This is a genomic window from Cellulomonas sp. PS-H5, assembly GCF_019265565.1.
Classification (GTDB): Bacteria; Actinomycetota; Actinomycetes; order Actinomycetales; family Cellulomonadaceae; genus Cellulomonas.
In genome coordinates, this window is record NZ_JAHVCI010000009.1 from 1 (window position 1) to 55,834 (window position 55,834).

At 75.8% G+C, this 55,834-nt stretch carries 58 protein-coding genes (1 of these 58 cut by a window edge); 20 read left to right on the plus strand and 38 right to left on the minus strand.

Annotation, left to right across the window (positions count from 1 at the left end; genetic code table 11):
• Positions 1-29: 29 nt before the first annotated feature.
• The 5 genes from J5O08_RS05670 to J5O08_RS05690 form a co-directional block, all read right to left on the minus strand.
• A complete protein-coding gene (locus tag J5O08_RS05670; RefSeq protein WP_218705917.1) occupies positions 30-1,658 on the minus strand; it encodes a diguanylate cyclase domain-containing protein in 1,629 nt (542 codons plus the stop codon).
• 127 nt (positions 1,659-1,785) lie between these two features.
• Positions 1,786-3,552 carry a beta-galactosidase family protein gene (locus tag J5O08_RS05675; protein ID WP_218705919.1) on the minus strand — a complete coding sequence of 589 codons (1,767 nt, stop codon included), beginning with the start codon at positions 3,550-3,552 and terminating at the stop codon, positions 1,786-1,788.
• 115 nt (positions 3,553-3,667) lie between these two features.
• Positions 3,668-4,984 (minus strand): sugar ABC transporter substrate-binding protein, encoded by a 1,317-nt coding sequence (locus tag J5O08_RS05680; RefSeq protein ID WP_218705921.1) that lies wholly within the window; start codon positions 4,982-4,984, stop codon positions 3,668-3,670.
• A gap of 55 nt (positions 4,985-5,039) precedes the next feature.
• A complete protein-coding gene (locus tag J5O08_RS05685) occupies positions 5,040-5,963 on the minus strand; it encodes a carbohydrate ABC transporter permease (RefSeq protein WP_218705923.1) in 924 nt (307 codons plus the stop codon).
• Between the two features lie 2 nt (positions 5,964-5,965).
• A complete protein-coding gene (locus J5O08_RS05690) occupies positions 5,966-6,895 on the minus strand; it encodes a carbohydrate ABC transporter permease (protein ID WP_371300479.1) in 930 nt (309 codons plus the stop codon).
• A gap of 179 nt (positions 6,896-7,074) precedes the next feature.
• Between J5O08_RS05690 and J5O08_RS05695 the strand changes: the two genes are divergently transcribed.
• Positions 7,075-8,097, plus strand: a complete 1,023-nt coding sequence (locus J5O08_RS05695) for a LacI family DNA-binding transcriptional regulator (RefSeq protein WP_217615616.1) — start codon at positions 7,075-7,077, stop codon at positions 8,095-8,097.
• Between the two features lie 43 nt (positions 8,098-8,140).
• Here J5O08_RS05695 and J5O08_RS05700 read toward each other — a convergent pair whose 3' ends face one another.
• The 3 genes from J5O08_RS05700 to J5O08_RS05710 form a co-directional block, all read right to left on the minus strand.
• Positions 8,141-9,070, minus strand: coding sequence for a universal stress protein (locus J5O08_RS05700; RefSeq protein ID WP_218705925.1), 930 nt, complete (start codon positions 9,068-9,070; stop codon positions 8,141-8,143).
• A gap of 111 nt (positions 9,071-9,181) precedes the next feature.
• Positions 9,182-9,982, minus strand: coding sequence for a M15 family metallopeptidase (locus tag J5O08_RS21555; protein ID WP_218705926.1), 801 nt, complete (start codon positions 9,980-9,982; stop codon positions 9,182-9,184).
• Positions 9,979-10,776, minus strand: a complete 798-nt coding sequence (locus tag J5O08_RS05710; protein WP_255589375.1) for an endonuclease/exonuclease/phosphatase family protein — start codon at positions 10,774-10,776, stop codon at positions 9,979-9,981. Before J5O08_RS05710 ends, J5O08_RS21555 begins: the two co-directional genes overlap by 4 nt.
• Positions 10,777-10,901: 125 nt before the next feature.
• Here J5O08_RS05710 and J5O08_RS05715 point away from each other — a divergent pair, with 125 nt between their 5' ends.
• Positions 10,902-12,527, plus strand: coding sequence for an endo-1,4-beta-xylanase (locus tag J5O08_RS05715; RefSeq protein WP_218705928.1), 1,626 nt, complete (start codon positions 10,902-10,904; stop codon positions 12,525-12,527).
• A 7-nt stretch (positions 12,528-12,534) separates the two neighbouring features.
• On the opposite strand, the gene J5O08_RS05720 is transcribed toward J5O08_RS05715, so the two are convergent.
• From J5O08_RS05720 to J5O08_RS05730, 3 genes are all read right to left on the minus strand, one after another.
• Positions 12,535-14,172, minus strand: coding sequence for a SpoIIE family protein phosphatase (locus J5O08_RS05720; RefSeq protein WP_218705929.1), 1,638 nt, complete (start codon positions 14,170-14,172; stop codon positions 12,535-12,537).
• A 61-nt stretch (positions 14,173-14,233) separates the two neighbouring features.
• Positions 14,234-14,614, minus strand: a complete 381-nt coding sequence (locus J5O08_RS05725; RefSeq protein ID WP_218705930.1) for a VOC family protein — start codon at positions 14,612-14,614, stop codon at positions 14,234-14,236.
• A gap of 68 nt (positions 14,615-14,682) precedes the next feature.
• Positions 14,683-15,579: an LLM class F420-dependent oxidoreductase gene (locus J5O08_RS05730; protein ID WP_218705931.1), complete on the minus strand. Its 897-nt coding sequence runs from the start codon at positions 15,577-15,579 to the stop codon at positions 14,683-14,685.
• Positions 15,580-15,783: 204 nt separating this feature from the next.
• Here J5O08_RS05730 and J5O08_RS05735 point away from each other — a divergent pair, with 204 nt between their 5' ends.
• Positions 15,784-16,242, plus strand: a complete 459-nt coding sequence (locus J5O08_RS05735) for a helix-turn-helix domain-containing protein (protein ID WP_218705932.1) — start codon at positions 15,784-15,786, stop codon at positions 16,240-16,242.
• An 86-nt stretch (positions 16,243-16,328) separates the two neighbouring features.
• Here J5O08_RS05735 and J5O08_RS05740 read toward each other — a convergent pair whose 3' ends face one another.
• From J5O08_RS05740 to J5O08_RS05795, 12 genes are all read right to left on the minus strand, one after another.
• Positions 16,329-16,943 carry a ClpP family protease gene (locus J5O08_RS05740; protein ID WP_218705933.1) on the minus strand — a complete coding sequence of 205 codons (615 nt, stop codon included), beginning with the start codon at positions 16,941-16,943 and terminating at the stop codon, positions 16,329-16,331.
• Positions 16,943-17,578 carry a ClpP family protease gene (locus J5O08_RS05745; protein WP_218705934.1) on the minus strand — a complete coding sequence of 212 codons (636 nt, stop codon included), beginning with the start codon at positions 17,576-17,578 and terminating at the stop codon, positions 16,943-16,945. The genes J5O08_RS05740 and J5O08_RS05745 overlap by 1 nt, the downstream gene beginning before the upstream one ends.
• A gap of 105 nt (positions 17,579-17,683) precedes the next feature.
• Positions 17,684-18,490: a protein phosphatase 2C domain-containing protein gene (locus J5O08_RS05750; RefSeq protein ID WP_308281402.1), complete on the minus strand. Its 807-nt coding sequence runs from the start codon at positions 18,488-18,490 to the stop codon at positions 17,684-17,686.
• Positions 18,491-18,627: 137 nt separating this feature from the next.
• Positions 18,628-19,821 (minus strand): FAD-dependent oxidoreductase, encoded by a 1,194-nt coding sequence (locus J5O08_RS05755; RefSeq protein WP_308281403.1) that lies wholly within the window; start codon positions 19,819-19,821, stop codon positions 18,628-18,630.
• 81 nt (positions 19,822-19,902) lie between these two features.
• On the minus strand, positions 19,903-20,667 hold the full coding sequence (locus J5O08_RS05760) for a hypothetical protein (protein WP_218705935.1): 765 nt from the start codon (positions 20,665-20,667) through the stop codon (positions 19,903-19,905).
• Positions 20,668-20,688: 21 nt separating this feature from the next.
• Positions 20,689-21,897, minus strand: coding sequence for an amidohydrolase family protein (locus J5O08_RS05765; protein ID WP_217615603.1), 1,209 nt, complete (start codon positions 21,895-21,897; stop codon positions 20,689-20,691).
• Between the two features lie 69 nt (positions 21,898-21,966).
• On the minus strand, positions 21,967-23,169 hold the full coding sequence (locus J5O08_RS21560; RefSeq protein WP_218705937.1) for an alanine racemase: 1,203 nt from the start codon (positions 23,167-23,169) through the stop codon (positions 21,967-21,969).
• Positions 23,166-24,815 carry an amidohydrolase family protein gene (locus J5O08_RS05775; protein ID WP_218705939.1) on the minus strand — a complete coding sequence of 550 codons (1,650 nt, stop codon included), beginning with the start codon at positions 24,813-24,815 and terminating at the stop codon, positions 23,166-23,168. The genes J5O08_RS21560 and J5O08_RS05775 overlap by 4 nt, the downstream gene beginning before the upstream one ends.
• On the minus strand, positions 24,812-25,603 hold the full coding sequence (locus tag J5O08_RS05780) for an ABC transporter permease (RefSeq protein WP_218705940.1): 792 nt from the start codon (positions 25,601-25,603) through the stop codon (positions 24,812-24,814). Before J5O08_RS05780 ends, J5O08_RS05775 begins: the two co-directional genes overlap by 4 nt.
• Positions 25,600-26,385, minus strand: a complete 786-nt coding sequence (locus J5O08_RS05785) for an ABC transporter permease subunit (RefSeq protein WP_308281405.1) — start codon at positions 26,383-26,385, stop codon at positions 25,600-25,602. The genes J5O08_RS05780 and J5O08_RS05785 overlap by 4 nt, the downstream gene beginning before the upstream one ends.
• Entirely contained in the window at positions 26,382-27,242 is an 861-nt protein-coding gene (locus tag J5O08_RS05790; RefSeq protein WP_308281406.1) for an ABC transporter ATP-binding protein, read from the minus strand. Before J5O08_RS05790 ends, J5O08_RS05785 begins: the two co-directional genes overlap by 4 nt.
• Positions 27,239-28,309 (minus strand): ABC transporter substrate-binding protein, encoded by a 1,071-nt coding sequence (locus J5O08_RS05795; protein WP_218705941.1) that lies wholly within the window; start codon positions 28,307-28,309, stop codon positions 27,239-27,241. Before J5O08_RS05795 ends, J5O08_RS05790 begins: the two co-directional genes overlap by 4 nt.
• Before the next feature lie 380 nt (positions 28,310-28,689).
• Here J5O08_RS05795 and add point away from each other — a divergent pair, with 380 nt between their 5' ends.
• From add to J5O08_RS05815, 4 genes are all read left to right on the plus strand, one after another.
• Positions 28,690-29,709 (plus strand): adenosine deaminase, encoded by a 1,020-nt coding sequence (gene add / locus J5O08_RS05800; protein WP_308281407.1) that lies wholly within the window; start codon positions 28,690-28,692, stop codon positions 29,707-29,709.
• A gap of 2 nt (positions 29,710-29,711) precedes the next feature.
• Entirely contained in the window at positions 29,712-30,170 is a 459-nt protein-coding gene (locus J5O08_RS05805) for a PPC domain-containing DNA-binding protein (RefSeq protein ID WP_218705943.1), read from the plus strand.
• Between the two features lie 147 nt (positions 30,171-30,317).
• Complete coding sequence (locus J5O08_RS05810) at positions 30,318-31,904, plus strand: glycosyltransferase family 2 protein (protein WP_218705944.1); 1,587 nt, start codon at positions 30,318-30,320, stop codon at positions 31,902-31,904.
• Entirely contained in the window at positions 31,901-32,461 is a 561-nt protein-coding gene (locus tag J5O08_RS05815; RefSeq protein ID WP_218705945.1) for a hypothetical protein, read from the plus strand. The genes J5O08_RS05810 and J5O08_RS05815 overlap by 4 nt, the downstream gene beginning before the upstream one ends.
• On the opposite strand, the gene J5O08_RS05820 is transcribed toward J5O08_RS05815, so the two are convergent.
• Positions 32,462-34,015, minus strand: a complete 1,554-nt coding sequence (locus J5O08_RS05820) for a helix-turn-helix domain-containing protein (RefSeq protein ID WP_218705946.1) — start codon at positions 34,013-34,015, stop codon at positions 32,462-32,464. It lies immediately after the preceding gene.
• An 80-nt stretch (positions 34,016-34,095) separates the two neighbouring features.
• Between J5O08_RS05820 and J5O08_RS05825 the strand changes: the two genes are divergently transcribed.
• Both J5O08_RS05825 and J5O08_RS05830 read left to right on the plus strand, forming a co-directional pair.
• On the plus strand, positions 34,096-35,463 hold the full coding sequence (locus J5O08_RS05825; RefSeq protein ID WP_218705947.1) for an NYN domain-containing protein: 1,368 nt from the start codon (positions 34,096-34,098) through the stop codon (positions 35,461-35,463).
• A gap of 280 nt (positions 35,464-35,743) precedes the next feature.
• Positions 35,744-36,520 carry a peptidase M10A and M12B matrixin and adamalysin gene (locus J5O08_RS05830; protein WP_218705948.1) on the plus strand — a complete coding sequence of 259 codons (777 nt, stop codon included), beginning with the start codon at positions 35,744-35,746 and terminating at the stop codon, positions 36,518-36,520.
• Between the two features lie 22 nt (positions 36,521-36,542).
• Here J5O08_RS05830 and J5O08_RS05835 read toward each other — a convergent pair whose 3' ends face one another.
• From J5O08_RS05835 to J5O08_RS05855, 5 genes are all read right to left on the minus strand, one after another.
• Positions 36,543-36,845, minus strand: coding sequence for a hypothetical protein (locus J5O08_RS05835; RefSeq protein ID WP_218705949.1), 303 nt, complete (start codon positions 36,843-36,845; stop codon positions 36,543-36,545).
• On the minus strand, positions 36,842-37,132 hold the full coding sequence (locus J5O08_RS05840; protein ID WP_218705951.1) for a hypothetical protein: 291 nt from the start codon (positions 37,130-37,132) through the stop codon (positions 36,842-36,844). The genes J5O08_RS05835 and J5O08_RS05840 overlap by 4 nt, the downstream gene beginning before the upstream one ends.
• Positions 37,133-37,320: 188 nt before the next feature.
• Positions 37,321-39,222, minus strand: a complete 1,902-nt coding sequence (locus J5O08_RS05845; RefSeq protein ID WP_218705952.1) for a bacterial transcriptional activator domain-containing protein — start codon at positions 39,220-39,222, stop codon at positions 37,321-37,323.
• Positions 39,189-39,611 carry a VOC family protein gene (locus J5O08_RS05850; protein ID WP_218705953.1) on the minus strand — a complete coding sequence of 141 codons (423 nt, stop codon included), beginning with the start codon at positions 39,609-39,611 and terminating at the stop codon, positions 39,189-39,191. Before J5O08_RS05850 ends, J5O08_RS05845 begins: the two co-directional genes overlap by 34 nt.
• 70 nt (positions 39,612-39,681) lie before the next feature.
• Complete coding sequence (locus J5O08_RS05855) at positions 39,682-40,554, minus strand: class I SAM-dependent methyltransferase (protein ID WP_304518497.1); 873 nt, start codon at positions 40,552-40,554, stop codon at positions 39,682-39,684.
• 193 nt (positions 40,555-40,747) lie between these two features.
• Here J5O08_RS05855 and J5O08_RS05860 point away from each other — a divergent pair, with 193 nt between their 5' ends.
• Entirely contained in the window at positions 40,748-41,746 is a 999-nt protein-coding gene (locus J5O08_RS05860; RefSeq protein ID WP_218705954.1) for a phosphodiester glycosidase family protein, read from the plus strand.
• Between the two features lie 3 nt (positions 41,747-41,749).
• Positions 41,750-42,913, plus strand: coding sequence for a glycosyltransferase family 2 protein (locus tag J5O08_RS05865; RefSeq protein ID WP_218705955.1), 1,164 nt, complete (start codon positions 41,750-41,752; stop codon positions 42,911-42,913).
• A gap of 7 nt (positions 42,914-42,920) precedes the next feature.
• Here J5O08_RS05865 and J5O08_RS05870 read toward each other — a convergent pair whose 3' ends face one another.
• Positions 42,921-44,168: an FAD-dependent oxidoreductase gene (locus tag J5O08_RS05870; protein WP_218705956.1), complete on the minus strand. Its 1,248-nt coding sequence runs from the start codon at positions 44,166-44,168 to the stop codon at positions 42,921-42,923.
• 44 nt (positions 44,169-44,212) lie between these two features.
• Positions 44,213-45,115, minus strand: a complete 903-nt coding sequence (locus tag J5O08_RS05875; protein WP_218705957.1) for a LysR family transcriptional regulator — start codon at positions 45,113-45,115, stop codon at positions 44,213-44,215.
• A gap of 154 nt (positions 45,116-45,269) precedes the next feature.
• Between J5O08_RS05875 and J5O08_RS05880 the strand changes: the two genes are divergently transcribed.
• From J5O08_RS05880 to J5O08_RS05890, 3 genes are all read left to right on the plus strand, one after another.
• Positions 45,270-45,617 carry a hypothetical protein gene (locus J5O08_RS05880; RefSeq protein WP_187365193.1) on the plus strand — a complete coding sequence of 116 codons (348 nt, stop codon included), beginning with the start codon at positions 45,270-45,272 and terminating at the stop codon, positions 45,615-45,617.
• A gap of 63 nt (positions 45,618-45,680) precedes the next feature.
• Complete coding sequence (locus tag J5O08_RS05885; protein WP_218705958.1) at positions 45,681-45,908, plus strand: toxin-antitoxin system; 228 nt, start codon at positions 45,681-45,683, stop codon at positions 45,906-45,908.
• Entirely contained in the window at positions 45,905-46,327 is a 423-nt protein-coding gene (locus J5O08_RS05890; protein WP_218705959.1) for a type II toxin-antitoxin system VapC family toxin, read from the plus strand. The genes J5O08_RS05885 and J5O08_RS05890 overlap by 4 nt, the downstream gene beginning before the upstream one ends.
• 13 nt (positions 46,328-46,340) lie before the next feature.
• Here J5O08_RS05890 and J5O08_RS05895 read toward each other — a convergent pair whose 3' ends face one another.
• The 6 genes from J5O08_RS05895 to J5O08_RS05920 all read right to left on the minus strand — a co-directional run bounded on the left by J5O08_RS05895 (position 46,341) and on the right by J5O08_RS05920 (position 48,866).
• Positions 46,341-46,643 carry a DUF1905 domain-containing protein gene (locus J5O08_RS05895; protein ID WP_218705960.1) on the minus strand — a complete coding sequence of 101 codons (303 nt, stop codon included), beginning with the start codon at positions 46,641-46,643 and terminating at the stop codon, positions 46,341-46,343.
• 38 nt (positions 46,644-46,681) lie between these two features.
• Positions 46,682-46,987, minus strand: coding sequence for a type II toxin-antitoxin system PemK/MazF family toxin (locus tag J5O08_RS05900; protein WP_218705961.1), 306 nt, complete (start codon positions 46,985-46,987; stop codon positions 46,682-46,684).
• Complete coding sequence (locus J5O08_RS05905; RefSeq protein ID WP_218705962.1) at positions 46,987-47,220, minus strand: YlcI/YnfO family protein; 234 nt, start codon at positions 47,218-47,220, stop codon at positions 46,987-46,989. The genes J5O08_RS05900 and J5O08_RS05905 overlap by 1 nt, the downstream gene beginning before the upstream one ends.
• 57 nt (positions 47,221-47,277) lie before the next feature.
• Positions 47,278-48,213: an aldo/keto reductase family oxidoreductase gene (locus J5O08_RS05910; protein ID WP_218705963.1), complete on the minus strand. Its 936-nt coding sequence runs from the start codon at positions 48,211-48,213 to the stop codon at positions 47,278-47,280.
• 85 nt (positions 48,214-48,298) lie between these two features.
• On the minus strand, positions 48,299-48,574 hold the full coding sequence (locus tag J5O08_RS05915; protein ID WP_218705964.1) for a hypothetical protein: 276 nt from the start codon (positions 48,572-48,574) through the stop codon (positions 48,299-48,301).
• 1 nt (position 48,575) lies between these two features.
• Positions 48,576-48,866, minus strand: coding sequence for a DUF1905 domain-containing protein (locus J5O08_RS05920; protein WP_218705965.1), 291 nt, complete (start codon positions 48,864-48,866; stop codon positions 48,576-48,578).
• Positions 48,867-49,000: 134 nt separating this feature from the next.
• Here J5O08_RS05920 and J5O08_RS05925 point away from each other — a divergent pair, with 134 nt between their 5' ends.
• Both J5O08_RS05925 and J5O08_RS05930 read left to right on the plus strand, forming a co-directional pair.
• Positions 49,001-50,374 (plus strand): FAD-binding oxidoreductase, encoded by a 1,374-nt coding sequence (locus J5O08_RS05925; protein WP_218705966.1) that lies wholly within the window; start codon positions 49,001-49,003, stop codon positions 50,372-50,374.
• Between the two features lie 31 nt (positions 50,375-50,405).
• Positions 50,406-51,509: a winged helix DNA-binding domain-containing protein gene (locus tag J5O08_RS05930; protein WP_218705967.1), complete on the plus strand. Its 1,104-nt coding sequence runs from the start codon at positions 50,406-50,408 to the stop codon at positions 51,507-51,509.
• Here the strand turns inward: J5O08_RS05930 and J5O08_RS05935 are convergent.
• Entirely contained in the window at positions 51,493-52,254 is a 762-nt protein-coding gene (locus tag J5O08_RS05935) for a DUF429 domain-containing protein (RefSeq protein ID WP_218705968.1), read from the minus strand. The genes J5O08_RS05930 and J5O08_RS05935 overlap by 17 nt on opposite strands.
• Before the next feature lie 114 nt (positions 52,255-52,368).
• Here J5O08_RS05935 and J5O08_RS05940 point away from each other — a divergent pair, with 114 nt between their 5' ends.
• The 4 genes in view from J5O08_RS05940 to J5O08_RS05955 are tightly spaced (each overlapping or abutting the next) and all read left to right on the plus strand, a layout consistent with a single transcriptional unit that may run on beyond the window.
• Positions 52,369-53,373, plus strand: coding sequence for a siderophore ABC transporter substrate-binding protein (locus J5O08_RS05940; protein WP_218705969.1), 1,005 nt, complete (start codon positions 52,369-52,371; stop codon positions 53,371-53,373).
• Positions 53,370-54,362, plus strand: coding sequence for an iron chelate uptake ABC transporter family permease subunit (locus J5O08_RS05945; protein ID WP_218705970.1), 993 nt, complete (start codon positions 53,370-53,372; stop codon positions 54,360-54,362). Before J5O08_RS05940 ends, J5O08_RS05945 begins: the two co-directional genes overlap by 4 nt.
• The gene (locus J5O08_RS05950) at positions 54,355-55,431 is read left to right on the plus strand and encodes an iron chelate uptake ABC transporter family permease subunit (RefSeq protein ID WP_308281408.1); all 1,077 of its coding nucleotides are present in this window, start codon (positions 54,355-54,357) and stop codon (positions 55,429-55,431) included. The genes J5O08_RS05945 and J5O08_RS05950 overlap by 8 nt, the downstream gene beginning before the upstream one ends.
• Positions 55,428-55,834: the 5' portion of an ABC transporter ATP-binding protein gene (locus tag J5O08_RS05955; RefSeq protein WP_218705971.1), read on the plus strand. It continues 355 nt past the right edge of the window; only the first 407 of its 762 coding nucleotides appear in the window; it begins with the start codon at positions 55,428-55,430; the stop codon falls past the right edge of the window. The genes J5O08_RS05950 and J5O08_RS05955 overlap by 4 nt, the downstream gene beginning before the upstream one ends.

The following is a 55,834-nucleotide window of genomic DNA, read 5'->3' on the forward strand; positions in this document are numbered from 1 at the left end:
CCGGCGCGCCGGGGACTCGAGGATCCGCCTCAGCCCCCGGCGCGCCGGCCGCCCTCGTCGCGGGTCCCGCGGTCGCCCGCCCGGCGCCCGGCCGCGGCACCGCCGACGGCCCCGCGGCGCTCCCCGACGGTGCGGCGGGCCGCCGCGCCGCGGCGTGCGCCACCGCGCCCCGGCCGGTCTCCGCCGAGCTTGGCGTCGTACATCACCTGGTCCGCGTCGTGCAGCAGCTTCTCGGTCGTGTGCGCCCGGTCCGCCACCGCGGCCCCGACGCTGGCGCTGACCCGCGCCCACGCCCCGCCGACGGGCACCGACACCTGACCCATGTCCTGCACCGCCGCCACCGCGCGCCGCACCGCGGCGGGCGTCCCCGTGACCAGCACCGCGAACTCGTCACCGCCCAGCCGCGCGACGGCCCCCGACGGCGGCACGAGCTCGCGCAGCCGGTCGGCCACGGCGACCAGCACCCGGTCGCCCACGGCGTGCCCGAAGCTGTCGTTCACCGCCTTGAAGTCGTCCAGGTCGACGTACATGACCGCGACCCCGCGGCGCCCGTCGACCCGCCCGGCCAGCGCCTCGTCCACCAGCCGGTGGAAGTGCGACCGGTTGACCAGACCCGTGAGCGCGTCGTGGTCGACCATGTGGGCCAGGCGCTCCTCGAGCGTCTTCTCCTGGGTCACGTCGACGAGCACGCCGTGCAGCCGCGGGCTGCCGTCGCTGTCCCGGCGCAGGACGGCGTCGTCGCGCACCCACACGTCGTAGCCCTCGCGGTGCCGCAGGCGGTAGGTGATCGACGGCAGCTGCCCGCCCTCGCCGAGGCCCTCGCGCAGCGCCTCCTCGTGGAACCGCATCGCGCGGTCCGACGGGTGGATCGCGCGGGTCCACTCCCCCGGGTCGTCCAGCCACTCCTGGGGCGTGCGGCCGAGCATCCACTCCAGCCGCGGGCTCACGTACTCGAACCGGCCGCCGGGCCCGGGCTCGGCGATGTAGACGACCGCCGGGACGTGCTCGACCAGCAGCCGGTAGTGCAGCTCGGCGGCGGCGAGCTCGTCGGCCAGGCGCTTGCGCTCGGTGATGTCCTGGACCATGCCGATGGCGTAGTCCGGCCGCCCGTCGGCGTCCCGGACCAGCGAGACGGTCAGGTCCACCCAGAGGGTCGTGCCGTCCTTGCGGACGAACCGCTTCTGCATCGCGAAGCCGTCGCCGTCCCCCTCGACCATCGCGCGGAACAGCCGGTCGTTCTCCGCCTGGTCCTCGGGCACGGTGTAGTCCGCGAACGGCATCGTCGCGAACTCCTCGGTCGAGTAGCCGAGCAGCTGCCGCAGGGTGTCGTTCGTGAGCGGGGTGCGGCCGTCGAGCTGCACCAGGCCGATGCCGACCGGCGCCGCCTCGATGAGCGTCTCGAGCTGCCGCAGCCGCTGGGACTGCCGCGCCATCAGCGCGGGCAGGTCCTCGGGGGCCGGCGCCCCGCCCGCCTCCACGCGGCGCCGCCGGCGTGGCAGCCCCGGGACCCGCCCGGCGCCCTCGGCCGCCGACGCGGGCGACCGGGGCGTGAGGCCGTCGAGCGGGAACGAGCCGTCCCGGGTCAGCGCCGCCAGGGCCCCGCGCAGCACCCGGGCGCCCTCGTCGGCCTCCCACTCCTGCTGCCCTGCGCCGTCCACGTCCCGATCCTCGCTGTTGCACGCGCCGCCCCGGCGAGCGCGCCGGGGACCTGCTCGTGTCATCGGCGTCCTCGCAGGTCATCTGAGGCGCCGACCGGGTGGACCGCGATCGCGGGCGGGTGACTTCTCAGACCTCCGAGGAGCCGAGGTCGGGACCGGGGACGAACGTCACCCGCGCCTCCGCGGCGCCGTGCAGCTCGAGGACCACGAGCTCGTTGCCGGCGGCGCGCAGCAGCGGCCCTGGCACGTACAGCGTCGCGGTCGGGCCCGCGCTCCAGTACCGGCCGAGCAGGAAGCCGTTCACCCACACCAGGCCCTTGCCCCAGCCGTCCGTGCGCAGGAAGTGGTCGGCGCCCGCGACGGTGTCGAAGGTGCCGCGCAGGAACGCCGGGCCGGCGACCGGCACCGCGGCGTCGGCGGCGGGCGCGGCGGCCAGCAGGTCGGCCATCGCCGGCTCGACGCCGTCCAGCTGCATCGGCGTCACCGCCCAGTCGGTCAGCTCGCGGGTCGCCGTGCGCGCGGGCCCGATGAGCCCCTTGGGCTCGCCGATCCGCGGGCCGTAGTTGACGCGGCCCTGGTCCTCGACCAGCAGGGTGAGCTCGCCGGCCCGGGCGGGCAGCGCGAGCGTGCGGCTGTGCTCGGTCCGGCTCAGGACGCCGACCGGCTCGCCGTCGAGGGCGACCAGCGCGCGGTCCCGGACCTCGGTGAACGTGAGCGCGCGGTCGTCCGCGGTGACCCGGGTGCGGTAGAGCGTGAACCCGGTCCAGTGGCCGAGCTCGTCGGTGGTCGGCAGGTGGTCCCACGCCGCGGGCTCGCCGAGCACGGGCAGCGCCGCGGCGAACGGGACCCGGCGGTCGAGGTCGACCGCGAGCTCCGGCGCCGGCGCCGGGTCGGCGGGCAGCTCGTCCGGCACGGGCGCGTACCGGGAGATGACGTCGCGCATCGCGTGCCACTTGGCGGTGACCGCGCCGTGCTCCGCGAGCGGAGCGTCGTAGTCGTACGACGTGGTGATCGGCTGGTACGTGTGCTTGTCGTTGGCGCCGCCGGTGAACCCGAAGTTCGTCCCGCCGTGGAACATGTAGAGGTTCACGGACGCGCCCAGCGCCAGCAGGTCGTCCAGGTCCTGCGCGTTCATCTCGGCCGGGGCCACGTGGTGCGGCTCGCCCCACCAGTCGAACCAGCCGTCCCAGAACTCCATGCACATGAGCGGGCCGGTCGGCTGGTGCCGGCGGAGCAGCTCGAGACGCTCCTTGGCGCGGGTGCCGAAGGTGACCGTGCGGTGCAGCTCCGGGACGCTGCCGCGGGCCTGCATCTCGTCGTCGGCCTGGTCGCAGCTCAGCAGCGGGACCTCGATCCCGCGCTCCCGGTTCATCGCGATCAGCGCGCGCAGGTAGTCGTGGTCGTCGCCGTAGGCGCCGTACTCGTTCTCCACCTGGACCGCGATCACGGGACCGCCCCGGGTGACCTGGCGCTCGGCGACGAGCGGGAGCAGCTGGTCGTAGTACTGCGCGATGGCGGCGAGGTAGCGCGGCTCGTGCCGGCGGACGCCGACCTCCGGATCCGCGAGCAGCCACGCGGGCAGACCGCCGTTGTCCCACTCGGCGCAGATGTACGGGCCGGGACGCACGATCGCGTGCATCCCCTCGGCGGCGACCAGGTCGAGGAACCGGCCCAGGTCACGCGGGCCGTCGAGGTCGAACCGCCCGCGCTCGGGGGCGTGGAAGTTCCACGCCACGTAGGTCTCGATGGTGTTGAGCCCCATCAGCCGGGCCTTGCGGATGCGGTCCGCCCACTGCTCGGGGTGCACCCGGAAGTAGTGCAGCGCACCGGAGACCACCTGGTGCGGGCGGCCGTCGAGCAGGAAGTCGGTGTCGCCGATCTCGAACGTGGGCATGCTGGGCGGTGCTCCCGGGGTGTCGTGGGTGGGGCGCGGTGGCCGGGCGGGGCGGTGGCCGGTGCCGGGCCGGCGGCGGGCGTCGTGCGCCGCGCCGCCGGCCCGGCCGAGGGCGTCAGTCGACCGTGAAGCCCTGCTCGTTGCCGTACGCGATCGACTTGTCCTGCCAGTCGAGCAGGCCGTCCTGCAGCGTCGTCCCCGACACGTAGGCCTGGCCGGCCGTGTCGTTGAAGATGCTGTTCGCGTAGACCTGGAACGGCAGGTACTGCCAGCCCTCGGCCACGTCGGCCGCGGACTGCGCGAGGATCTCGTTGGCCTTCTGGCCGCCGAAGTACGGGAACTCCTTGTTGAGGAACTCGTCCGACTCCAGGTCGGCGACGGTGGCCGGGAAGGCGCCCGCGTCGATCCGGGTCTGCACGCCGTCGCCGGCGGTGGCGTACTGCAGGAACTCGTAGGCGAGCTCGGCGTTCTGCGTGCCCGCCGGGATCGACAGGCCGGAGCCGCCGTTCTCGGCCGTCACGGAGTCGCCGGCCTCCCACTGCGGCATGGGCGCGACGCGCCAGTCGCCGGACGCCTGCGCGACGCCGGACTCCAGGTTGGCGGGCATCCACGCGCCGACGACGAGGGTCGCGAGGGTGCCGTTGCCGAGGCCCTGGTACCACTCGTCGGTCCAGCCGCTGATGTCGGAGAGCAGGCCCTCGTCGATCATCTGCTGCCACAGGTCGGTGTACTTCTGCGTGCCCTCGTCCGTGAAGTCGATGGTCACGTCCGTGCCGTCGACGGTGTACGGGTGACCGCCGGCCTGCCAGATCATCGAGGTCGCCGAGCCGGCGTCGCCGGTGTCGGAGGCGATGTAGACGCTCGGGTCGGCGGCGTGCAGGGCGCGCGCGGCCGCGAGGTACTCGTCCCACGTGGTCGGCACGGCGACGCCGAGCCGGTCGAAGACGGCCTTGTTGTAGAACAGCGCCATCGGGCCGGAGTCCATCGGCAGGTTGTAGATGCCGTCGCCCTGGTGCACCGCGTTCCACGGCCCGGGGCTGAAGGTGCCGTCCAGGTCGTCGGCGCCGTACTCGGTGAGGTCGAGCAGCGACTCGCCGATCGCGAACTGCGGCACGGCGTAGTACTCGATCTGCGCGACGTCCGGGACGCCCGAGCCGGCCGCGATCGCGTTCTGCAGCGCGGTGTACTGGTCGTTGCCGGTGCCGGCGTTGACCAGGTCGACCGTCACGTCGGGGTGGTCGGCCTGGAAGTCGGCGACCACGTCCGTCAGCGAGGTCTCCCACGCCCAGATCGTGAGCGTCGTCGAGCCGCCGCCCGAGGCGTCGTCCGAGCCGCCGCCGTCGCCGCCGGAGCTGCAGGCGGCGAGGCCGAGGGAGAGCGCGCCGGCCAGCGCGACGGTGCGCACCAGCGTCCGGCGGGTACCTGCGGTCATGGGGTGTCCTTCCACGTCGTCGTGAGATGGGTGGTGCTGGGTCGTGCGGGAGGGGTCATTCCTTGACGGAGCCGGACGCGAGGCCCGACTGCCAGAACCGCTGCAGCAGCAGGAACGCGGCGATGAGCGGCACGATCGTGAGGACGGAGCCCGTGATCACGAGGTTGAAGATCGCCTGGCCGCCCGAGGTCGCCGCCTGGGCGTTCCACGAGTTCAGGCCGACGGTGAGCGGGTACCAGTCCGGGTCCTTGAGCATGATCAGCGGCAGGAAGTAGTTGTTCCAGGTCGCGACCATCGTGAACAGCAGCACCGTGACGATGCCGGGGCCGAGCAGCGGCAGGCAGATCTGCGCGAAGGTGCGCACCTCGCTGGCGCCGTCGACGCGGGCGGCCTCCAGGAGCTCGGTCGGGATCGCCTCGGCCGCGAACGTCCACATGAGGTAGAGGCCGAACGGCGAGATCAGCGACGGGATGATGACGGCCCACGGGGTGTTGGTCAGGCCCATCTGGCTGAACATCAGGAACGTCGGCACGGCGAGCGCGGTGCCGGGCACCGCGACCGCCCCGATCACGATCGCGAACACGGCGCGCTTGCCGGGGAACGTGAACTTGGCCAGGCCGTAGCCGCCGAGCACCGCCAGCGCGGTGGCGCCGCCGGCGCCGACGACCACGTAGAGCAGCGTGTTGCCGAGCCAGCGGACGAAGATGCCGTCGTTGTAGGTGAGGGTGTCGGCGATGTTCGACAGCAGCGAGAAGTCGCCGGCGAACCACAGGCCGAACGAGCCGAACAGGTCCTCCTGCGCCTTGGTCGCGTTGATGACCAGCCAGGCCAGCGGGACGACGGCGTACAGGCCGACGACGGTGGTGAGCACCGTGAGCAGGACGCTGCGGCGCGGCTTGTCGACGCTGTGGCCGCGGCGGGTGCGGAGCTTCGGGCCGGCCACGGGACGGGCCGGCGTGGGAGCGGTGGTGGTCGTCATCGTCACGCCTCCTTCCGCATGCCGCGGAGCTGGACGGCGTAGGCGACGACCATCGTGACGACGCCCATGATGATCGCGACGGTGGCCGAGTAGTTGTACTGCTGGCCGGAGAAGGACAGCGAGTAGGCGTACATGTTCGGCGTGAAGCTCGTCGTGATCGCGTTGGGCGCGAGCTTCTGCAGGATGCTCGGCTCGTTGAACAGCTGGAACGAGCCGATGATCGAGAAGATCGTGGCGATGACCAGGGCGCCGCGGATCGCGGGGAGCTTGATCGCGCGGATCACCCGCCACTGCCCCGCCCCGTCGATGGCCGCGGCCTCGTAGAGCGAGGCCGGCACCACCCGGAGCGCCGAGTAGAAGATCAGCATGTTGTAGCCCACGAAGCTCCAGGTCACGATGTTGCCGATCGACAGCAGCACCAGGTCGGGCGACAGCGGGTTGGGCAGCGAGACCCCGAACGCGTCGTTGATGTTCCCGACCAGGCCGAACCGGGTGCCGTACATGAAGCCCCACATGAGCGTGGCGACCACCGCGGGCACCGCGTACGGCATGAAGATCGAGATGCGGAAGAAGCTCTTGCCGTAGAGCCGGCCGCTGTCGATCGCGAGCGCCACCAGCAGCGCGATGCCGAGCATGATCGGCACCTGCACCGCGAGGAACAGGGTCACGCGCCCGAGCGCCGACCAGAACGCCGGGTCGGCGAACGCGCGCTGGTAGTTCTCGACGCCGACGAAGGCGTTGCCCCCGACGAGCTGCTTGCGGAACAGGCTGAGGTAGATCGAGTACGCGATGGGCGCGAGGAACACCAGCGCGAACACGGCCATGAACGGGCCGACGAAGCCCCAGCCGGTCCACCGGCCGCGGCGGGCCGGACGGCGTCCGGGCCGGGCCGGGAGGTCCGCCACGACGGGCGGGGGGACGGTCTGCGTCACGACGAGCCACTCCTTCGGGGTCGTTGCGCCTCCGATGTTGACGTCAACATCCGGTGCGCCCGCTCACGGTGCCACGGGGTCGCCGCGCGCGTCAACGGAAGCGGCGCCCTCGGAGGTCACGAAATGGTGACGTCACCATTTCGTCGATGGTGACGTGAACACGCGCTAGGGTCTGCGACATGACCGTCGCCGCGCGCGGCCGCCCGGGCCCGTCGATCGCCGACGTCGCGCAGCTCGCCGGCGTCTCCTCGCAGACCGTCTCGCGCGTGTCGACCGGCGCGGAGAACGTCCGGCCGGAGACCCGCGAGCGGGTGCTCGCGGCGATGGACGAGCTCGGCTACTCCCCCAACCACGCGGCGCGCGCGCTGCGGTACGGCTCGTTCGGCACCCTCGGCCTGATCGCGCACCGCCTCGCCCGCACCGGCGAGTCCCGGACGGTCGAGGCCGTCGTCGAGGCCGCGCGGGCCGAGGGGTACACCGTCAGCCTGGTCGACGTGCGCACCCCCGGGTCGGCCGACGTCACCGACGCCGTGGCCCGGCTGTCGCACCAGTCGATCGACGGCCTGGTCATCATCCGGGCCGAGACCGCCACCCCGGTCACGCTCGCGCTGCCGCCGCGGATGCCGGTCGCGGTGTCCGACTCGCGGTTCGTCGGGCACCACCCGGCGGTCGGCGCGGACCAGGTCACCGGGACGCACCTCGCCGTGCAGCACCTGCTCGACCTCGGGCACCGCACGGTGCACCACGTGGCGGGGCCGGAGGACTCGGCCCCCGCGCAGATGCGCGCCGCCGCGTGGCGCGAGCACCTGGTCGGCTCCGGGCGCCCCGTCCCGGAGGTGCTCGTCGGCGACTGGACGGCACGGTCCGGCTACGAGCTGGGGCGGCGGCTGGCCGACGACCCCGACGCCACCGCCGTGTTCTGCGCCAACGACGAGATGGCCGCCGGCGTCGTCCGCGCGCTCTACGAGCGCGGGCGCCGGGTCCCGGACGACCTGTCCGTCGTCGGGTTCGACGACATCCCGCTCGCCGAGTTCCTCTGGCCGCCGCTCACCACCGTGCAGCAGGACTTCCACCAGATCGGCAGCCGCCTCATCGACCTGCTGGTCCGGCAGATCCGGGACCGCGAGACGCTGACCGACTCGCGGATCGTGGTGCCCACCCGGCTCGTGGTGCGGGCGAGCACCGGCGCGCCGCGGGCCTGAGCCGCGCGTCCCCCCGCGCCGCCGGGTCCGCCCCCGCGGGCCGTCAGGCCGACGCCGTCGCGCGCTCCGGCCGCGGCGGGCGGGACTCCGGCACCGCCTCCGCGCTGCGCGTGACCAGCACCGGGCACTCGGCGCGCTGCACCACCGGGCGGCTGGTCGACCCGAGCACCAGGCTGGCGAACCCGCCGCGCCCGCGCGTGCCCACCACCAGCAGGCTCGCGTGCCGCGAGCGCCGCACCAGCGCCTGCGCCGGCCGCCCCTCGGCCAGGTCGAACGCCACCTCGACGTCCCGCCGGGACGCCGCCCACGACCGGCCGCGCTCCAGCACGCGCTCTGCCTCCTCGAGCGCCACCTCGCCGGGCGAGCGCTGGGGGTAGGTGAACGCCCAGTACGCCGGGCTGGTCGTCTCGACCGCCGTGGTCCACGCCGTCACGACGCTCACGCCGGTGCCGAGGTGGGCCGCCTGGTCGCACCCGGCCTCGAGCGCGCGGAACGAGCCCGGGGACCCGTCGAAGCCGACCAGCACCGGGTCGCGGCCCGCGCCGGCGTGCGCGGACGCGGGCACCACCACCACCGGGCACCGCGCCCGGTGCAGCACGCCCGTCGCGGCCGACCCGATCAGGGCGTTCACCACGCCCGCGCCGCGCCGGCCGACCACGACCAGCCGGGCGTCGGCGGCCCGCTCGACCAGCACCCGCGCGGGCGGCCCGTGCCGCACCTCGGGCCGGGCGTCCACGCCGGGGGCCGCCTCGAGGGCGATCCGCGCGCCCTCCTCGGCGATCTGCCGCACCTGCTCCTGGACCTCGCGACCGAGCCACGACTCGCCGGCCCCGCCGCCCTCGCGGCCCGCGAAGCCCCAGACGTGCACCACGTCGAGCTCCCAGCCGCGGCTCGCCGCCTGCGCCGCGGCCCACCGGACCGCCGCGGCCGACTCGACCGACGTGTCGTAGCCGACGACCACCCTGTCGTCCATCTCCCGCACCTCCGTCCAGCTGACGCCGGATCCGTCCACCATGCGCCTCGACGCCCCGGACACGCCAGGCCCTTGGTCCCTCGGGCGGGGCCGCCCGGGCGCGCGCGCAGGTCAGCGGCCGGTCGTCGAGAAGTGCTGGTAGTCGATCGGCGACGACCAGTCCCCGCCCCACCGCCAGCCGTGCGCCGCGAACGCCCGCACCACCGCGTCGTCCGCGTGCACCACGCCCGGGGCGTCGGGCCGCGACGCGTACGGGACGCCCTCCGGCGGGAGCACCAGCGACCCGCGCACGTACGGGTTCTCGACCGGGTTCAGGTCGATCGCCCGGCCGTAGGCGTGCTCGGACCAGCCGGTGCCCCGGCTGATCGGCCGGCAGTTGAACGCCGAGGTGTTGTCCGCCGCCATCGAGGCGTCGTCGTCGCCGCCGAAGTCGTCGACCAGCCGCATCGAGCGGACCGGGTAGCCCAGGGCGAACAGCTCGCCGAACACCGCCACCACGCTGTCCGCGACGTCCGCGTGCACGACGAGCTCCCCCGTCGCCGTCGCGCCGTCGAACCCGCGGTAGGTGACCGTGACGTACCGCAGGTCGGCCAGCGGCACCGGGCAGCCCGCACGCCAGGAGGGCTGCATCCGGGCCGCCAGCTCGGGCGTGATGGGGCCGACGGTACCCGCGTACCCGAGGGCGTAGGCGTCGGCCGCCACCGCGCCGTGGTCGGCCCACGCGGCGTCGGGGGCGAGGACCGCGGCGGGCGCGGGGTCGGCGGCGGGCGCGGGCTCGGGCTGGGCGGCCTGCGCGGCGGACTCCCCCGCCGGGCTCCGCCCCGGGGACGGCGCCGGGTCCCCGCCCGGCGTGCACGCGGCGGCGGCCAGCAGCAGCACGGCCGCGAGCCCCGCCGGACGTCCCCGCCTCACGACGTCAGCTCCACGTCCACGACCACCGCGAAGTGGTCCGAGGGGTACCGCCCGCCCACGGGCGCGGTCCCCGCGAGCCGGGCCCCGTCCGCGCGCAGCGTCCCGCCGGGGCGGCCGGGCCGGGCGAGCACGTGGTCGATCCGCTGGTCGATCAGCTCGACCACCTCCAGCGGCGCCTCCGGCACGACCGAGCTCAGGGTCGCCGCGGCCGGGTCGCCGCCCCCGAGCGGCCACAGGTCCGCGAGCTGCCGGGTCAGCGCCGCCATCTGCGGGCCGTCCGGCCGCGCGTTGAGGTCGCCGAGCACCAGCACCGGCAGGTCGCCGTCCAGCTCGGCGTCCGCCGCGAGGTCCGCGAGCGCCCAGGCCTGCGCCATCCGGTCCTCGGCGTACCGCGGCTCCCACTCGAGCGTCGCCACCAGGACGTGCAGCGGCCCCGCGGGGTGGTCGAGCGTGGCGTGCAGGACGTGCGCCGGCGGCCCGGGGCGCTGGGTCGCGGGCAGCGGCACGTTCCGGGTCGCGAGCGGGGGCCACCGCGCGACCAGGGCGATGCCCATCTCGACGCCGGCCAGGTCGGGCTCGGGGGCGTCCGGGACCGGCGGCAGCCCCGTCGGCACGAACACCGCGGCGGGCAGGCCGAGGCGCTCGGCGACCAGGTCGGCCTGCGTGCCGTCGGCGTCCCGCCAGGTCTCCACCAGCGCGAGCACGTCGGGGCGGGCGTCCGCGAGCACGCCGAGGACGGCGGGCTCCCGCTCCCGCCACGCGCCCCCGAAGCGCCACCACACGTTCCACGTCATGGCCCGCACGCCGCCAGCGTAGGGACCGGCGCGCCGACGCGCGCGCCCACCTGCGGGACTGGCCTCCCGGGTGCCGGCGTGCCTACCGTGGGGCCTCCCCCGATCCCCGGACGAGAGGCACCCGCGTGCGCCGACCCGCCCTGCTGCTCGGCACCGGCGCCGTCGTCCTCGTCCTCGTGCTGCTCGTGGTGGTGCTGCTGGTCCGGGACGACGACCGCGCCGACGACTCCCCCGCCCCGACCGCGCCCGCGAGCACCCCGCCGGCCGAGGCCATGACCACCGTGCTGTCCAGCAGCTTCGACGAGGGCGACGAGGGCTGGGCCCCGCTGGGCGACGGCGTGCAGGTCGCCGCCGCCCAGGACGTCACGCACGACGGCGCGGGCAGCCTGCTGGTCACCGGCCGGTCGGAGGCCTGGCACGGCGCGGCGGTCGACCTGTCGGGGTCGGTGGCCCGCGGCCAGGTGCACACCGTCTCGGCCTGGGTCCGGCTCGGCGACGGCGCGCCGGACGCGGACGTGCAGCTCACCCTCGAGCGCGACCCGGGGAGCGAGGACCCCCTCTACCTGCACGTCGCGCGGGCCGCCGCCTCCGCCGGCGACTGGGTCGAGGTGTCCGGCACCGCCCAGGTCCCCGAGGGCGACGGCGAGTGGCGGCTGTACGTCGAGACCACCGAGTCGACCGCCGACCTGCGGCTGGACGACGTCACCGTGCAGCGCCCGACCCCGGAGGTGCAGACCGACGTGACCGCCCTGAAGGACGCGACACAGGTGCCGCTGGGCGTCGCGGTCGGGCCGCAGGACCTCACCGGCCGCCCCGCCGAGCTGCTGCTCCGGCACTTCGACCAGCTCACCCCCGAGAACGCCATGAAGCCGGTCACGGTGCAGCCGACGGAGGGCGAGTTCGACTTCGGGCCCATGGACGAGGTGCTGGACTTCGCCGCCGCCCACGGGCTGACGGTGCACGGCCACACGCTGGTCTGGCACCGGTCGACGCCGGACTGGTTCTTCGAGGCCCCGGACGGCCGCGCGCTCACCGGCAGCGCCGAGGACCGCGCGCTGCTGCTCGACCGGCTGCGCACGCACACGCGCGCCGTCGCCGACCACCTGGCCGAGCGGTACGGCGACGCGAGCCCCGTCACGTCCTGGGACGTCGTCAACGAGGCGCTCGACCCGCAGCAGCCGGACGGACTGCGGCACAGCCGGTGGTACGAGGTGCTCGGCCCGGACTACGTGGCCGAGGCGTTCCGGATCGCCCGCGAGGAGCTGGGCCCGGACGTCGCGCTGTACCTCAACGACTACGACACGGATGCCCCCGACCGCCGCCGCGGCCTGGTGCGGCTCGTGATGGACCTGCAGGCCGCGGGCGCGCCGGTCGACGGCGTCGGGCACCAGATGCACGTCGACCTGGACACCGACGTCGACCGGGTCGCCACGACCCTCGACGCTGTCGCGGCGCTCGGAGTGCGGCAGGCCGTGACCGAGCTGGACGTCGCGATCTCGGGGCGCGACGAGCAGCTGGACCGGACGCCGCCGGACCGGCTGGAGGCCCAGCGGGGGCAGGTGCGCGACCTGGCCGCGGCCTTCGCGCAGCGCGACCTGGCGTTCGTCGGCGTCTGGGGGCTGTACGACACCCGGTCGTGGCTGCGGGCCTGGCCCGAGGAGCGGCCGTACGAGGCGCCGCTGCTGTTCGACGACGACCTCCAGGCGAAGCCCGCCTACGAGGGGTTCCTGGAGGGGCTGGGCGCGGGCTGACGCCCGGTCAGGTCAGGTCGTCCGCGGCGACCGCGCCGGCGCGGTAGACCACCAGCGCCACGTCGTCCTCCGCGCCGTGCGGGGCGAGCGCGCGGATCAGGTCGTCGGCCACGGACGCCGTGGGCGCGTCGGCGGGCTGGGCCGCCACCTCCGCCACCAGCCGGTCCAGCCCGGTGCGGAGCGTCTCGCGGCGCCGCTCGATCAGGCCGTCCGTGCACACGACCAGCAGGTCGCCGTCCGTCAGCCGCTCGACGGCCTCCGGGCGCGGGGCGGTCGAGATGCCGAGCGCCGCGCCGCGTCCCCCGACCAGCATCTCCGCCCCGCCCGCGGCCCGGCGCAGCACGGGCGGCAGGTGCCCGGCCGACGAGTGCACGACCGTGTGCTCCACCTCGTCGACGACGCCGCAGAACACCGTGGTGCACTCCGCCCCGGGCAGGGTGCGCGCGAACCGGTCGAGGCCGTCCAGCACGTCGGCGGGGCTGCGGTCCTCGAGCAGCAGGGCTCGGGTGGCGGCGCGCAGCTGGCCCATCCGCGCGGCCGCGTCGAGGCCGTGGCCCACGCAGTCGCCGACGACGAGCGCGCGGCGCCCCGGGCCCAGCTCGACCACGTCGTACCAGTCGCCGCCGACGGCCAGGTCGCCGACGGCGGGGAGGTAGCGGGCGACCACGCCGGCGACGCTGGACCCCTCGGGCACGATCGCGGCCTGCAGCGTGTCGCTGACCTCGCGCAGGTGGTCCACCTCGCTCTGGTGCCGGAGGGTGCCCGCGACCGCCTCGCCGACGGTGCTCGCGAGCAGCGCGAGGAACGACCGGTACGCGTCGTCCCACGGCCGCCGGCCGGTGCCGGTCAGCACCATGACGCCGACGGGCGTCGCGTCGACGACCCCCGCGAGCGGGACGACGACCGTGCGACCCCGTTCCTCGGCCGTGCCGGTCCGGGCCACCTGCTCGACGACCTGGTCGGGGACCGTCGAGCCGCGCGAGGCCCCGGCGCTCCCCCGGAGCCGCAGGGCACCGCCGTCGTCCCGGACGTACAGCGCCGAGGCCAGCACGTCGGGTGCGCCCTCGAGCAGCCCGAGCGTCCGGGACGCCAGCGAGTCCAGGTCGTCGCGCGCCGCGGTGAGGGCCACCGTCAGGTCGCCGAGCAGGCGCATGCGGCGCTGCTCGACCACCCGTTCGGTCGTCTCGGTCGCGATGTCGAGCAGGCCCCGCACCTCGTCCGACGCGTCGCGGATCGGCGAGTACGAGTACGTGAAGTACGTGTCCTCGTCGTAGCCCGAGCGGTGCATGACGAGGTGCTGGTCCACCGTCCAGGTGGGTTCGCCCCGCACCATCACGGCCTCGACCGAGGGCAGCAGGTCGTCCCAGATCTCCTTCCACACCTCGGCCAGCGGGGACCCCATCGCCCCGGGGTGCTTGTCGGAGCCGAGCATCTCCCGGTAGCCGTCGTTGTAGATCATCGTCAGCTCGGGACCCCAGGTGACCAGCACCGGGAACCGCGTGTTGAAGCACATCTCCACGGTCAGCCGCAGCGCCGCGGGCCACGTGCTCGGCACGCCCAGCGGCGTCGCCGCCCAGTCCACCTCGCGCGCCACCAGGCCGGTCGCGCTGCCGGCGGTGATGCGGAGGAACCAGGGGGATCGCACGGGGGTGACCCTACGCGCCGCCGACCCCCGCCGCCGGGTGACGGCGGGCGGTCCGCGCGGGTCAGCCGTCCCGGTAGAGGCAGAACGGGTGGCCGGCCGGGTCCAGCAGCACGCGGCGCGACGGCTGCGGCTGGTGCCCGGCGAGGCGCGCACCGAGCCGCAGCGCGCCCGCGACCGCCTCCTCCAGGTCCAGCACCTCGACGTCCAGGTGCAGCTGGCGCCGCTGGCGCCCGTCCTCGGCGGGCCACACCGGCGGCTGGTGGTCGGGGCTGCGCTGCACCGCGAGGTACGCCACGCCGGACGGTGCCGCGACGACCGCGTGGTCCGGGTCGTCGCCGACGACCTGCCAGCCCAGCACCTCCGCGTAGAACGCCGCGAGCGCGCACGGCTCCGGCGCGTCGAGCACCACACCCCACCAGCCGTCGTCGGCCCGCCCCTGCATGCGCCCATCGTGGGGTCAGGTCGGGCCCCGCCGCACGTCGGGAGCGGACCGCGGGCGGCCCACGCCGCTCAGCGCGCGCCCAGCTCCGCCACCCGCGGCACTGCCGGCGCCACGTGGTCCCGGACCCAGGTCGCCAGCGGCACCTCGGCCGGCGGGCGCAGGATGACCGTCTCGACGCCGAGGTCGGCGTACGGGCGCGCCGCCGCGACGAACCCGTCGACGTCCCCGGACAGCAGCTGGTCGCCGCCCATCAGCAGCGTCACCCGGATGTCCGCGTAGTCCCTGCCGACGTCCTCGCAGTGCCCGCGCAGCACGTCCAGCTTGCGGCCGACCTCGACCGGGCCGGTCTCGAACAGGTTGCACGCGTCGCCGTACTGCGCGACGAGCCGCAGGGTCTTGCGCTCCCCCGACCCGCCCACGAGGATCTCGGGGCCGCGCCCGGGCCGGCTGAGCGGCAGGGGGCGGCACAGCGTCTCCGCGAGCCGGTAGTGCTCGCCCTCGAACGGGCCCTCGTCCTCGGGGTCCCACATCTGCCGGCAGATCCGCAGCGTCTCCTCGAGCCGCTCGAACCGCTCCTTCAGCGGCGGGTAGGGCACCCCCAGCGCCACGTGCTCCTTCTCGTACCACGCGGCGCCGATGCCGAGCGTCGCACGGCCCTGGGACAGCACGTCCAGGGTGGCGACGATCTTCGCGAGCAGGCCGGGGTGCCGGTAGGTCACGCCCGTGACGAGCGCGCCGAGCTGCACCGTCTCCGTACGGCCGGCCAGCATGCCGAGCGTCGTGTACGCCTCCAGCATCGGGTCGCTCGCGGGGAAGCCCGCGGGCTCCATCTGGAAGAAGTGGTCCATCACCGACAGCCAGGCCAGGCCGGCGTCCTCCGCCGCCTCGGCCGTGTCGGCGAGCTCGGGACCGAGCCGGGCGGGCTCGACCGCGTCGAACCGCATGAGGTGGGCGCCCAGGCGCATGGTGGCTCCTCCGGGGGGTCGTGCCGGGCGCGCGGACCGCGCCGGCCCCTCGGACGATGCCGCTTGGAGCGCGCTCGAAGTCAAGAGGGCCGGACGCCCGGGCGGCCGGGGCGCGTCCCGCGGCGTCTGCTGAGGGCAGAACGGCGCGCCCGGCCGCGGCGGGGGTCGCGGCGCTAGCGTGGCGGGGACCGAGGAGGTCCGCCCATGCCGCACGTCGCCGCCGCACCGCCCGCCGCCCCCGCCACGCCTCGCGGGCGCACCGGGCCCGCCCGGCCCGCCGGGCCCACCGACCCCGTCGCCGCCCGCCCGGAGCCGCCGCTGCGCGTCCTCGTCGGCGCCGTGCTCCGCCGGCACCGCGAGCGCCAGGGCCGCACCCTGCGCGACGTCGCGGACGCCGCCCGGGTGTCGGTGCCGTACCTCTCCGAGGTCGAGCGCGGCCGCAAGGAGGCGTCCTCCGAGGTGCTGGGCGCCGTGTGCCGGGCGCTGGGGCTGCGGCTGGTCGACCTGGTGGGCGACGCGCACGCCGTGCTGGCCCGCGCGGAGGGCCGGGTGGTCGTCGACCTGGCGACCGCCCCGGGCGCCGGGCACGCCCCCCGCTCCCCCGTCACCCCGCTCCCCACCACCCGCCCTCCCTCGCGCACGGCGCTCCTCCTCGCCGCCTGAACCGCCGAGGTCGAGGGTTTCCGGCCGGCACGCGACGGGAGACCCTCGACCTCGGCGGAAACGCTCGACCTCGGCCGGCGCTGCAGTCAGGCTGGTGAGGGGTGCGGCGGCTTGAGGGTGGTGATCACCGTGTCCGCGATCCCGTACGCCACCGCCTGGTGCGCCGTCAGCACCAGGTCCCGGTCGGTGTCGGCCCGCAGCTGCTCGCGCGACCGCCCGGTGTGGGCGGCGAGGATCTCGTCGACCTGCCCGCGCAGCCGGAGGATCTCGGCCGCCTGCAGCTCCAGGTCCGCCGCGGTCCCCTGCGCCCCGCCCGACGGCTGGTGCAGCAGCACCCGCGCGTGCTCGAGCACGTGCCGCTGACCGGGCGCCCCGGCCGCGAGCAGCACCGCCGCCGCGGACGCCGCCTGCCCGAGGCAGTACGTCGCCACGTCCGGCCGGACGTACCGCATGGTGTCGTAGATGGCGAGCAGGGCCGTGACCGACCCGCCCGGCGAGTTCAGGTAGAGGTGGATCGGCTGGTCCGGGTCCTCGGACTGCAGGTGCAGCAGCTGGGCGACGACCACGTTCGCCACGCCGTCGTCGATCTCGGTCCCGACGAACACGATCCGGTCGCTCAGCAGCCGGGAGAACACGTCGGACGCGCGCTCGCCGTTCGGCCGCTGCTCGACGACCACCGGCACGGTGTAGGTCCCGGCCATCAGAGGCCCGCCCGTCGCTGCGCGGCGTCCGGGCGGACGTCGTCCAGGTGCTCGACCACGCGGTCCACGAACCCGTAGGCCAGGGCCTCCTCGGCGGTGAACCAGCGGTCCCGGTCGGAGTCGCGCTCGATCGTCTCGACGGCCTGACCGGTGTGCTCGGCGATCAGCGCCTGCATCGTCCGCTTAGTGTGCGCCAGGTTCTGCGCCTGGATCGCGATGTCGACGGCGGTGCCGCCGATGCCCCCGGACGGCTGGTGCATGAGGACGCGGGCGTGCCGCATGACGTTCCGCTTGCCCGGGGTGCCGGCGCTGAGCAGGAACTGCCCGGCGCTCGCCGCGAGCCCCATCGCGAGCGTCGCGACGTCGTTCGGGATCAGCCGCATCGTGTCGTACATCGCCATGGCGGCGGTGACCGAGCCGCCGGGCGAGTTGATGTACAGCGCGATGTCGCGCCGCGGGTCCTCGGCGGACAGCAGGAGCAGCTGGGCGCAGACCCGGTTGGCGACGGCGTCGTCGACCTCCTGGCCGAGCACGACGATCCGCTGGTGCAGCAGCCGGGCGGCGAGGTCGTCGTCGAACGCGCGGGCGGGCGGGGCCTCGGCGCGGGCGGTGGGCGGGACGGGGACGGGTGACATGCGGGCCTCCTCGGTGGGCTGGTCCCCGCACGCTCGCACCGCGCACGCCCCCGGCGGCCCCGGGTCTGCCCTGGGCAGACGCCGTCTGCCGGGAGCAGACGGAGGTCAGCCCGCGGCGGCCGGCAGCCGGTCGTCGGCGGCGGCCCCGGCCAGGCGCGACCGCCCGTCCGCCGGCGCCTCTCCCGCGGCCACGACGTCCGCCACCACGACGGTGACGTTGTCCCACGCGTCCGCGTCCAGGGCCTCGCCGACGAGCGCCTCGGCCACGGCCTCGGGACCGCCCGGGGTGCCGAGCAGCGCGAGCACCCGCTCCTCGGACACGTAGTCCGTCAGCCCGTCGGTGGACATCAGCCACCGGTCCCCCGGCCGCGCGTCGACCTCGAGCACCGTGACGTGCGCGGCGTCCTCGGCGTCGCCGGCCAGGCAGTGCAGGATCACGTTGCGCCGCGGGTGGTGCGCCGCCTCGGAGGCGTCGATGACCCCGGCCTCGACGAGCAGCTGCACCAGCGAGTCGTCCCGCGTCACCCGGCGCCCCTCGCCGTCGCGCCACAGGTACGCGCGCGAGTCGCCGATGTGCATCACGCGGACGGCCTCGTCCGCGCAGAACACGCCGGTGAAGGTCGTCGCCATGCCCTCCAGCGACGGGTCCGCGCGCACCCGCTCCGCGAGGTCGGCGTTCGCGGTCGCCACCGCGGCGCGCAGGTCCTCGGCGGTGAACCGGTCCGCGCCGGAGGCCGCCAGCGCCGCCATGAGCCGGTGCGCGACGGTCCAGGACGCGACGTCGCCGCCCGCGTGCCCGCCGACCCCGTCCGCGACGAACGCGTACCCCGGCGCGCAGCCGGCCGAGTCCTCGTTGTGCGGCCGGTGCTCGCCCGCGACCGAGCGCAGGGCGGCGTCGAGGGTGAGCGGCACTGCGGCACCTCCAGGGGGATCGGGCACCTCGTGACCCCACGATGCCACGTCCGGGCGCACGTGCGCAGCCGGGTGCGCCCGGACGCGCCTCGCGGCCGCGCCACCGGGGTGGCAGCACCCCGCGGAGCGCGCCGGCGTCAGCCGATCAGCCCCCGCAGCGCCTCCGGCCGGACGTCGGTCTGCCCGGCGATCACCTCGCGCGCGCGGTCGGTCGCGTCCCACACGTCCCACAGCAGCACGCCCACCACCCGGCCGCCGTCGAGGTAGTAGACGACGCCTGCGCCGAGGTCGTCGTCGTGCCAGTCCTCGACGGTCTCGAGCGACGCATCCAGCCGGCCGACCGCCTCGTAGCCGAGCTCGAACAGGTCGGAGTAGAAGAACGGGGTGTGGTCGTACGGCTCGTCGGCGCCCGCCAGGTTGCGGCCCGCCTGCCGGCCCATCGTGGTGGCGTTGTCCACGTGCTCGACGCGGCGGCGACCCAGGAGGCGGTCCGGGTACTGCGCGACGTCGCCGGCGGCCCACACGTGCGGGTCGGACGTCCGCAGCCGGTCGTCCACCACCACGCCGTCGTCGACCTCCAGGCCCGCGGCGCGCGCGAGGTCGGTCTCGATCTCCAGGCCGGCGCCGACGACCACGCCGTCCGCCTCCAGCGTCCGCCCGTCGTCCAGGGTGACGACCACCCCGTCCGGCCCGGACTCCGTCGAGGTGACCTTCGCGCCGCGCAGCAGCGTCACGCCCGCGTCGGCGTACCGGCGCTCGACCTTCCGCGCCAGCGCGGCCGGGAACGTCGAGCCGGTGAGCACGTCCTGGGTGAACACCAGGGTGACCCGGGTGTCGTTCTGCACCAGGGCCGCGGCGAGCTCGGTGCCGATGTAGCCGCCGCCGACCACGACGACGTGCCGGCCGCCGCCGGCGAGGTCGCGCAGCCGCTCGTAGTCGCGCACGGTGCGGAAGTAGATGACCCGGCCGGAGTCCTCGACCCCCGGCAGCCGGCGCGGGTGCCCGCTGGTCGCGAGCAGCAGCGCGCCGTAGCCGACCGTGACGTCGGCGTCCGTCGTCACGGTGCGCGCCGCGGTGTCGACGGCGACCACCGCCTCGCCGAGCAGCAGCTCCGCGCCCGTCTCCTCCGCGGTCGGCAGCCACACCTCGTCGAACGCGAACTCCGGGTCCGTCCAGAGCTTCTTGGTCAGGGCGGGCCGGGTCACCGGCGCGGTCGGCTCGCGGCCGATCACCAGGACCGTCCCGCCCGGGTCGACCTCGCGGATCCCGTGCGCCGCGGCGTCGCCCGCCATCCCGGCACCGACGACGACGTAGTCGTAGCTGTCCCGCACCGTTCCTCCTGAAGGTCGCGTCCTCGCGGCCCAGCCTGGCGCGGCGGGTCGCAGGACGCCACCCCCGGGCGCGCCCGGGCCTCACGGCAGCGGCGTGACCGTCCACGTCCCGTTGGTGCTCAGCGCCACGACGCCGGGCAGCGCCACCTCTGCCGTCTCGCTCAGCGCCTCGTCCCCGCCGAGCACCAGCGACGCCGGGCCGGTGGCGGGGTCGACGTCGACCGCCGACACGACCCGGGCCAGCAGCGAGTCGTCCGGCCCCGCCGGGGTGTAGTCGATCCGGGCGCCGCTCGCGGTGTCGCCGAGCAGCAGCACCGTGGCGCCGGTCCCCTGCTGCGGCCCGGTCAGCACCGGAAGCTCGTTCCAGCTCGAGAACGTGAGCGTCCAGGGGCCGGCCGCGTCCAGCAGGAAGCCCTGCTTGGCGTCCGTGCCCTCGAGCACGTCGACCAGGTACGTCCCGGTGAGCGGCGCCGGGCCCGCGCCCCAGGGCGACATGCGGCCGTCGGAGGTGAGCACGACGTCGCCGGTGCAGGCGGCGCAGTCGAGCTGCGCCACGACGCCGAAGTCGCCGTCCCGGACGACGGCGATCCGCGCCGGCCCCTCGCCGGAGACGGTGGCCGGCGCGCCCTCGGCGACCGTGCCGGCGTTGAGCAGCGGACGCTCGGGCCCGGTCGACGGCGTGGGGCTGGGCGCGGGGGTCGGGGTCGCGCTCGGGGCGGGCGCCGCCGACGTGGCGGCCTCCGGCCCGGGCTCCGGCCCGTCCGGCGTCCCGCACCCCGCGAGCAGCAGGAGCGGCAGGGCGAGGAGGGCGACGGCGCGCGTGCGGGCGCCAGGTCGGATCGGCATGCGCGCCATCCTGCCCGGGGGTCAGTCCGGCAGCGCGCCGGCGACGACCCGCCCGCGCGACACCACGGCCACGATGTTCTCCACCCGCAGCGCGTCGACGTCCTCCCACGGGCGACCGCGCAGCACGACGAAGTCGCTGCCGAGCCCCGGGCGGAGCCGGCCCGTGACCGACCCCAACCGGATCGCGTCGGCCGCGTCCGAGGTGGCGGCGGCGAGCGCCCGCGCGGGCGTCCAGCCGAACATCGCCGCCATCGTGCGGACCTCCTCCATCTGGTCCCCGAAGCCGACGAACTGCCCCGAGGCGTCCGTGCCGAGCACGAACCGCACCCCCGCCTCCGCGGCGCGGGCGAACCCGGCGTCCCGCAGCGCGACGACGTCGCGGGCCTTGGCCTGCGCCTCCGCGGACACCGGCCGGCGGGCCTCCGCGATGATGTCGTTGATCAGCAGCGTCGGCGCGACCGGCAGGTCCCGCTCGACCAGCGCGGCGAGGTGGTGCTCGGCGATCGCGGTGCCGTGCTCGATCGAGTCGACGCCCTCGGCGAGCGCGATGTCGAGCCCCTCCACCGAGTGCGTGTGCGCGGCGACCAGCAGGCCGAGGGCGTGCGCCTCGTCCACCGTGGTGCGGATCTCCTCGGTGGTCTGGTTGCGCCAGCCGACCTTGTCCCCCATCGAGAGCACGCCGCCGGAGGTGTAGATCTTCACGCCCGCGGCGCCCGACCGGGCCCAGACGCGGACCAGCTTGCGGCACTCGTCGGGGCTGTCGGCGGTCGGCGGCCGGTGCGGGTAGTGCGGCGGCACGAACAGGTCGCCGTGGCCGGCGGTCATGCCGACCTGGCCGTGCGACAGCAGGCGCGGCCCCGTCAGGACGCCCGCGTCGAACGCGCGGCCCACGGCGAGCTGGATCGAGTCCGCGGCCAGGTCGCGCAGCGTGGTGACACCCGCGCGGGCGCAGCGCAGCGCGTTCGCGGCGACGTGCAGCGACCGCTCCTCCGGCGGGGTGAGGATCGGCCACGCGGACGGGTCCTTCGCGGGCGCGCCCGCCGGGTAGCCGAGGTGCACGTGCGTGTCCACGAGCCCCGGGACCACGCTGAGGTCCGCGTGCCGGGCCGGCGCCTCCTCCACCGCGAGGATCTCGTCGCCGGACCAGGTCAGCCGGGCCGGGCCGACCTCGCGCTCGCCGTCCCAGAGCGGGAGGCCGTCGAGGACGTTCTCGTGGGTGCTGTCGGTCATGGCGGGTCCTTCGCGGGTGGTGCGGGCCGGGGAGGTCCCCGGCGGGGGGCGGGCGGGCGCGCGGGCGCCCTAGAGGCGGGGCGTGATCTCGCCGACGACGCGGTCCTCGGCGTCCACCAGCGGGAGGTGCCGCCACCGGTCGAACGCGCCGCACGGGTGGCTGATCCCCAGCCGGAGCACGGTACCCGGGGCCACGCGGGTGCCCGGCGGGACGCGGAGGAAGGCGTGGTGGTCGTTGACGCCGGTCACCTGCCACTCGGCGACGTCGGGTGCGTCGGCCGCGCCCCCCGCGACCCCCAGCACCACCGGCAGCCGGTCGTCGGTCGGCGCCTCGCGGCGCCCGAACCCGGCGATCACCAGCCCGTCCTCCGGGGCCGACAGCACGCTCGCGCGCAGCTCGAACGCGGGCCGCAGAGTCGCGGACCCCCGGTCGGCGCGGAGCGGCGACGTGCGCCGGTAGACGCCGTGGTCGTGCGTCACGTAGCAGCCGGACCGCAGCACGGTCGTGACCGGCTGGTCCCACATCGCCGGGCCGAGCTCGCGCGCGACCAGGTCGAAGTACGAGGAGCCGCCGGCCGTGACCACGGGGACGCCGGCGACGAGGCCGCCCTCGGTGATCGCGGTGACCAGCGCCCGGACCCGCGCCAGCAGGTCGGCGGCCCCGGGCGGGGCACCGGGGTCGTCGCCGACCGGCATGAGCCCCTCGAACGCGGAGACGCCCGCGAGCCGGACGCGCTCGGCGCCCGCCACCCGGCCGGCCAGCGCCAGCGCGGCGACGTCGTCCCGCACGCCCGTGCGCCCGCCTCGGAACCCGAGCTCCAGCAGCAGCGGCAGCGGCCGGTCGGGCCGGAGCCGGTCGAGCTCGGCCAGCAGCAGGTCCAGGCCCGCGTCGCTGTCGACGTAGCAGAGGTACTCGGTCGCGGAGCCGGCGGCGAGCAGGTGCTCGGCGACCCAGGCGATCGACCCGCGGTCGACCAGGACGTTCGCGTGCAGCACGCGGCCGACGCCCCAGCCGGCGAGCGTGCGCACCTGCGCCGGGGTGGCGGCGGTGAAGCCCCACGCCCCCGCAGCGGTCTGCCGGCGGACCAGGTCGCGGGACATGTGCGTCTTGGCGTGCGGGGCGAGCTGCACGCCCGCGGCGCGGCACCAGTCGGCCATCACCCGCACGTTGTGCTCGATCGCGTCGTCGCGCAGCAGCATGGCGGGCAGCTCGAGGTCGGTGGCGGCCGCGGCGGCGGTCGCCCCGGACCCGGCGGCGTGCCGGCCGCTCACGCGCCGGCTCCCGTGGCGGCCGACCGGCCGACCGGCTCGGGCCGGCCCGCCCGCAGCACCCGCCCCGCGCGCACCCCGGTGAACTCCCCGCCGTCGACGACGACGGTCCCGGCGAGCACCGTGCACACCACGCCCGTCGGGCGCTCCCACGGCCGCTGCGGCGTCCCGGGGTGCCCCACGGTGGCGGGGTCGAAGACGGCCACGTCCGCGATCGCGCCCGGCACGATCCGGCCGCGGTCGGGCAGCCCGAGCGCGTCGGCGGTCAGCGAGGTCATCTTCCGGACCGCCTCCGCGAGCTCGAGGACGCCGAGGTCCCGGACGTACCGGCCGAGCACCGTCGGGAAGCAGCCCCAGCCGCGCTGGTGCGCGTTGCCGACCGGCACCGAGTTGTCCGAGCCGATGGCGATGAGCGGGTCGGCGAGGATCGCGCGCACGTCGTCCTCGGCCATGAGCTCGTAGACCATCATCGCGCCGGGGTCGGCGAGCACGAGGTCGCACAGCGCGTCCCAGGCGTCGAGGCCGCGCTCGGCGGCGACGTCGGCGACGCTCCGGCCGAGCAGGCCCGCGTCGGTGTGCATCGACAGCAGCACGCCCGCGGGGGTCGTCTGGGTCCAGGAGCCGGAGCCCGGGCCGCCGGCCAGGGCGCGCTCGAGCAGGGCGGCGCGGGTGGCCGGGTCGGACAGCCGGCGCACGAGCTCGGCGCGCCCGCCGACCTGCGCCTCGGCCGGGAGCAGCGCGGTGAGGAAGCTCTCCCCCGTCGTGTACGGGTACGCGTCGCCGTGCGCGTCGACCCCCTCGGCCCGCGCGGCACGGAGCGCCGCGAGCAGCTCGCCCGCGCGCCCGTGGTTCCGCCGGCCGGCGGCCTTGCAGTGCGAGACCTGCACCCGGACGCCCGTGCGCCGGGCGACGTCGAACGTCTCGGCCAGCGAGTCCGCCAGGCCGTCGCCCTCGTCGCGCATGTGCGTGGCGTACGGCCGGCCCCAGCGGGCGGCGACCGCGGCGAGGGCGGCGACCTCGTCGGTGTCCGCGTACACGCCCGGCGCGTAGATCAGGCCGGTCGAGAACCCGAACGCGCCGTCGGCGAACGCCTGGTCCGCGAGCTCCGCCATCCGGTCCAGCGCGCCCGGCGCGAGCGCCTCGGCCATGCCGTTCGCGCTGATCCGCAGCGTGTGGTGCCCGACCAGCGACGCGACGTGCGTCGTCGGGCCGTGCTCCTCGACGGCGTCCAGGTACTCGGCGAACGTGCGCGGCCAGGAGGACACCCCGGCGGCGACGGTCGACGAGATCGGCCGGTGCAGGTCCACCGCGCGGTCGTCGACCAGCGGGGCCGCCGAGTTGCCGCAGTTGCCGACCACCTCGGTGGTGACGCCCTGGAGCACCTTGAACGGCTGGGCCTCGGCCATGAACGGCACGACGTCCGAGTGGGTGTGCGCGTCGATGAACCCGGGCGCGACGACCAGGCCGGCGGCGTCGACCACCCGCGCGCCGGCGGGCGCCGAGGCGGCGAGGCCCGGGCCGACCGCCGCGACCCGGTCGCCGGCGACGAGCACGTCCGCCACCACGGGGGTGGCGCCGGTGCCGTCGACGACGGTCCCGCCGCGCAGGACGAGCGTGACGTCACCCGCGCGGGCCCCGGCACTGCTCACGACAGCTGCCCGATCCGCTCCTGCACCAGCGTGTCCACGATGCTCAGCACCGCGTACGCCAGCATCGTCACCGCGGCGACCGTGATCGCCGAGGCCCACATCGCGTCGTAGCCGAACGAGCCCGCGGCCTTGGAGATCGCGCCGCCGAGGCCCTGGCCGGTCGACAGCCACTCGGCGATCATCGCACCGGTCACGGCGGACGGGACGGCGATCCGCGCGGAGGCCAGCGTCGACGGCACGGCCGCCGGCAGGGCCACCTTGCGCAGCACCGTCCAGGACGAGCCGCCGTACGCGAGCACCAGGTCCCGGTGCTCCCCGGACACGCTCCGCAGCCCGTACAGGATGTTCGCGAGCGCGGGCAGGAACACCACGAGGATGACGATCGCGGTCACGCCCGCCTGGCCGATGCCGAAGATCAGCGTGATCAGCGGCGTCAGCACGACGAGCGGGATCGACCGCAGCACCATCGCGGTCGGCATGACGATGCGCTCCAGCACCGGCGACACGCAGAACACCACGGCGAGGCCGAACGCCGCGGCGAGGCCGACGACGTACCCGATGCCGGCGTCCCGGACCGTGACCGCGAGGTCGGCGGCGATGGTCGCGCGGTGGTCGGCGGCGCCCTCGGCGGTGACGACGTAGTCGAACACGTCCCAGGGCCGCTTGCCGATGAGCGGGCTGACGTCGAACGCCTCGAGCACGGCCACCCACAGCGCGAGGGCCACGACCACGGCCGCCGCGAGGGTGCCGACCCGGCGGGCGACGAACCGCCCCGTCCCGCCGCTCATCCGCGCTTCTCCTTCGCCCACGGGGTGAGGACCCGCCCGACCAGCCCGACGAGCGCGTAGCCGCCGAGCGCGATCAGACCGGCCAGGATGCTCAGCGCCCACACCCGGTCGGGCTGGATCTGGCGCTGCGCCGCGTTGAGCGCCACGCCGATGCCCGCGTCGATGCCGCCGAGGTACTCCCCGACGACGGCGCCGAGCAGCGCTGCCGGGACCGCCACCTGCAGGGCGGTGACGATCGCCGGCAGCGCCGACATGAGCTGGACCTTGCGGATCTGCGTCCACCGGCCGCCGCCGTACGCGGCGACGAGGTCCAGCGAGCTGCGGCTCGCCGAGCGCATCCCGAGGATGGCGCCGACGAGCGTCGTGAAGAACACCAGCAGGGCGCCGAGGAAGATCGCCGAGGCGCGGCCGCCGAAGATCACCATGACGATCGGGCCGATCGCGGTCACCGGCAGGCACGCCGAGATGACCCCGATCTGGGTGATGACGTCCTCCAGCCGCGGCACGACCAGCACGACCGCCGCCAGCGCCAGGCCGGCGAGGTTGCCCCACAGGTAGCCCTGCGCGGCGCGGCTCAGCGTCGGGACGACGTTGGCCTCGTAGAACGGCCAGCCGTCCGCGACCGCGGAGCGCGCCACGTCGACCGGGGACGGGAACGAGGTGCTGTTCTCGAGGCCGGCGGTCATCGCCCACCACAGGGCGACCAGCAGCACGATGCCGACGGTGCCGCCGACCCAGGGGCGGGCCAGGGCGCCGCGGAACCGCGCGACGGCGACGCTCACTCGGCGTCCCTGGCCGCGGCGGCGCCGCCCGGGGAGAACAGCAGCCCCGACAGGTGGTCCACCACCTCGTGGAACTCGGGCGTCCGCATCATCTCCGGCGTGCGCGGGCGCTCGAACGGGATCTCGACGATCTCGACGATCCGGCCCGGCCGCGCCGACATCACGGCGACGTAGTCGGACAGCAGCGCCGCCTCCGCGATGCCGTGCGTGACCATCAGGGTGGTCGCGGAGCGCTCGGTCCAGATCCGCTGCAGCTCGAAGTTCAGCCGCTGCCGGGTCATGTCGTCGAGGGCGCCGAACGGCTCGTCCAGCAGCAGGAAGTCCGGCCGCACCGCGAGGGCCCGGGCGATGGACGCGCGCTGCCGCATGCCGCCGGACAGGTGCGCCGGCCGGGCCTTCTCGAAGCCCGTGAGGCCGACGAGCTCGATCAGCTCGTCGACGATCCCGTCGTCCTTGCGCTTCTGGATCTCCAGCGGCAGCCGGATGTTCTTCTGCACCGAGCGCCACGGCAGCAGGGCCGGGTCCTGGAACGCGATGCCCATGCCGTCGGCGCGCTTCCCGGTCGCGACGGGCGTGCCGTTCACGGCGACCGTGCCCGACGTCGGCGTCTCGAGCCCGGCGAGGATGCGCAGGATCGTCGACTTCCCGCAGCCGGACGGGCCGAGCAGCGACAGGAACGAGCCGCGCGGGGTGGACAGGCTCACGTCCTCCAGCGCGGTCACGGACCGGCGGCCGGAGCGGAACTCCTTGCCCAGGCCGGTGATCTCGATGCCGGGGGCCGGGGACGTGGGCACGCCCGCCCCCGCGGCCGAGGGGGTCGGCAGCACGGGGGCGGGCGTGGACTGGGGGTCGGTCACGAGAGCAGGTCCGGGTTCTCGGCGTAGACCTCGTCGAGGAGCGAGAGGTCGAACAGCTCGTCGGCCGTGATGTCGACGCCGGCGTAGCCGAGGGAGGCGATGGTGCCCTCCTGCAGCTCGTCGCTGACGGTGAGCAGGCCGTTCGTCGCGGTCTCGTCGGACTCGATCAGCGTGGCCTGGCGGTCGAAGGACAGCGTGATCGCGTCGGCGTCGTACTGCTGCTCCTTGCCGTACGTGTTCACCGTCAGGTCGACGGCGCGCTCCGGGTCGTCCAGCGCGGCGCGCCAGCCCTCGGCCGTGGCGAGCAGGAACGCCTTGACCTCCTCGGGGCGCTCGTCGATGGCCTCCTGCGAGGTGACCAGCACCTCGCCGACCATCGGCAGGCCGTTCTCGGCGAGCAGGAACTCGGTGGCGTCGAAGCCCGCCGCCGACAGCGCGGCCGCGCCGGTCGTGGTGTAGCCGATGAAGCCGTCCACCTGACCCGTGGTGAGCATCGAGGTGTCGGACAGCGGCACCGTGGTGACCTCGGCGGCGTCGATGTCGTTGGCCGCGAGGAACGCGTTCCACACCAGCGTGTTCGAGTCGGACACGGCGATGGTCTTGCCGGCCAGGTCGTCCGGGCCCTCGATCGGCGCGGAGGCGGCCGACACCAGGGCGAACGGGTTCTGCTGGTAGGTCGCGCCGACGATCTTCAGCGCGGCGCCGCTCTGGATCGCCGGGGCGGTGATCAGCGGGGAGGACAGGCCGACGAACGCCTGGCCGGAGGCGACGGCCGCCTCGGCCGAGGTGGCCGACGAGCCGCCCGCGGTCAGCGTGACGTCCGCGAAGCCCGCGTCCGTGTACAGGCCGTCCTCCACCGCGAGGTACTCGCCGGCGAACTGCTGGTTCTTCAGCCAGGACAGCTGGACGCTCACCGCGTCGAACGACTCGGCGGCGCCGGACGCGTCGCCGGTCGAGCCGGCGGTGTCGTCCGAGGAGCAGGCGGAGAGCAGGAGGCCGGCGGCGGCCACGGCGGCGGCCAGGCCGGCGATCCGGCGCCGGGGGCGCGCGGTGAAGGAGCGGGTCACGTCAACCTCGATCACGTCGTGCGGCGCCCGCGGCTACGGGCGGCCGCGGTGCCAGGGGGAGGGTCGCGCCGGGGCGACCCGGCGACTGCCCCCATTCGACAGGCCCGGGCTCGGCCGTCGCCATGTGGGATCCTCCGAACTCGACCCGCCTCGGCGGTGCGGTCCGTTGTGCGACCCACCGAGCGCGTCACGTGCGCGTCACACGACGAGGGCGTGCGGCCGCGCACCCGGCGGATCGCCCAGCCCCTCGCCCCGGGACCGCCTCCGGTCGTTGGTGGATCGCACGAGGCCGCAGGCCACGGCCCTGTGGTTGGCTTCCCGGCAAGCGTGGACGACACCTCCGCGACGACCGACGAACGACGAACGACCGGGAGCAGGACGTGTGGCCGACGGCTGAACTGCACGTGCACATCGAGGGCACGCTGGACGCCGACCTCATCCGCGCGCTGGCGGACCGCAACGGGCTGCCCGTCCCCGCGGGCGCCGGGCGGGGCGCGCCGTTCCGCGACCTGCAGGAGTTCCTGGACGTCTACTACGCGAACCTCGACGTGCTGCGCACCCGGCAGGACTTCCAGGACCTCGGCGCCCGGTACCTGGCCCGGGCGGCCGCGGCCGGCGTCCGGCACGCCGAGATCTTCGTCGACCCGCAGTCGCACACCGAGCGCGGCGTCCCGGTCGAGGACGTGCTGCTCGGGCTGTCCGCGGCGCTCGCCGACGCCCGCGCGGTCCACGGCATGTCGGGCGGGCTGATCGTCTGCTTCCTGCGGCACCTCGGCCCCGAGGCGGCGATGGCGACGCTCGAGGCCGTGCTCCCCCACCGGTCGCTGCTGCTCGCGGTCGGCCTGGACTCCAGCGAGGTCGGCTTCCCGCCGTCGCTGTTCCGCGACGTGTTCGAGCGCGCCGCCGCCGAGGGCCTGCGTCGCGTCGCGCACGCCGGCGAGGAGGGCGGGCCGGACTACGTCTGGGAGGCCCTGGACATCCTGGGCGCGGAGCGGATCGACCACGGCAACCGCGCGCTGGAGGACGTCGAGCTCGTCGCCCACCTGCGCGCCACCCGCACCCCGCTGACCGTGTGCCCGCTGTCCAACCTCGCGCTGCGCACCGCCGGGCCCGACCTGGCGGACCACCCGATCGCGGTCATGCTCGACGAGGGCCTGCGCGCGTCGGTGCACTCGGACGACCCGGCCTACTTCGGCGGGTACCTGGACGACAACGTGCGCGCGCTGGTCGCCGCCGGGACCGTCACCGAGGACCAGGTCGGCGTGCTCGCCGCGAACGCGGTCGCGTCGTCGTTCCTGCCCGACGCCGGCAAGGCCGCGTTGCTCGCCGAGATCCGCGCGCACGCGGAGCGGATCGGCGCCGCCGTGCCCGCGCTCGCCCTCGACCCGGCGGAGGTCTGAGCGTGCGGAGCACCGAGGTGACCACCGGCCGGCGCGTGGCGGTCGTGCTGGAACCCGGCGACGAGGTGCTGGCGGCGCTGACGGAGGCGTGCCGCGCGCACGGCATCCGGCAGGGCTTCGTCCCCGTGTTCTCCGGGGCGTTCCGCACGGCGCGGTTCATCGCGGCGGACGTGCCGGTCGACGACCAGGAGCCGCCGCTCCCCCACGAGGTCACCGTGACCTACACCGAGGGCATCGGCAGCGGCACCATCCTGTGGGACGCCGAGACCGGCACCCCCACGCCGCACCTGCACCTGGCCGTCGGCGTGAAGAACGCCGCTGCCGCGGGGTTCGCCGGGCACGTGCTGAGCGCCGAGACGCACTACACGGTCGAGGTGCTCGTCGAGGAGGTCGTCGCGCCGGCGCTGCTGCGCGTGCCGGACCCGCGCGCGTACGGCATCCCGACGATGCACTTCGCCTGACGCCGGGGTCCACGCCCACCTCGGGGGTGCTGGCACCCAGGCCGGGCGGCTCCGGGGGCGTTCACCCGGTCGGGTGGCTCCGCCCGCCCGCGCGCCGGCCGAACAGGTCCGCATGCCCCTGCACGCCCTCGCGCCCGCACTCGTCGCATGACGCGCCTGCTGCCGCCCCTGTCGCCCGTCGGCTGGCTCCTGTTCGGGGCCATGGTGCTCCTCGTCCTCACCTACCTCTACTACTGGTCGACGGTGGTCCGCGCCACGGCGCACGGGCACGTCTCGCGGGTGCGGCTCACCGACTCCGACCTGCGCCTCTCGCGGGCCTGCGCGCAGGACGCGGGGCGCACGCACCGGTTCCTGATCCAGATCACGACCAAGGGCGGCGCGCTGCCGGTCGTCGAGCGCGGGATCGACCAGGTGCTCGAGGGCGTCGCCCGGTACCCCGCGCTGCGCCGGGTCGTCCGGGTCGAGGTCGTCACCGAGGACGCCGGCGAGGTCGCCGCCCTCGCGCACCGGTACCGCGACGCGGGCGTGCCCGTCCGGCCGTTCCTGCTACCGCCCGACTACGCGACGCCGAAGGGCACCCGGCTCAAGGCGCGCGCGCTGGAGTACATGGTGGAGCAGCACCGGGCGGACCCGGACGACTGCTACGTGGTCCACTTCGACGAGGAGTCCGTGCTCACCCCGGACAACCTCGCCCGGCTCGTGCACCGGCTCACCGACCACCCCGTCGGCATCTCGGAGGGGATGATCTCCTACGGGCTCGACTGGGACCGGGCGACGCTGCTGAACAAGGCGATGGAGTCCAGCCGCCCGTTCGGCTGCCACGAGTGCTACACCGTGATGACCAGCCCGCCGCCGATGCACCTGCACGGCTCCAACCTCGTCATCCGGCAGGACCTGGAGAACGAGATCGGCTGGGACATCGGCACGCTCGACGGCGCCCCGCTCATCGCCGAGGACCTCGTGTTCGGCCTCGGCGCGTACCTGCGGTTCGGCCCGGACGTCTTCGGCTGGCACCACGCGGAGATGGTCGAGCAGCCGCCCTTCACCCTCAAGGCCGCCTACAAGCAGCGCGAGCGCTGGGTGTTCGGCTCCCTGCAGGCGCTCGCGCACGTGCGGGCGCAGGCCGACTGGTCCCGGCTGTCCCGCCGCGACCGCTGGCACATCGGCGTCGTCATCCGGCTGCGGGTGCTCACCTACGCGCTCGGGTTCGCGGTGTCGCTGCTCGCGCTGGGCTCGAACGCCGTGGTGCTCGGGGTCCTGGCGACGCGCGCCCTCGCCGGCGACGCGCTCGGCGTCGCCGCGCCGGAGCTGTCGGTCTACGGCGTGGTCACCGGAGCCGGGCTGCTGATGTGGCTGGGCAGCAACCAGCTGGGGCTGTTCTACAACCTGCGGTACTCCGGGCTGAGCCGGGCGCAGAAGGCGCGCGACCACGTGCTCGTGCTGCTGGCCACCCCGTTCGCCGGGGTGGTCGACACGGCCGGCCCGCTCGTGGCCGTGCTCAAGTGGGCCGCCGGGATCCGCGAGGTCGCGTGGAAGCCGACGCCGAAGGCGGCGCCGGGGGCGCGGGGCCGTGCCGGGTCCGCGACGGTGGTCGCGCCGGTGGCGGCGTCGGCCGCCGCGGTGCCGGTCGCGGCGGCGCCCGCGCCGCTGATCCCCACCCAGCGGAGCGGGTCGGCCGACGTCCCGGTCGCCGCCGGGTCGGCCGCCCGCAGCGGCGCCGTGGTGACCCCGTGACCCGGCCGGTCCCCACCCGGGTCCGGTTCGTCGCGCTGGTCGTCCTCCTCGCCGGCGCGCTCGTCGCGGCCCTGGTCGGGGTCGTCCTGCCCACGATCACCGGCGCGGGCGCCCTCCCCCGGGGCGACGCCAAGCGGGTCGCGGACCTCGACCGGCTGGCGGCCGCGCTCGAGCGGTACGCCGACGAGCACGGCGGCTACCCGGTGAGCTCCGGGACCTGCGCGGAGGGCCGGTTCGACAGCGACGCCGACGTCGCGTTCCTCGCCGACCTCGAGCGGGAGGCCGCGATCGAGGCGATCCCGCGCGACCCGGCAGGGACCGGCGGCGGCTGCCGGACGATGTACGGGGCCAAGCACTACCTGTACTACTCGAACGGCACGAAGTTCGCGCTCGTCGCGAGCGTCGACGACCGGGGTGCGGTCCCGGGCGGCGCCGCGGGCGTGCACCTCGCCGACGGCGACCGGGCGTGGTTCGACGGCTCGGCCCTGCTGGCGGACTGGGGCTGGAGCAGCAACCTCTACGTCGTGGCCTCCCCGGCGCTGCCCGCCGCCGGGTAGCTACTCCGTCTCGTCCAGGCAGGTCATCGCGAGGAACAGGTCGACCCGGTCGGACATGGTGCTCATGTCGCGGTTGGTCAGCTCCTCGATGCGGGCGATCCGGTAGCGCAGCGTGTTCGTGTGAAGGTGCAGCTGCCGGGCGGTCTCCTGCCACGCGCCGCCGCCGTCGAGGAACGCCCGCAGCGTGCCGACCAGGTCCGCGTTGTGCCGCTCGTCGTAGGACAGCAGCGGCGCCAGCACCTCGCGGGCGTAACCGGACCGGGTGCTCTCGCCGAGCATCCGCAGCAGCGCGCGGTGCGTCTGCACGTGCAGCGACGTCGACACCACCACGGGCTCGGGGCCCGAGGCGTTCTGCACCCGCTCGACCGCCGTCGCGATCGCCGAGTTCAGCCGGCTGACCCCGCTGACCGGGTCGCTCATCCCGACGCGCAGCTGCCGGCCGTCGAGCAGCAGCAGGTACTCCTCGGCCAGGTGCTCGGCGAGCGGCCGCTCGTCGTCGCCTGCACCGTTCACCAGCAGGATCGCCTGGTCGTCGAAACGGCAGCCCAGGACCCGGTGCCCCCGGGCCGTCAGCGTGCGCTGCAGCATCTCGAGCACCGCCGCGCGGGGGAACCGCGGGTCGTCGACCCGGGCCGCGACGATCGTCGTCTCGTCCGACGGGGCCATGCCCTCCAGGCGCATCCGGGCGGAGATCGCGCCCGGGGACGCCTCCTGGTCGCGGATCGCCGTGATCAGCGCGGCGACCTGCGCGTCCCGGGTCTCGCGCCAGCGGGCGGCGAGCTCCATCTCGACGCGCAGCGCGCCCACGACCGCGTCCAGCGCGAGCGCCACCTCGTCCGAGAAGGACCGGTGGTCGCCCCAGCAGCCGAAGAACCCCGACCGGTCGCGGGCGCCGGTCCGGACGATCGTGGCCGGCCCGTGCTCCGTGCCCTCGCCGGGCAGGATCACGCGCTTGTCGTGCTCCCGGGCGATCACGGCGTTCCACTGCTCGGCGACCTGCGCGCGGTCCGGGGCGGCGCCCGCGGTGGCCAGCAGCATCCCGGTCTCGTCGATGACCCAGCAGCCGACCGCGAACTCCGCGGTGAACTGCGCCAGCAGCTCGGCGACCCCGCCGCCGCGCGACACCGTGTCGGCGATCCGGCGGCTGAACCGCATCGTCCGGTTCGCCAGGCCCGCGGCCGAGCCCGGCTGCCGGGCGGCGATCTCGTCGGCGATCCGGCGGAACGACACCCCGGGCGACACCGTGAGCAGCGTGAGCCCGCGGGCGCGGCAGAGCGCGATGACCTCGTCGGGGATCACGCCGATCTCGATGAGCCCGATGACGACGGCCGCCACGTTCTGCTGCGCCAGGGCGCCGAGGAACACCGCCGCGCCGTCCGGCCGGTCGAGCCACAGGCCGCTGGTGAGCACCACGTCACCGGTCGACAGGAACCGCGACGGGTCGGGCAGGTCGGTGATGTACGCGGCGGTCACCGGCCGGTCGAGCGCGTCCGGCTCGGCGGCCACCACGCTCAGCCCGAGGTCGGGTGCGGCCAGGAGGTCACGGACGTCCACTGCTCACCACCTGGTCCCGCTCGGCACCGGGACAGTGTACGAGCGGGGCGGCCCGGCCGGTTTCGCGGCAGGATGGCGACGTGACGTCAGCCCTCGACACCAGCCGCCCCGACGTGCCGCGCCGCCTGCGCACGGCCATGTTCGTCGACTTCGACAACGTCTACATCGGCCTGCGCCGCCTGGACCCGGACGCCGCCGAGGCGTTCGCGACCGACCCCGGCCACTGGCTCGCCGAGCTGGAGAGCGGCAGCGACGCGGACGGCGACTTCACCCGCCGGTTCCTGGTGCGCGCCTGCTACCTCAACCCCTCGGTCTTCAGCCGGTTCCGCCCGAACTTCACGCGCGCCGGCTTCCAGGTCGTCGACTGCCCGTCGCTGACCCAGCAGGGCAAGAGCAGCGCCGACATCAACCTCGTGCTGGACGCCGTCGACGCGCTGGACGCCGACACCCGGTACGACGAGTTCGTCATCGTCTCCGCCGACGCCGACTTCACGCCGCTCGTGCAGCGGTGCCGCGCCGCCGACCGCCGGGTCACGATCATCACCGCGAGCCCGGCGGCGAGCGCGTACCGGGCCGTCGCGGACACGGTCATCACCGCCGACGACCTGGCGGAGCTGGTGACGGCCGGGCAGGGCGCGGCCGAGGCCGCGGACGTGCCGCCGGGCCCCGAGGCCGAGCCTGCGGCGACCGGGCCGGAGCCGAGCGCGCCGACGGCACCGGAGCCCGCGCGCGACGGGTCCGGCTCCCGGGGCGGCGCCCGCCGCGAGGACCAGCCGGCCGCGGCCACGGGCTCCGCCGGCTCGCTCGCCGCGCGCCGCGCCGTGCTGCAGCGGGTCCGGTCCGCCGACCGCCCCGTGCCGACCGGCGCCGTGGCGCAGGCCGCGCAGAAGGCCGACCCCACGCTCCCGAGCACCCGCTGGGCCGGCACCGGCGGCTTCCTGCCGTGGCTCGCCGCGGCCGTCCCGGAGCTCGGCGTCGCCGCGCGGCCGTCCCCCGGGTACGTGTGGGACCCGAAGCGGTTCGGCGAGGCCGACCTGCCCGGCGCCGCGGCGCCCGGCACGGACTCGTCCGCGCTGCAGCGCCAGGTCGTGGCCGTCACCGACACCCCGGGCCTCAGCAAGGACAACTACCGCGTCCTGCTCACGGCCCTCGCCGACGACGTCCGGGCGCACCCGTTCGAGCGCACGGCGACCGCCCGCCGGGTCCGCGACGCCTGCCAGGCGGCCGGCGCGGCCGTGGGCCGGTCGACCGTGAACACCGTGATCTCGGGCGTGCTGTACGTCGGGCTCGAGCTGGACGACTCGGTCACCGCGGTCGACGTGGCCGAGGCCTGGGCGGACAACGTCGTCGGGCTCTGCCGCGGCGCGCGCATGGAGCTGACCGAGGCCGACGAGGTCGCGATCGACGACTGGGTCGGTGGCGGCCTGCTGGACGACCTGGAGGACTGAGCCGCCGCCGGGGCGGGGCCCGCCTCCGCGCGTCTCCGCCCCGCCTACGCCTTCCGGCCCCGCCCACCACGATCACCGGCGGCGGGGCCGGAAGGCGTAGGCGGCGTCGACCCCGCCGCGCGGCGCGGCTCAACCCGCCCACCCCGGCGGCCGATGGGACGGTGTGCCGTTCCGCCGCCGCGACCGACCCCCGCCGGGCTGGTCCCCGTCGTCCGACCCGCGCGCGTGGTCGCCGGCCCCGGCGCCGCTGCCAGCGCGGCGGCGCCGGCGCGCCGCGACCGTGCTGCCCTGGCTGGTCGTGCTCACGGTCGCGGCCGTCTACGGGACCCGGTGGCTGCCGGCGCTCGGCGTCGGGGCCCCGTGGCTCGCGCTCGTCCCGGCGTCCGCGCGCGACCACCCGCGCCCGGGCGTCGAGGAGGCGGAGGGACGGCTCGCCCCCGCCGTCGTCCCCGCGACGCCGGCGACCTCCTACGCGTTCCTCGCGACCCAGCGGGACAGCACCGGGGCCACGGTTCCCGTGACGTGGTCGCCCTGCCGCCCGATCCACGTCGTCGTCGACCCGACCGGGGCGCCCGCGGACTTCGCCGCCCAGGTGCAGGCGGCCACCGCCGAGCTCGCCGCGGCGACCGGCCTGACGTTCGTCGACGACGGCGTCGTCGTGGAGCCCGCCGACCCGGACCGGGACGCGTTCCTCCCCGACCGGTACGGCGACCGGTGGGCGCCGGTGCTGGTCCGGTTCGCCGACGCGGCGACCGTGCCGTCGCTGGCCGGCGACGTCGTGGGGGTCGGCGGCCCGCAGTCGGTGACCGACGCGCGGGGCCGGACGTCCCACGTGACGGGCGCGGTCTACCTGGACACCGACCTGCTCCGGCCGGGCCTGACCTCGACACCGTGGCCCGCGGTGCTGCGGCACGAGCTCGCGCACCTCGTCGGCCTCGACCACGTCGACGACCCCACCCAGCTGATGAACCCGGTCGCGACGGTCTCGACGTTCCAGGCCGGTGACCTGGCGGGCCTCGCGGCGCTCGGCCAGGGCGCGTGCGCCCCGGGCGTCTGACCCCGGCGTACGAGCCGCCCGCTCAGCCCGGGTGCCGCCGCGCCGCGCGCGCGATCAGCCTGCGGAGGTCCGCCACCGGCACCACCGTGCGGTCGTCCACGCGCTCCGCCAGCCGCTGCTCCACCCACGCGCGCAGCAGCGCGGTGACCTTCACGCCCTCCTCGTCGGCCACCGCGCGCGCGGCGTCCAGGGTGGTCTGCGGCAGCCGGATCGTGATGCCGACCATGCGGCCCTCGCCGGGCTCGACGGGCTCCGCCGACGCGAGCTCCGCGCTCGTGTCGGTGCGGTCGTAGTGCCGGCGCAGGCGCCGGACGCTCTCGGTCATCGTGCCGTCTCCTTCCGTCGGAGCGCGCGCCGCTCGGCGGGCGTGAGGTCCCGGGCGGTCACGACCTCGGCCGCACCGTCCCGCCCGGGGGCGAGCACGACCAGGAGCCGACGGCCACCCCGGGTGCGGCCGTACACGAGGGCGGTGCCGGAGCGACCCCGGGCCCGCCAGTACCGCCCGCCCAGCACGTCCTCGACGTCCTGCCGCGCGACCGCGTGCCGGGCGATGTGGTCCTCGGCGTCCCGGGTCCACGCCAGCTCCACGATCGTCCACCGAATGTAACGCACGTTGTCGTGCACGCCCACCCCCGATCCGAGAGAGGCGACCGTACGGATCCGCGGAACCGGGCCGCGGACGACCCGCGCACGTCCTGGGGACGCCGCAGGTGACGGACGCCTGTGGTCGTCCCGGCGCACGCCCGGGGCGCGGGTCCGCCCGCGGCGCGAGTGCCCCGCGGACCGCCGCGCGAAGCCCGTCAGCCCCGGATCGGCTCGGCGGCCAGGGCCGGGTTGTCGATCCCCGCGACCAGGGCGGCGGCGTGCTCCGCCGCCCCCGGCTGCCCGAGCGCCGCGCGGTGCAGGCCCGCCCGGGCCACGAGCTCGCGCATCCCCCGGCGCGCGGCGAACCCCTCCAGCTCGTCGACCCACGCCGCCGCCCCGGGCACCTCGCGCGGCACCGCGAACCCGCACAGCGCGTCCAGGCAGTGCGCCTCCACCCAGTCGTGCGCGTCGCGCTGCCGGCGGCACGCACCGGGCGCGGCCGTCAGCAGGTCGAGCGCGGCGGCGTCGTCGCCGCGGGCCGCCGCGAGCAGGCCGCGCCCGCGCAGCGCGTAGCCCTCCCAGCAGGGGTCGCCGACCTGGCACGCCAGGGCGTACGCGCCCTCGAACCCCGCCTCGGCGCCGGCGAGGTCGCCCGCCCGGAGCAGCACCTCCGCGCGCTGCGACCGCGGGAAGGGCAGGAACGACGTCCAGCCGAGGTCCTGCGCGACGGCGCACGCGCGGTCCAGGGCCGCGAGCGCCGGGCCCGGCTCGTCGCGCAGCACCCGCAGGCGGCCGAGCGCGGTCAGCGCGTACGCCTCGGCGCGCAGGTCGCCCGCCGACCGCGCGTCCTCGGTCGCCTCCGCGAGGGCCGCCGCAGCCCCGGCGTAGTCGGCCTGGTCGCTGCGGCCGATGCCGTCGAACACCCCGACCCAGGCCCCCAGCCGGGCGTCGTCACCGCCCAGCTCCCGCGACCGGCGGAACCACATCCCGGCGCGCGGGTACCGCCCGCGCAGCGTCTCGACGTGCCCGAGCTCGAGCGCGGCGCGGGCAGCCACGTCGGCGGACCCGCTGCGCCGCGCCGCGACGAGCGCCTGGTGCAGGACCGCGACCGCCTCCTCGTCGCTCCCCCGGACGCCGTGCACCAGGACCCGGCCGAGCGCGCCCAGCGCGGTCGCGAGCCGGGCGTCGTCGCCGAGGTCCCGGGCCCCGTCCACCCCGGCGCGCAGCAGGTCGATCGCGCGCTCGTACGCCCCGACGTGCGCGGCACCCTCGCCGCCCTCGACGGCGGCGTCGACCGCGGCGGGCGTGCCGGGCGTGCCGGACGCGGTCAGCCCCGTCCCGCCCCGCCGCCCGCCGGCACCCGGGACCCGCGGACCGAGACCGGCGAGGTCGCGCGAGCGCAGCGCCGCCGCCAGGCTCGGCGAGGGCTCGACCCCGAGCTCGCGCCGGAACAGCGCCCGGCACTCGGCCACCCGCCGCTCGGCGCCGGCCCGGTCCCCCGCCGCGACCAGCGCGCGGGCCCACAGCTCGTGCCCGCGCTCCGCCAGCGGCTCGGCCGCGACCAGCCGCGCCGCGAGGTCGACGGCCCCCGCCGCGTCGCCCCGGGCCAGCCGGGCGTGCGCGGCCTCGTGCAGGATCGCCGCGGTCAGACCGGCGACCCGCTCGCGCTCCGCGGCGAGCCACAGCTCGAGCGCGGCGCTGCCCCGCGGGGTCAGCCCCTCCAGCAGCCCGCCGCCGAACCCCGGGAGCGCGAGGGCGTCCGCCCACGCCCCCGACGCGAGCACCCGGACGTCGACGACGGTGCCGGGCCGCAGGTCCAGCACGAGCGGGTCCCCGCCCACGTCCGCGAGGCCGTCGAGCGCGCGCCGGAGCTGCGACAGGTTCCACCGCAGCGCCGCCCCGGGGTCGTCCGCGTCACCGACCAGCAGGCCGGTCAGCCGGCTCCGCGGCACCCCGCGGCCGGCCAGCACCAGGTAGGCGAGCAGCAGCCACGCCTTGCTCCCGCGCGGGCCCGGTGGCGCAGGCGGGTGCGGCTCGGCCCGCCGGATCTGCGGCGGGCCGAGCAGTGCGACCGCCCCCGGGGTCAGCCCGCGTCGCCCGCGATGTTCACGAGCCACATCGTGCCGAACTTGTCCGCCACCATCCCGAACGCGTCGCCCCACGGGGCCGTGGCCAGGGGCTCGACCACGTTGCCCCCGTCGGACAGCTTGTCCCAGTAGCCGCGGAGCTCGGCCTCGGAGTCCGGGCCGCCGCTGAGCGAGACCGAGAAGTTGTCGCCCGGGGTGTACGGCATGGCGTTCGGGGTGTCCGACGCCATGAGCACGAGGCCGCCGGGCGTCTCGAGCTGGGAGTGCATGACCTTGTCCTTCTCGGCCGGGTCGTCGCTGGCCTGGAAGTCCCCGAAGGTGCTGACGGTGAGCTCGCCGCCGAACACGGACCGGTAGAACTCCATGGCCTCCCGCGCGCTGTCACGGAAGCCGAGGTACGGGTTGAGGCGCGTGGGCATGACGGGCTCCTTGTCCGGGACGACGGCATGATGTGACCTGTCTCACACTGCCGCCGTCGTCTCGCCGCCGTCAAGACGCGCCGGCGCCCGTCCGGCGCGCGGTCAGCAGCAGGTACTCCCACTCCAGCGACGTCCCCCCGCCGCGGCTGCCCCGGGCGGCGTCCCGGGCCAGCGCGACCAGGTCGGCGCCGAGCGCGGCCGTGCGGGCCGGGTCGTCCGCGACGGCCCGGTACGCGGCGATCGTCGGGCCGTACCGGCTCGCGAAGTAGTCGCGGAACGCCTCCGGCGTGCCGAACGCCTCGACGGGCAGCGACCGGCGCTCGACCCGGACGTCCTCGACCCCGGCGCCGAGCAGACCCCGCACGTGCGCCTCGTCGCCCCACAGCGGCGGCGGCTGCACGCCCGGCGGCGGCGCCGGCAGGTAGGGCTTCATGGTCGCGAACAGCCGCCCGATGAACCCGGTCGGCGTCCACGCGACCAGCCCCACCCGGCCGCCCGGCCGGCACACCCGCAGCAGCTCCGCGGCGGCGACCTCGTGCCGCGGGGCGAACATCACCCCGATGCACGACGTGACCACGTCGAACGCCCCGGCCGGGAACGGCAGCGCCTCGGCGTCCGCCTCCCGCCAGTCCAGCGTGATCCCCCGCGCCTCCGCCGCCCGGCGCCCCGCGTCGAGCAGCTCGGGCGTCAGGTCCGACGCCACCACCCGGCCCCCGGCGAGCGCCGCGGGCACGGCCGCGTTCCCCGTCCCGGCGGCCACGTCGAGCACCCGCTCCCCGGGACGCACGCCCACCGCGTCGACCAGCACCGGCCCCAGCCCGCCGACCACCTCGGCCGCGAGCGCCGGGTAGTCGCCCAGCGCCCACATCGCCCGGTGCCGCTGCTTGAGGGCCGTCACGGCCGCGTCGTCCGTCGCGCGCGCTCCCCCGACGATCGTCATCATCTCGTCCACCTGCTCCTCGCCCTGGGGCCCGGCCCTCGTGCCGGTGCCCGGATGCGGACCACGGAACCCCCGCGGCGTGTGCGCGGGCGTGTGACGCCGCGACCGGCGCGCCCGCCGACCCGCCCGCCCGCTCACACGGCGCGCACAGCGCCCGCACCGGGAGGCCCTGGACCGGCTCCGTAGACCTGTCCGCATGACCCGACACCCCCGCACCCGACCCGACGGCGCAGCCACCGGCCGGCCCCCGCGCCGCCGCCGGCTCCGCCGGTCCCTGCTGGTCTCGACGCTGGTCCTGCTGCTCGCCGTCGGCGGCGGGTCCGCCTGGGCCCTCGACCGGTTCGTGATCGACCACGTGGAGATCGCGGACGTCCAGGCGTACGAGGCCGCGCAGAACGGCACGACGGCCGACGCCGCGCCGACCGACGCCGACGCCGACGCGACCGTCACGGGCACCACCTACGAGTCCGACGACGCGAGCATCAGCATCTCGACCGTCGTGACCGGCAGCGGCGACGACCAGGTCACGTACTACGTCGCCGACGTGACCGTGTCGGACGCCACCGTGCTCCGCTCGGCCTTCGCGAACAACCAGTTCGGCACCAACATCACCGCGACCACGTCCGCGATCGCGGAGGACAACGACGCGGTGTTCGCGATCAACGGCGACTACTACGGGTTCCGGGACACGGGCATCGTGATCCGGAACGGCGTCGTCTACCGCGACGAGGGCGCCCGCGAGGGGCTGGCCTTCTACACGGACGGCCACGTCGAGGTCTACGACGAGACCGCCACGACGGCCGACGCGCTGGTGGCGGACGGGGTGTGGAACACCCTGTCGTTCGGGCCGGCGCTCGTCTCCGGCGGCGAGGTCGTCGACGGCATCGAGGACGTGGAGGTCGACACCAACGTCGGCAACCACTCGATCCAGGGCGAGCAGCCGCGCACCGCCGTCGGCGTGGTCGACGACAACCACCTGGTGTTCGTGGTCGTGGACGGCCGCTCCCCCGGCTACTCGGCGGGCGTCGACATGACCGGGCTGGCGGAGATCATGCAGTCCCTCGGCGCCACCACCGCGTACAACATCGACGGCGGCGGCTCCTCGACCATGTACTTCGACGGCGCGCTCGTGAACGACCCGCTCGGCAACGGCACCGAGCGCGGCACCTCCGACATCCTGTACATCGGGGGCTGAGCCGTGATCGTCCTGGTCCCGGCCTACGAGCCCGACGAGCGCCTGGTGCGGCTGGTCGGCGACCTGCGGGCCTCCGCCCCCGGCGTGCGCGTGCTGGTGGTCGACGACGGCTCCGGGCCGGCGTACCGCCCCCTGTTCGACCGGGTCCGCGCGCAGGGCTGCACGGTGCTGACCCACCCGGGCAACCGCGGGAAGGGCTGCGCGCTCAAGACCGGGTTCGCCCACGCCGAGCGGCACCACCCCGGCGAGCCGGTCGTGTGCGCCGACAGCGACGGGCAGCACTCGGTCGCCGACGTGCTCCGGGTGGCCGCCGCGTTGGACGCCCAGCCCGCCGCCCGGCCCGCGACCGTGCTGGGCGTGCGGGCGTTCACCGGGCGGGTCCCGGCACGGTCGGTGCTCGGCAACCGGGTCACCGCCCGGGTGTTCCACCTCGCCACCGGGCTGCGGCTCCGCGACACCCAGACCGGCCTGCGCGGCTACCCGGCCGCGCTGCTGCCCTGGCTGCGGACCGTGCGCGGCGAGCGCTTCGAGTACGAGCAGAACCTGCTGCTGCGCGCCGCCGCCGAGGGGCAGCCGGTCGAGGAGGTCGAGATCGCCACCATCTACCTGGAGGGCAACGCGTCCTCGCACTTCCGGCCGCTCGCCGACTCGGCGCGGGTGCTCGCGCCGCTGCTGCTGTTCTCGCTGTCGTCGCTGTCGGCGTTCGCGGTCGACACCGTGGCGCTGCTGGCGCTGCACGCGGCGACGGGGTCGCTGGCGACCTCGGCGCTCGGGGCGCGCGTGCTGAGCGCGGGGGTGAACTTCGCGGTGAACCGGCGGCTCGTGTTCGGGCGCACCGGCCGGAGCGGACCGGACGGCTGCCGCGCGACCCGCCGCGCGCCGTGGGGCCGGGCCGCCGCGCGGTACGCCACGCTCGCCGTCCTGCTGCTCGGCGCGGGCTACCTGCTCCTGGCGGGGCTCACGGCCCTCGGCGTCGGCCTGCTGCCGGCGAAGGTCGCCACCGAGGCGGCGCTGTACCTCGTGAGCTTCCAGGTCCAGCGCCGGTTCGTGTTCACGGCGCCGCGGTCGCCGAGGCCGGCGCCAGGGCGCCCCGACCCCGGTCCCCACCCGGTTCTCGCACCGCCGGCTGATCGATCCGGGGGCAACGCGAGGATCGGGAGGGGATGAGCCCGCGTCACGCGCCGAGCAGCCGCCGCGCCACCGCCCGCGCCGCGCGCCGGCCCGACGCGATCGCGCCCTGCTGCGACGGCGTGTCCCGGTGGTCGCCGCACACGTACAGCCCGTCGCCCAGGTCGACCGGCTGCCGCACCCGGAGCGGCGGCGTCGCCGCGGGGAGCGCGTGCGCGATCTCGTGCGTCGCGAGCTCGCGCCAGCCCCGCGGGTCGACGCCGAGCATCTCCCCCGCCTGGCGCCGCACCTCGGCCGGGTCGGGGCGGGCAGCGGCGTCCCACGGGCCCGACGGCAGCACCGACGTCGCCTGCACCAGCTGGGCGCCCGCCGGTGCGTACGACGGGGCGGCCGCGGAGATCAGCGCCGCGTCCACCACCGGCCCGCGCCACCGTCCGTCGACCACGACCGCGTCGACCCGCGGGATGCCCTCGGCCGCCCACCAGGTCGTCGTGAGGCCACGCATCGGCGGCGCCTCGACCCCGGCGAGGTCGGCCGCCGTCACCGGGTCCGCCGCGACGACCACCGCCCGCGCCCGCACCCGGCTGCCCCCGACCCGCACCGCCCGGCCGCCGTCGACCCGATCGACGGCCGCGACCCGGGCGCCGGTCGTCACGTGCGGCAGGCCCTCCGCGAGCAGCGCGGGCAGCGCGCCGGCTCCCCCGACCGGCAGCCCCGGCGTCCCCCGCAGCATCGACCGCACCACCAGCCGGGCGAACGTCGCCGACGTCGCCCCGGACTCGTCGGCCAGCACCCCCGCGAGGAACGGCTCCAGCACCTCGTGCCGCAGCCGCCCGTCGACCCCGGCCGCGGTCAGCGACTCCGCGAGCGTGGCGTCCGACCCGTCCTCCAGCGCGCGCACGGGTCCGAGCGCCGGGGCCGCCCAGCGCGCGAGCGCCGCGAGCTCCCCGACCCGGACGTAGCCGCTGCCGAGCGTCTCGCGCAGCCGCGCCGGCGCGCGCCGCGGGTCCGCGAGCACCGCCAGGCCGTCGTCCCGCCGCACGGCGACGCCGGGCAGGAACGGCTGCAGCCGGAGGGCGTCGACGTCGACCACCTCCCGCAGCGCCGGGTACGCGGGGTTGATGACCTGGAACCCGCGGTCGAGGGTGAACCCGTCGACCTGCTCGCTGCGCACCCGACCGCCCACGGCCGGCCCCGCCTCCAGCACCCGGACGTCCAGCCCGCGCGCGTGCAGGGTCCGCGCGCAGGTCAGCCCGGCCAGCCCGGCCCCGACCACCACGACGTCGCAGTCCATGCGCCGGAGCCTAGGGGCGGGGTGGCCGGGCCGCCCGGCGGGCGTCACACCGGGTCGATCCCGGACGCCACCGCCAGCAGCTCGTCGATCACCGCCACCACCGCCGGCCCGGGCTCGCGGCGGGTCGCGCGGTGCCGGGCGACCAGCCGTCGCGACCCGAGCCCCGGCACCGTCGCCACCGTGACGCCGTCCGGCAGCTCGCCCTGCAGCGCCAGCGCGGGCAGCAGCGCGACGCCCTGCCCCGCGGCCACGAGCGCGAGCGCCACGTCGAAGTCGTAGTACAGGTGCCGCGAGGTCACCGGGCCGAGCGCCGCGGTGACCCGGCCCATCGCCCGCGCCGCGGCGGTCTGCGGCTCCGCCGCGAGCCAGGTCACGCCCGCCAGATCGGACAGCTGCGTAGGCGTCGCCACCGCACCCGGCAGCACCAGCCGCCACGGCTCCTCCAGCAGCACCACGTCGCGCTGCCCCCGCGGGACGTGCGTGTCCGCGTCCTCGTCCCGCTCCAGCAGCACGATGTCCGCGTCCCCCTCCCGGAGCCGGCGCATCGACTCGCCCTGCTCGCGCTCCTCGATCAGGAGCTCGATGCCGGGGTGGTGCTCGGCGACGACGGCGAACGCCGGGGCGATCACGGCCCGGATGGCGGTCTGGAACGCGGCGACCGTGACCCGGCCGGACAGCTCGCCGCCCAGCTCCGCGAGCGACTTCCGCGCCTCGACGAGCTCCGACTCGATGCGCTCGGCGGCCTCCGCGAGGATCCGGCCGGCGGCCGTCAGGGTCGCGCCGCGGGGGTTGCGGTCGAGCACCGCGACCCCCTCCTCCGACTCCAGTCGCGCGATCTGCTGGGACACGGCGGAGGGCGTCACGTGCAGCAGGTCGGCGGCGGCGAGCACCCCGCCGGCACGGTGCACGGCGAGCAGGACGGCGAGGCGGCGCGGGTCGGTCGGCACCGTTTCATCCTAATTCAGTTCTGCTGCACCCCTGTCGCAACATCATTCGATTGTGCTGAACCCGATCTGGCCGCATGATTCTGCTGCCGGCGAACCGCGGGACCCCGCGCGGCCGGCCCTCCACCCACCCCTCTGCCTTGCCAGGAGTACGCCCGTGTCCGCTCTCGTCACCGCGCTCGGCTGGGTCGGCGCGGTCACGTGCCTCGTCGCCTACGTCCTCGTCACCCGCGGGAAGTGGGCGCCCACGTCGGGGCGCTACCAGCTCGCGAACGTCGTGTCGGGTCTCTTCATGGGCCTGGTCGCCGCGAGCAGCGGGGTGTGGCCGTCGGTGGTCACGAATGCCGTGTGGGCCGTGGTCGGCGCGCACGCGGTCTCCGTGGTGCTGAAGGCGCGCCGGCAGCGGCAGCGCGAGGCGGCGGAGCGGGCGGCGGCCCAGGTCGCGGAGGTGCCGGCCGTCGCGGTCGAGCCGGTGCCCGCCCGCGTGGTCGACCTCGCGGCCTGACCTGCAGCCTCCCGACCCGCAGTCGTTGCTAGCATTGACAGCACACGACTTGGGGAGGTGCCCATGGGCACGGTGACGGTCCGCAACCTCGACGACGACGTGCAGCGCCGGCTGAAGCTGCGCGCCGCCCGGCACCAGCGGTCGATGGAGGCCGAGGCGCGGGCGATCCTGACCGCCGCCGTGCGCGAGACCTCGCTGGCGCGGTCGTGGCTCGACGCGACACGCGACCTGCGCGGGCCCGACCTCGAGCTCCCCGAGCGCGGGCAGCCGCGCGACCTGGACCTCGGATGATCGTCCTCGACACGAACGTCCTCTCCGAGCCGCTGCGCGCCCAGCCGGACGAGCACGTGCTCGCGTGGCTCGAGGAACTCGAGGAGCCCGTGGCGATCACCGCGGTGAGCGTCGGTGAGCTCCTGGTCGGCGCGGAGCGCCTCCCTAAGGGCCGACGACGGGACGAGCTGCTGCTCGCGGTGGAGGCGGTCGCGGCGGCGTTCGAGGACGACGTGCTCCCGTACGACGCCGCCGCCGCGCGCAGGTTCGCCACGATGCACGTGGCGCGCCGCGCCGCCGGGCACCCGCTCAGCACCGAGGACGGAATGATCGCCGCCATCTGCGCCGGTCACGGCGCGCGCCTCGCCACGCGCAACACCCGGGACTTCGTCGGGCTCGGGCTCGTCCTGGTCGACCCCTGGGCAGCAGAGAGGCCCTGACACCCGCCGGGTGTCAGACGTCCAGCACCCGCAGCCGGACCCGCACGGACCCGCCGACCTCCAGGCGCTCCGCTGATCGCACCGCCTTCTTGATCGGCAGCGAGTACGCCCGCTTCCCGCCGTCCGGGAAGATCGACGTCCGCCAGGTGGTCCCGCCGACGGTCACCTCGACCCGCAGCGACCCGAACCCGCGCGCGAACGCGCCGGCCCGCTCGAGGATCTCGTCGGACGCGTCCTCCGGCACGCTGACGAAGGTCCAGCGCTCGGCGCGCCGGGCCTCCCACAGCCAGAGCGGGGCCTCGAAGTCGAAGGTCATGCCCCGATGCTGCCGCACCCCGCCGACATGCGAGCCGTTCAGTCCGGCTGCAGGTCGAACGCCCCCGCCAGAGCCCGGGTGAGCAGGTGCTCCTGAGTGGGGAGCAGGGCGCCGACCTCCCGGCCGAGCAGCTCGACGGGGATGGTCGTGACGTTGTCGCAGGACACCACGCAGGCCTGGTCGAGGCCGTTCTCCGGCCCCACGGGCAGCTCGGTCGTGAGGCCACGTACCCGGGAGGTGATCGGAGCCACGGTCACGTGGCGCAGGAACGGGCGCACGGGCTCGCGGGTGAGCACGAGGACGGGACGCGTCTTGTCCAGCGACGCGAGATGGATCGCCCGCATCAGTCGAGGTCCAGCGGCTGACGAGCCGCCCACGCCGCGAGCGGGGCCAGGTCGTCCGGCGCCGGGTCGCCGCGCAGGATCGCGACGTCGCGCTCGGTCTCCATGCGCCGGATCTCCCGGGCCAGCGCGCGTTCGACGATCGACGCGCGACTCCGCACCCGCCCGGATGCGACGAGGGCGTCGACGACCTGGACCATCTCGTCAGGCAGCCTGACCGCGATCTGCGTGCTCATCCCACCATGGTATTCACGGTGGGATGCGTGCGGGACCCCGTCTTGGAGATCTGTGGATCACGGCACGGTGTGCCCCGCCGCGCGGTACAGCTCGTACCACTCCGCCCGCGTCAGCGGCACCTCGGACCCCGCCGCCGACTCGGTCACGCGCGACGGGGTCGTCGTCCCGAGGACGACCTGCATCTGCGCCGGGTGCCGGGTGATCCAGGCGACCGCGATGCCGGTCGGCGTCACGCCGTACTTCTCCGCGAGCCGGTCGATCGCCGCGTTCAGCTCGCCGTAGGTCTCCCGGTCCTCCAGGAACACCCCGTCGAAGAACCCCTTCTGGAACGGCGACCACGCCTGCACGGTGATGTCGTGCAGCCGGCAGTAGTCGAGCAGGCCGTTGTCCCGCGAGATCGACTGGTCGAGCGCCGCCATGTTCGCGGCCACGCCCTGCGCGATCAGCGGCGCGTGCGTGATGCTCAGCTGCAGCTGGTTGACCACGAGCGGCTGCTGCACCGACTTCTTCAGCAGCTCGATCTGCTGCGGCGTGTGGTTGGAGACGCCGAACGCGCGCACCTTGCCGGCGGCGGAGAGCTCGTCGAACGCGCGGGCGACCTCGTCCGGCTCGACCAGGGCGTCCGGGCGGTGCAGCAGCAGGATGTCGACGTGGTCGGTGCGCAGCGCGCGCAGCGAGCCCTCGACCGAGGACACGATCTCCTCGTACGAGAAGTCGAAGTACGGGCCGTCCTTGATGATCCCGGCCTTGGTCTGGATGACGAACTCGTCGCGCTGCGACGGCGTCAGGTCGAGCGCCTCGGCGAACCGGGCCTCGCAGCCGTGCTTCTCGTCCCCGTAGACGGCGGCGTGGTCGACGAACGCGATCCCCGCGTCGCGGGCCGCGCGGACCAGCTCCCGGACCTCGTCGTCGGACTTCTGCTGGATGCGCATCAGGCCGAGGATCACGTTCGGGGCGACGATGTCGGTGCCGGGCAGGGTGAAGGTCTTCATGCTGGTCCTTCGGGTCGACGGTGACGTGCGCCCGGTGACCGGGGCGCGCCACCGACTCTACGAGCGCCGCCCGCACCGCCGCTCGTCAGGCCGGCGGGTCCCCGACCGCGCCGCCCCGCCGGCGGACGAGCAGCGCGCCGAGCGCCCCGCCCCACAGCGCGCACCCGAGCCCGAGCGCGACGATCCCGGCGACGGACGGGCGCGGGCTCGGCACGAGCGCGTCGCCGCTCAGCGGCGCGTAGGCGAACCAGGCGACGACGGGGCGGGTCAGCAACCACACGCCGACCACCGTCAGCACGACGCCCGCGACGGCGACCAGCCACGGCAGCGTGGCCGCGGCGCGCGACCGCTCCCCCGCCACCTCAGCGCACCTCGACGCGGAGCCGCAGCTCCACCTCGTCGCCGAGGTCCACGCCCTCGGCCCGCCGCACCGCGGTCTTGATCGGCACGAGGTACCCGCCGTCCTTCGGGAACAGCGACGTCTCCCACCGGGTCCCACCGAGCGTCACGGCGACCGGGATGACGCCCCAGCCGTACGAGACCAGCGACGACGCGGCCCGCAGCTCGTCCGCCTCGGGCCCCGGGACGGCGACGTAGTGGTACGGCGCCGGGCCGCGCCAGTGGATGATCTCGCCGCGGAACCGCAGGTCCATGGCGCCAGCGTACGAAAGGCCCCGCGGCCGCGCGCCGGGACCGCCCCGAAACCCCTTGCCTCCCCGCCACGACCGGGAGAACGCTGGGAGGCGTCCCCGCCGCCGCACCAGCCGCAGCGCGAAGGAGCGCCCGCATGACCGCATCGGTGAGCACCCAGGACCTCGACAGCCTCCGGACCCGGTTCTCGGGCCGCGTCGTGCTGCCGGACGACCCCGAGTACGACGCCCTCCGGGTGGTCGTGCTCGGCGGCGTCGACCCCCGTCCCGCCGTCGTCGCACGACCGCTCGACGACGCCGACGTGGCCGCCGCGGTCGCGTTCGCCCGGGACGCCGGGCTGCCGCTGGCGGTCCGCAGCGGCGGGCACAGCGGGGCCGGCCACGGCACCGTCGAGGACGGCCTCGTCATCGACCTCCGGGACATGCGCGCGGTCGACGTCGACCCCGGGAACCGCACCGCCTGGGTCGAGGCCGGCGCGACCGCCGGGGAGACCACGGCCGCGACCGCCGCGCACGGGCTCGCGATCGGGTTCGGGGACACCGGGTCGGTCGGCGTCTCGGGGATCACGCTCGGTGGCGGCGTGGGGTTCCTGTCCCGGGCGCACGGGCTCACCGTCGACAACCTGCTGGCGGCGGACGTCGTGCTCGCCGACGGCCGCGTGGTGCGTGCGGACGCCGAGCAGCACCCGGAGCTGTTCTGGGCGCTGCGCGGGGGCGGCGGCAACCTCGGCGTCGTGACCCGGTTCCGGTTCCGGCTGCACCCGCTCGACGGCGTGACCGGCGGGATGCTGCTGCTGCCCGCGTCGGCGTCGGTGGTCGCGGGGTTCCTGGGCGCGCTGCAGTCCGGGCCGGACGAGCTCACGGCGATCGTCAACGTGATGCCCTGCCCGCCGCTGCCGTTCGTCCCGGCCGAGCACCACGGCTCGCTCGTCGTCATGGCGCTGGTCTGCTGGTCCGGGCCGCCGGGGGCCGCCGACGCCGCCCTGGCGCCGATCCGGGCGCTCGCCGAGCCGATCGCCGACCTGGTCCGGCCGGTCGCCTACCCCGAGCTGTTCCCGCCGGCCGACCCCGAGTACCACCCGACCGCGGTGGCGCGGACCCTGCTGCTGGACCACGTCGACCTGCCGCTGGCGGAGGCGGTCATCGACCGGTTGGGTGCGCTCGACGGCACGCGCGTCGTCCAGCTCCGCGCGCTCGGTGGGGCGATCGGGCGGGTGCCCGCGGACGCGACCGCGTTCGCGCACCGGTCGAGCCGGCTGATGGGCAACGTCGCCGCGTTCGTGACCGGGCCGGCCGAGCGGGCGGAGCGCACCGCGTGGGTCGAGGGCACCGCGGCCCTCCTCGACCAGGGCGACGCCGGGGCGTACGTGAACTTCCTCGGCGACGAGGGGCCGGAGCGGGTGCGCGCGGCGTACCCGGGCGCGACGTGGGACCGGCTCGCGGCGGCCAAGGCGGTCTACGACCCGGACAACCTGTTCCGGCGGAACCAGAACGTGCCGCCGGCGGGGTGACCGCGATGGCCGGGCACGGCACGATGCCGGGGTGACCTCGACGACGCTCACGCTGCGCCGGCTCAACCGCACCCTGCTGCGCCGGCAGCTGCTCGACGCGCGGGCCGAGGTCCCGGTCGCCGACGCGGTCGCCCGGCTGCTCGCGATCCAGGCCCAGGAGCCGAACTGGGTGTTCGCCGGCCTGTGGTCCCGGGTCGCCTGCTTCGCGCGCGCGGACCTCGAGGCGGCGGTCGAGGCCCGGACCCTGGTCCGGGGACCACTGCTGCGCGGCACCCAGCACCTCGTCACCGCCGACGACTACGCGTGGCTCCGGCCGACCGTCGCGCCCGTGCTCCACGGCCTGGCGCGCTCCACGTACTACCGCCGGGAGACCGACGGGATCGACCCCGCGGAGCTCGTCGCGCTGGCCCGCGAGGTGCTCGGAGCGGACCTGGTGCCGCGGAAGGATCTCGCCGCCGCGCTGGCCGCGCGCTGGCCCGGCCGCCGGGGTGCGGTGCTGGCCGCGGCGGTCGAGGCCCGGTCACCGGTGGTGCACGGGCCCTCGACGTCGGCGTTCGGCTCGTGGTGGAGCCGGCGGTCGATCCGGGTCGCCGACGCGGCCGCGTGGCTGGGCCGTCCGGTGGGCGATGCCGACCCGGGCGCGCTGGTCCGCCGGTACCTCGCGGCCTTCGGCCCGGCGACGATCATGGACGTGCAGGCGTACACCGGCCTGACCCGGCTGCGGCCGCTGACCGACGCGCTGCGCGACGACCCGGGTGCCGGGCTCCGCACGTACCGCGGCCCCGACGGCGCCGAGCTGCTCGACCTCGCGGACGCCGGGCTGGCCGACGAGGACGCCCCGGCGCCGGTGCGGTTCCTCGCGGCGTTCGACAACGCGGTCCTCGGCCACCGCGACCGCACGCGGCTGCTCCCCGAGGAGCACCGGACGACGGTCATGCCCGGCTACTCCATGGTGCACGCCACGGTGCTGGTCGACGGGTTCGTCGCGGCGACCTGGACCGTGGCCGACGGCTCGCTCGCGGTGCACCCGCTGGTCCCGCTGCCCGCGGGCGTCGAGGACGAGGTGCTCGCGGAGGGCGCGCGGATGGCGGCGTTCCTCGACCTCGACGCCGACGGGGTCACGCTCGGCCGGTGACCCGCGGGGGCCGCACGGCCGGGTGCGCGGGCGGCGGCGGCGCCACGACGTACCCGCCCGCCGCGCTCCCGTACACCTCGAGCGACCCGGGCCGGTGGTGCCACAGCCACGCGAGGTGCGCGCACACCACCGCGTCGAGCTCGTCCTCGACCCGGTCCAGGTCGCCGGGCCCGGGGTAGGCGACGACGCCCCGCAGGTGCGCCCACCGGGGGCTCTCCGCGGCGCGCAGCCCGGGCACCGACTCCAGGTGCGCCACGAGCGCGGCGAAGCCCGGCTGCCGCCGCTCCCGGGGACCCTTCTTGTAGTCCAGCCGGTACGGCAGCCCGAACAGCGCGACCAGCGCCGGGTGCGGGTACACCTCGAGGCACACCGTGCGCCCGCCGCCGACCGGCGTCCCCGGGTCGGTCGCCCAGCCGAACCGCTCCGCCAACCGCCAGGCCCGCGGGTCCGCGCCCCCGAACGTGCCGCGGTTGGCCGTGTGCGCGGAGGCCCCGTAGGCGCCGAACGCCCGGCCGATCGCCCGCTCCGCCTCGCGCTGGCCGGTGGCGTTCGGGACGACCAGCGGGGCGTCGACGCCGACGACCGCGACGGGCGCGTCGAGCCGGGCCAGCCACGCCGCGATCTCGTCGTCGGTGCGGCACGAGCCGGAGCCGAGCAGCCGGCCCGCGTCGTCGACCACCGCCAGGCCGGTCACCCCGGTGGACCACGCGAGGTCGAGGCCGACGTGCAGGGCGGGGGGCGTCACGCGAGCCAGTCTGCCCGTCGGACCGAGGTTGACGTGACAGGCACGAGTAAGGATAGGTTCGCCTTACTTCGGCCGCAGCGTCCCGTTCACCGACTCCATCGAGGAGCCACACCCATGCCCACCCGCACCCGCCGGCTCGCCGCCGTCCTCACGGCCGCCCCGCTCGCCCTCGTCCTCGCCGCCTGCGGCGGGACCGCCGAGGCGGAGTCGCCGGCCGCCGACGCGGACACCACCGCCGCCGCCACCACCGTCACCATCGAGGACAACCACGGCACCGTGGAGGTGCCCGTGAACCCGGAGCGCGTCGTCGCGCTGGACAACCACGTCTTCGAGACGCTGTCCGCGTGGGACGTCCCGCTGGTCGCCGCACCGAAGGGGATCATGGGCGACGGCCTGTGGCCCGAGTACACCGAGGACGACGCGGTGCTCGACGTCGGCACGCACCGCGAGCCGAACCTGGAGTCGATCGTCGCCGCGGAGCCCGACCTCATCATCGGCGGCTACCGGTTCTCCGACAGCTACGACGACATCGTGGCGCAGAACCCGGACGCCGTCGTCGTCGAGCTGCACCCGCGGGACGGCGAGGAGCAGTCCGCCGAGCTCGTGCGCCAGGTCGAGGCCCTGGGTCAGATCTTCGACCGGGAGGACGAGGCCGCGCAGGTCGTCGCGGACTACGAGCAGGCGGTCGCGGACGCCACCGAGGCGTACGACGGCGAGGCCAGCGTCGTCGGCCTGATCACCTCCGGCGGCGAGATCTCCTACAGCGCCCCGGTGACCGGCCGCAGCATCGGCACCCTGTTCCCGACGCTCGGCCTGCGGCCGGCGATCGAGCAGGCCGCGGAGGACACCTCGCACGGCGACGACATCAGCGTCGAGGCGATCGCCGCGGCGAACCCCGACTGGATCATCGTGCTCGACCGCGACGGGGCCGGCGTCGGCGAGGGCGAGTACCGCCCCGCGGCCGAGCTCATCGGCGGCTCCGAGGCGCTGGCCGGGGTGACCGCGGTCGCGCAGGACCAGGTGATCTACCTCGACCCCGACTTCTACCTCACCGAGGACATCCAGGCGTACACCGCGCTCTACGAGCAGGTCGCCCAGGCGTTCACCGACGCCGCGTGACCCTCGCGACCGACACCGCGAGCGCCGCCCCGGGCACCCGTCCGGGGTGGCGCTCCGTCGCGCCGCTGCTCGTCGCCGGGCTCGTCACGTTGGCGCTCGTCGTCGCGTCGCTGTTCGTCGGCGTCTACGACCTGCGCGCAGACGGGGGCGGCGCGATGTTCCTCATCACCCGGGTGCCCCGCACGCTCGCCCTGGTGCTGGCGGGGAGCGCGATGGCGGTCAGCGGACTGGTGCTGCAGCAGCTGACCCAGAACCGGTTCGTCGAGCCCACCACCAGCGGCACCAGCGAGTGGGCCGCGCTCGGGCTGCTGCTGTCGGTGATCCTGCTGCCCACGGCGGGCCTCGCCACCCGGATGGTGCTCGCGAGCCTGTCCGCGTTCGCCGGGACGATGGTGTTCCTCGCGGTGCTCCGCCGGGTGCAGGTGCGCTCGACGCTCGTCGTGCCGGTCGTCGGGATCATGCTCGGCGCCGTCGTCAGCTCGCTCACCACGCTGATCGCGATCTCGACGAACTACCTGCAGCTGCTCGGCACCTGGTTCATGGGCAGCTTCACCAGCATCGTGCGCGGGCAGTACGAGGTCCTGTGGGTGGTCGCCGCGGTCTGCGTCGCCATCTTCGTGCTCGCCGACCGGCTCACCGTCGCCGGGCTCGGGCGGGACGTCGCCACCGGCCTCGGGCTCCGCTACGACCGGCTGATCCTCGTCGGCACCGCGCTGGTCGCGGTCGCGTCCGGGGTCACGACGGTCGTCGTCGGGTTCCTGCCGTTCCTCGGGCTGGTCGTGCCCAACGTGGTGTCCCTGCTGCGCGGCGACGACCTGCGGTCGAACCTGCCGTGGGTGTGCCTGGGCGGCGTCGCGCTGGTCACCGCGTGCGACATCGCGGGGCGGACCGTGCGGATGCCGTTCGAGGTGCCGGTGGCGATGATCCTCGGCCTGGTCGGCGCGGCCGCGTTCGTGGCCCTGGTCCTGCGGGTGCGACGCCGTGGCTGAGGCCGCGACCACGTCGCCGTCGGCCGCCCCGGCCGGGGTGTCCGTGCCGCCGGGCGGGTCCGGGCCGTCCGCGCGCACCGCGACCGCGCGGGTGCGCGCCGTGACCGGCTCGTACGGCGTCCGGCTCGCCGTCGTCACGCTGGTGGCGCTCACGGCCGCCGTCGGGATCCTCACCTACGGCAACCCCGCCGCGCCCGGGTCGTCGGGCTTCTGGGTCATCGTCCGGAGCAGGTTCTCCTCGGTCGGCACGATCCTCGTGGTCGCGTTCTGCCAGGGCGTGGCGACGGTCGTGTTCCACACCGTCACGAACAACCGCATCCTCACGCCGTCGATCCTCGGCTTCGACGCGATGTACCGGGTGATCCAGACCGGGTTGGTGTTCCTGTTCGGCGCCGGCACCCTCGCGGCGACCGACGGGCTCGGGAAGATCGCGCTGCAGAGCCTCGTCATGGTCGGCGCCGCGTCGCTGCTCTACGGCTGGCTGTTCACCGGGACGAAGGCCGACCTGCACCTGCTGCTGCTCGTGGGCGTCGTCCTCGGCATGGGGTTCGGCTCGCTGTCCACGTTCATGCAGCGGCTGCTCACGCCCAGCGAGTTCGACATCCTGTCGGCGCGGCTGTTCGGGAACATCAGCGCGTCCGACGCGTCGTACCTCCCGTGGGGCGCGCTCGTCTGCGTCGCGGTCGGCGCGGTGCTCTGGCGGCGGCGCCACGTGCTCGACGTCGTCGCGCTGGGCCGCGAGACCGCCACCAGCCTCGGCGTGCGGCACCAGCGCGAGGTGCTGCTGACCCTGGTGCTCGTCGCGGTGCTCATCTCCGTGTCCACGTCGATGGTCGGGCCGATGACGTTCTTCGGGTTCGTCGTCGCGATGCTCACCTACCAGGTCGTCGGCAGCAGCCGGCACGCGCAGACCCTGCCGATGGTCGTCGCCGTCGCCTGCGCCGCCCTGCTGCTCGCCTACTTCGTGCTGCGGCACGTGTTCTACGCGGCCGGGCTGGTCTCGGTCATCATCGAGCTCGGCGGCGGGCTCGTGTTCCTCGTCCATCTGCTCCGGAAGGGCCTGCGGTGATCACCCTCGACGGCGTCGCCAAGACCTACGGGGACGTCCACGCCCTCGGGCCGGTCGACCTCGAGATCCCCTCGGGCGGCGTGACCGCCCTCGTCGGCCCGAACGGCGCCGGCAAGTCGACCATGCTGACGATCGTCGGTCGGCTGCTCGGCGCCGACGCCGGCCGGGTGACGGTCGGCGGCCTCGACGTCGTCACCGCGCGCCCGCGCGAGCTCGCGCGGCGGCTGGCGATCCTGCGGCAGGAGAACCACTTCGTCGCCCGGCTGACCGTGCGCCAGCTCGTGCGCCTCGGCCGGTTCCCGCACTCCCAGGGCCGGCTCACCGCCGACGACGAGGCCGCCGTCGACACCGCGCTCGGGTTCCTCGACCTGGCCGACCTGCAGCACCGGTACCTCGACGAGCT

Bases quoted from the DNA above. Each gene is read 5' to 3' on its own strand.
- J5O08_RS05675 (WP_218705919.1), bottom strand. From the start codon at position 3,552: ATGCCCACGTTCGAGATCGGCGACACCGACTTCCTGCTCGACGGCCGC.
- J5O08_RS05680 (WP_218705921.1), bottom strand. From the start codon at position 4,984: ATGACCGCAGGTACCCGCCGGACGCTGGTGCGCACCGTCGCGCTGGCC.
- J5O08_RS05685 (WP_218705923.1), bottom strand. From the start codon at position 5,963: ATGACGACCACCACCGCTCCCACGCCGGCCCGTCCCGTGGCCGGCCCG.
- J5O08_RS05695 (WP_217615616.1), top strand. From the start codon at position 7,075: ATGACCGTCGCCGCGCGCGGCCGCCCGGGCCCGTCGATCGCCGACGTC.
- J5O08_RS05700 (WP_218705925.1), bottom strand. From the start codon at position 9,070: ATGGACGACAGGGTGGTCGTCGGCTACGACACGTCGGTCGAGTCGGCC.
- J5O08_RS05710 (WP_255589375.1), bottom strand. From the start codon at position 10,776: ATGACGTGGAACGTGTGGTGGCGCTTCGGGGGCGCGTGGCGGGAGCGG.
- J5O08_RS05725 (WP_218705930.1), bottom strand. From the start codon at position 14,614: ATGCAGGGGCGGGCCGACGACGGCTGGTGGGGTGTGGTGCTCGACGCG.
- J5O08_RS05730 (WP_218705931.1), bottom strand. From the start codon at position 15,579: ATGCGCCTGGGCGCCCACCTCATGCGGTTCGACGCGGTCGAGCCCGCC.
- J5O08_RS05735 (WP_218705932.1), top strand. From the start codon at position 15,784: ATGCCGCACGTCGCCGCCGCACCGCCCGCCGCCCCCGCCACGCCTCGC.
- J5O08_RS05740 (WP_218705933.1), bottom strand. From the start codon at position 16,943: ATGGCCGGGACCTACACCGTGCCGGTGGTCGTCGAGCAGCGGCCGAAC.
- J5O08_RS05745 (WP_218705934.1), bottom strand. From the start codon at position 17,578: ATGTCACCCGTCCCCGTCCCGCCCACCGCCCGCGCCGAGGCCCCGCCC.
- J5O08_RS05760 (WP_218705935.1), bottom strand. From the start codon at position 20,667: ATGCCGATCCGACCTGGCGCCCGCACGCGCGCCGTCGCCCTCCTCGCC.
- J5O08_RS05765 (WP_217615603.1), bottom strand. From the start codon at position 21,897: ATGACCGACAGCACCCACGAGAACGTCCTCGACGGCCTCCCGCTCTGG.
- J5O08_RS05780 (WP_218705940.1), bottom strand. From the start codon at position 25,603: ATGAGCGGCGGGACGGGGCGGTTCGTCGCCCGCCGGGTCGGCACCCTC.
- J5O08_RS05810 (WP_218705944.1), top strand. From the start codon at position 30,318: ATGACGCGCCTGCTGCCGCCCCTGTCGCCCGTCGGCTGGCTCCTGTTC.
- J5O08_RS05835 (WP_218705949.1), bottom strand. From the start codon at position 36,845: ATGACCGAGAGCGTCCGGCGCCTGCGCCGGCACTACGACCGCACCGAC.
- J5O08_RS05850 (WP_218705953.1), bottom strand. From the start codon at position 39,611: ATGCCCACGCGCCTCAACCCGTACCTCGGCTTCCGTGACAGCGCGCGG.
- J5O08_RS05855 (WP_304518497.1), bottom strand. From the start codon at position 40,554: ATGATGACGATCGTCGGGGGAGCGCGCGCGACGGACGACGCGGCCGTG.
- J5O08_RS05860 (WP_218705954.1), top strand. From the start codon at position 40,748: ATGACCCGACACCCCCGCACCCGACCCGACGGCGCAGCCACCGGCCGG.
- J5O08_RS05870 (WP_218705956.1), bottom strand. From the start codon at position 44,168: ATGGACTGCGACGTCGTGGTGGTCGGGGCCGGGCTGGCCGGGCTGACC.
- J5O08_RS05885 (WP_218705958.1), top strand. From the start codon at position 45,681: ATGGGCACGGTGACGGTCCGCAACCTCGACGACGACGTGCAGCGCCGG.
- J5O08_RS05890 (WP_218705959.1), top strand. From the start codon at position 45,905: ATGATCGTCCTCGACACGAACGTCCTCTCCGAGCCGCTGCGCGCCCAG.
- J5O08_RS05895 (WP_218705960.1), bottom strand. From the start codon at position 46,643: ATGACCTTCGACTTCGAGGCCCCGCTCTGGCTGTGGGAGGCCCGGCGC.
- J5O08_RS05900 (WP_218705961.1), bottom strand. From the start codon at position 46,987: ATGCGGGCGATCCATCTCGCGTCGCTGGACAAGACGCGTCCCGTCCTC.
- J5O08_RS05905 (WP_218705962.1), bottom strand. From the start codon at position 47,220: ATGAGCACGCAGATCGCGGTCAGGCTGCCTGACGAGATGGTCCAGGTC.
- J5O08_RS05910 (WP_218705963.1), bottom strand. From the start codon at position 48,213: ATGAAGACCTTCACCCTGCCCGGCACCGACATCGTCGCCCCGAACGTG.
- J5O08_RS05920 (WP_218705965.1), bottom strand. From the start codon at position 48,866: ATGGACCTGCGGTTCCGCGGCGAGATCATCCACTGGCGCGGCCCGGCG.
- J5O08_RS05925 (WP_218705966.1), top strand. From the start codon at position 49,001: ATGACCGCATCGGTGAGCACCCAGGACCTCGACAGCCTCCGGACCCGG.
- J5O08_RS05940 (WP_218705969.1), top strand. From the start codon at position 52,369: ATGCCCACCCGCACCCGCCGGCTCGCCGCCGTCCTCACGGCCGCCCCG.